The organism is Herbaspirillum sp. ST 5-3, from assembly GCF_004804275.1.
Classification (GTDB): domain Bacteria; phylum Pseudomonadota; class Gammaproteobacteria; order Burkholderiales; family Burkholderiaceae_D; genus Noviherbaspirillum.
The window spans coordinates 1-55518 of record NZ_STGI01000006.1 but is presented as its reverse complement, the minus strand read 5'-3'; the positions used below and the strand labels follow the sequence as shown (position 1 = coordinate 55518).

Here is a 55518-nt window from a genome sequence, read left to right as displayed (position 1 = left end):
GTGATCCGCAAGTCGTCCGGCCACGCCATCCAGGCATTGAACCTGCTGCACGGCAAGGAATTCTTCGTGCCGTCCATGTCGGCACGTACCGTTGTCTACAAGGGTCTGCTGCTGGCAGACCAGGTCGGCGTGTACTACAAGGATCTTCAGGATCCGCGCTGTATCTCCGCACTCGCGCTCGTGCACCAGCGCTTTTCCACCAACACCTTCCCCGAGTGGCCGCTGTCCCACCCCTACCGTCTGATCGCGCACAACGGCGAAATCAACACCGTCAAGGGTAACTTCAACTGGATGCGGGCACGCGAAGGCGTGATGAAATCGGCTGTTCTCGGCGACGATCTGAAGAAACTGTTCCCGCTGATCTATGAAGGCCAATCCGATACCGCCTGCTTCGACAACGCGCTTGAACTCCTGGTGATGGCCGGCTATCCGATCGCGCAAGCAATGATGATGATGATTCCGGAAGCATGGGAAAACCATACGCTGATGGACGACAATCGCCGTGCTTTCTACGAATATCACGCCGCGATGATGGAGCCATGGGATGGCCCGGCAGCGATGGCATTTACTGACGGGCGCCACATCGGCGGCACGCTGGACCGCAACGGTCTGCGCCCGGCACGCTATATCGTGACCGACGACGACTTGGTGGTGATGGCCTCCGAATCCGGCGTACTGCCGATCCCGGAATCCAAGATCATCAAGAAGTGGCGCCTGCAGCCGGGCAAGATGTTCCTCATCGACCTCGAAGCCGGTCGCATCATTGACGACAAGGAACTGAAGGATACCTACGCCAACGCCAAGCCGTACAAGCAATGGATCGAGTCGGTGCGCATCAAGCTCGACGAACTGGAGTCCGAACCGGAAGAGCCGAAATCGGCGATCCCGCTGCTCGATCGCCAGCAGCTCTTCGGCTATACGCAGGAAGACATGAAGTTCCTGCTTGCGCCGATGGCCACCACGGGTGAGGAAGCGATCGGCTCCATGGGCAATGACTCGCCGCTGGCTGTCATGTCCAACAAGAACAAGACGCTCTACCATTACTTCAAGCAATTGTTCGCGCAAGTGACCAACCCGCCGATCGACCCGATCCGCGAAGCCATGGTCATGTCGCTGGTGTCCTTCGTCGGTCCGAAGCCGAATCTGCTCGACACCAACAACATCAACCCGCCGATGCGTCTTGAAGTGTCGCAGCCTGTACTCGATTACGCGGATATCGCCAAGTTGCGCAACATTGGCAAGCATACCGGCGGCAAGTTCAAGTCCTATGAACTGAACATCTGCTACCCCGTGGCATGGGGCAAGGAAGGCATCGAAGCGCGCCTCGCGTCGCTGTGCGCGAAGGCGGTTGATGCGGTCAAGTCCGGCCACAACATCCTGATCATTTCCGACCGCAAAGTGGATGCAGAGCAGGTCGCCATTCCGGCGCTGCTGGCAACTTCCGCGATTCACTTGCACCTCGTCAGCAAGGGCCTGCGCACCTCCACCGGTCTGGTGGTGGAAACCGGTTCCGCGCGCGAAACGCATCACTTCGCCCTGCTCGCCGGTTATGGCGCGGAAGCTGTCCACCCCTACCTCGTCATGGACACCTTGTCCGAGATGGCGCAGAACCAGCAGGGCGGACTGACGCCGGAAAAGGCGATCTACAACTTCCAGAAGGCCATTGGCAAGGGCTTGATGAAGGTGATGTCCAAGATGGGCATTTCGACCTACATGTCCTACTGCGGCGCGCAGATTTTTGAAGCCATCGGTCTGAACAAGGCAATGGTGGACAAGTACTTCAAGGGCACGGCATCCAATGTCGAAGGTATCGGCGTGTTCGAAGTGGCGGAAGAAGCGCTGCGTCTGCACAAAGTCGCCTTCAGCAGCGATCCGGTGCTGGCCAACGCGCTGGACGCCGGCGGCGAGTATGCATTCCGGACGCGCGGCGAAGAACACATGTGGACGCCGGATGCGATTGCCAAGCTGCAGCACTCGACCCGCTCCAACAACTTCAACACCTACAAGGAATACGCGCAGATCATCAACGATCAGTCCAAGCGCCACATGACCTTGCGCGGACTGTTCGAATTCAAGATCGATCCGTCCAAGGCGATTCCGATTGACGAGGTCGAACCGGCCAAGGAAATCGTCAAGCGCTTCGCCACCGGCGCAATGTCGCTCGGCTCGATTTCGACCGAAGCGCACTCCACGCTGGCAATCGCGATGAACCGCATCGGCGGCAAGTCGAATACCGGTGAGGGCGGCGAGGATGAAAACCGCTATCGCCAGGAACTGAAGGGCATTCCGGTCAAGAAGGGCGCCACGCTGGCATCCGTGATCGGCAAGGATCGTGTCGAGGTCGACCTGCCATTGATGGACGGGGACTCGCTGCGCTCCAAGATCAAGCAGGTCGCTTCGGGGCGCTTCGGCGTCACCGCCGAGTACCTGACGTCGGCTGATCAGATCCAGATCAAGATGGCGCAAGGCGCGAAGCCGGGCGAGGGCGGTCAGCTGCCTGGTCACAAGGTATCCGAGTACATCGCCAAGCTGCGTTTCTCGGTACCGGGCGTCGGTCTGATTTCTCCGCCGCCGCATCACGACATCTACTCGATCGAAGACTTGGCGCAATTGATTCACGACCTCAAGAACGCGAATCCGAAGGCATCCATCTCGGTCAAGCTGGTCTCCGAAGTGGGCGTTGGCACCGTTGCAGCCGGCGTGGCGAAGGCGAAGTCCGACCACGTCGTGATTGCTGGCCATGATGGCGGCACCGGCGCGTCGCCGCTGTCCTCGATCAAGCATGCCGGTACGCCTTGGGAACTCGGCCTCGCCGAAACGCAGCAAACGCTGGTGCTGAACCGACTGCGCAGCCGCATCCGCGTGCAGACCGATGGCCAGATCAAGACCGGTCGCGACGTCGTCATCGGTGCATTGCTTGGTGCCGACGAGTTCGGTTTCGCGACCGCACCGCTGGTCGTCGAGGGCTGCATCATGATGCGCAAGTGCCATCTGAACACCTGCCCGGTCGGCGTTGCGACGCAGGACCCGGTACTGCGCGCCAAGTTCTCCGGCAAGCCGGAATACGTGGTGAACTATTTCTTCTTCGTCGCCGAGGAAGTTCGTCAGATCATGGCGCAGCTGGGCATTCGCACCTTCAACGAATTGATTGGCCGTTCCGACCTGCTCGACAAGTCGAAGGCAATCACGCATTGGAAGGCCAAGGGCCTCGACTTCAGCAAGATCTTCCACCAGCCCGACGTGCCGGCTTCCGAGCCGCGCTATCAGGTTGAGGAACAGGATCACGGTCTGGAGAAGGCGCTTGACCACAAGCTGATCGCGCAAGCCAAGGCCGCGCTGGAAAAAGGCGAAAAGGTTTCGTTCATTTCCCCGGTCAAGAACGTCAACCGGACTGTCGGCACGATGCTGTCGGGTGAAGTCGCGAAGAAGTATGGCCACGAAGGTCTGCCGGACGACACTATCCACATTCAGCTGCAAGGCACCGCGGGCCAGTCGGCCGGCGCATTCCTGGCGCATGGCATCACGCTGGACCTGGTGGGCGAGGGCAATGACTATGTCGGCAAGGGCCTGTCGGGCGGCCGCATCATCGTACGTCCGAACACCGAATTCCGTGGCTGGGCGGTGGACAACATCATCATCGGCAATACCGTGCTGTACGGCGCGATCGCCGGCGAAGCCTTCTTCAATGGTGTGGCGGGCGAACGTTTCGGCGTGCGCAACTCCGGCGCGATCACTGTCGTCGAAGGCACCGGTGACCATGGTTGCGAGTACATGACCGGCGGTACCGTCGTCGTTCTGGGTGCGACCGGCCGCAATTTCGCGGCGGGCATGTCGGGCGGTATCGCCTACGTGTACGACCCGGACGGCGAGTTTGCCAAGAAGTGCAATATGGCGATGGTCGCACTCGAGCCGGTATTGAGCAGCGCAGACCAGGAAGCCAAGGTCGATCGTGCGACTTGGCATAGCACCGTTCGCGGTGGTGAGGCCCAGACCGACGAAGCGATCTTGAAGGGCTTGATCGAGCGTCACTTCAAGTACACCGGCAGCACGCGTGCGCGCAATCTGCTGGACGACTGGACGAACGCTCGCGCCAAGTTCACCAAGGTATTCCCGACCGAGTACAAGCGGGCGCTGGGTGAGTTGAACGCAGCGCAGTCCAAAGAAAAGATCGCGGCCTGATTATCAATAACGATGCTGCCGCGGGGATCTCGCAAGCGATCCCCGCAGCCAAGAATGTGAGTAAAAAATGGGAAAAGTAACCGGCTTTCTGGAATACCAACGCCTGCAAGAGGCGAGTGAAGCACCTCAACTGCGCAAGAAGCATTACAAGGAATTCGTGATGCACTTGAGCGACGAAGACGCCAAGATCCAGGGCGCGCGTTGCATGGACTGTGGCATCCCTTTCTGCAACAACGGCTGCCCGGTCAACAACATCATTCCGGACTGGAACGACCTGGTTTATCACGGCAACTTCAAGGAGGCGCTGGACAACCTGCACTCCACCAACAACTTCCCCGAGTTCACCGGTCGCATCTGCCCGGCTCCCTGCGAGGCAGCCTGCACGCTCAACATCAATAGCAATCCGGTCGGCATCAAGTCGATCGAGCATTTCATCATCGACAAGGGATGGGAAAACGGCTGGGTTGTTCCGCAAATTGCGGCAAACAGAACCGGCAAGAAGGTTGCGGTGGTCGGCGCCGGTCCGGCCGGTCTGGCCGCCGCGCAGCAGCTCGCGCGTGCCGGCCACGACGTGACGGTGTTCGAAAAGAACGACCGCGTCGGTGGCTTGCTACGCTACGGCATCCCTGACTTCAAGCTGGAAAAGTCGCACATCGATCGCCGCGTCGAGCAGATGAAGGCAGAAGGCGTCACTTTCCGCACGGGCGTCTTTGTCGGCAAGGATTTCACGCCGAACGTCTACAACTGGGCAAAGGAGACGATCTCTCCCGACCAGCTGAAGAAGGATTTCGATGCTGTCGTCATCTCCGGCGGCGCCGAGCTGCCGCGCGACTTGCCGGTTCCGGGACGCGAGCTGAAGGGCGTGCACTTTGCAATGGAATTCCTGCCGCTGCAGAACAAGGTCAACGCCGGCGACAAGGTCAAGGACCAGATTCTCGCGACCGGCAAGCATGTCATCGTGATCGGCGGTGGCGACACCGGCTCCGACTGCGTTGGCACGTCGAACCGTCACGGCGCCGCTTCGGTGACGCAATTCGAATTGCTGCCGCAACCGCCGGAACAGGAAAACAAGCCGCTCGTGTGGCCTTACTGGCCGACCAAGCTGCGCACATCGTCTTCGCACGAAGAAGGTTGCGAACGCGACTGGTCGGTGGCGACCAAGCGCCTCGAGGGCAAGAACGGCAAGGTCGAGAAACTGATCGCGGCTCGCGTCGAATGGAAAGACGGCAAGATGGTCGAAGTGCCGAATTCCGAATTCGAACTGAAAGCAGATCTGGTCTTGCTGGCCATGGGCTTCGTATCGCCGGTTCAGCAGGTGCTGGATGCATTCGGCGTCGACAAGGATGTCCGCGGTAATGCGAAGGCGACGACGGATGGCGACGGTTGCTACAAGACATCGGTGGACAAAGTGTTTGCAGCCGGAGACATGCGTCGCGGCCAGTCGCTGGTCGTATGGGCAATTCGCGAAGGACGCCAGTGCGCTCGCGCAGTGGACGAGTTCCTGATGGGTTCCTCCGTACTGCCGCGTTAATTTGTAACAGTTTTCAAAAAACCGCCGCATCGAAAGACCAGGCGGTTTTTTTGTCGTATTTCGGCTGCCTGTTGGGCTAACCCAAAAGTCCGATTGCCATTTCTGCACTACAATCTCATCTTTGCGTTGAAGATGAATGTCGTGCCCAATCTCGTCGAAATCCGTGACCTGCATTTTGCCTATGGAGAGCGTCCGATTCTGTCGGGGCTTGAGATGGACTTTCCTCGTCGCAAGGTTGTCGCGGTCATGGGCGGTTCCGGTTCCGGCAAGACCACGATCCTGCGGCTGATCGGCGGACAGTTGCAGGCACAGAAGGGCAGCATCACCCTCGACGGACAAGCGGTCGATGCGCGCAATACCAAGGCGATGTATGCGATGCGCCGCAAGATGGGCATGCTGTTTCAGCACGGTGCGCTGTTCACCGATCTGACGGTATTCGAGAACGTCGCGTTTCCATTGCGCGAACATACCAGCCTGCCGGAGGAGTTGATTCGCGACCTGGTGCTGATGAAGCTGCATGCCGTCGGCTTGCGCAATGCGGCGCAATTGAAGCCGGCAGAGATCTCGGGCGGCATGGCGCGGCGTGTGGCGCTGGCGCGTGCCGTGGCGCTGGATCCGCAGCTCATCATGTACGACGAACCGTTTGCCGGGCTCGACCCGATTTCGATGGGTGTGGCGGCCAATCTGATCCGCCGGCTTAACGATGCACTTGGCTCGACATCGATCGTGGTGTCGCATGATGTGCATGAGACGTTCCTGATTGCCGACTACGTGTATTTTCTGTCGCAGGGCAGGATTGTCGCGCACGGTTCGCCGCAGCAGATGCAGGAGTCGAGCGACCCTTATGTGAAGCAGTTCGTGCATGCGGAAGCCGACGGTCCTGTGCCCTTCCATTACCCGGGCCGATCGCTTGCAGCAGACTTGCACCTGGAGACGAAGTAATGATTGTCGATGCGATAAGCGCTCTCGGGCGCTGGGTGCGCGAATTTGTCGGCAATGTCGGCTTCGCAACCCGCATGTTCCTGTCCATGCTGCTTGCGCCTGCTGCGTTGCTGAAGCGGCCGAAACTGGTCACCGACCAGATTCACTTCATCGGCAACTATTCGCTGGTGATCATTGCGGTATCGGGCTTGTTCGTCGGGTTCGTGCTCGGATTGCAAGGCTATTACACCTTGAACAAATATGGCTCTGAACAGGCGCTGGGCTTGCTGGTAGCCTTGTCGCTCACGCGTGAACTGGGACCGGTAGTCACCGCTTTATTGTTCGCCGGGCGAGCCGGAACTTCATTGACCGCAGAGATCGGATTGATGAAGGCGGGCGAACAATTATCGGCGATGGAAATGATGGCGGTGAACCCGCTGGAGCGAGTGGTCGCACCGCGTTTCTGGGCCGGGGTGATTGCGATGCCGGTATTGGCATCAATCTTCAGTGCCGTTGGTGTGATCGGCGGTTACATCGTCGGTGTGCGTCTGATCGGCGTGGACGAAGGTGCATTCTGGTCGCAGATGCAGGATGGCGTGGATGTCTGGAAGGACATCGCCAACGGTGTGATCAAGAGCGTTGTTTTCGGATTTGCGGTAACGTTCATTGCGTTGTTCCAAGGGTATGAGGCACAGCCGACGCCCGAGGGCGTTTCGCGCGCGACAACCCGCACCGTGGTAATTGCATCCCTGATGGTGCTGTGGCTCGACTTCTTGCTGACAGCCATCATGTTCGATTAATGGGTGTGCAGGATTGATTCCCTGCGTAGGGTCGGGGAAAAGGCTTTTTTCTCGTTTTAAGCCCGTCGAAGGGCATTGCATCCTATATTTAAGGTATTCGGTTATGCAGCGAAAATCGTTAGACTTATGGGTTGGCTTGTTCGTCCTGCTTGGTGCGATGGCCTTGTTTTTCCTGGCAATGAAAGCAGGGAACATGAGCTCGCTATCGTTTGAAAAGACCTACCCGGTCATCACCAAGTTCGACAACATCGGCGGCCTGAAGCCGCGCGCCCCGGTAAAAAGCGCGGGTGTGGTGGTCGGACGCGTGGGAGACATCAAGTTCGACGACAAGAGCTATCAGGCCGTTGTAACCTTAAACCTGGAAACCACTTACAAATTCCCGAAGGATACCTCCGCCAAGATCCTGACTTCAGGATTGCTGGGTGAGCAGTATATCGGCCTGGAACCGGGCGGCGATCTCAATAACCTGGTTGCCGGCGACCGCATCAAGATGACACAATCCGCGGTCGTCCTTGAGAACCTGATCAGCCAGTTCCTGTATAGCAAGGCAGCCGAGGGAAAGGAAGGCAATAAATAATGAACCCTGCGTTACGGACCATCGTACTGGCCTTGTCGCTCGTCCTTGCCGGATGCGCGACGACCAACCGCAAGGATCCACTTGAAGGCTTCAACCGTGCCATGTTTCAGTTCAATGACAAGGTTGATCAGGTTGCATTGAAACCGGCGGCTGAGGCTTACAGCAATCTGCCGACTTTCGTGCAAACAGGCGTCAGCAATTTTTTCGGCAATATGGGCGACGTATGGACGGCAATCAATAATTTCCTGCAAGGCAAAGCTGCCGATGGCTTGTCCGATGTCATGCGCGTTGCGGTCAATTCGACCATGGGGTTGGGCGGCTTCCTCGATATCGGATCAGAAGCAGGTCTGGCGAAGCATAAGGAAGATTTTGGACAAACCTTGGGCAAGTGGGGCGTCAAATCGGGCCCGTATGTGGTATTGCCACTTCTTGGGCCGTCAACATTGCGCGATACGATTGTCCTACCGATCGATTATCAGGCTGATCCCTGGTATTACGTTTATCCGGTTCATGTGCGTAACATGGGTTCTGTATTGCGTGCCGTCGACCAGCGTGCGGCAGTTCTGGACGCTTCGAACCTGATCGAGGAAGCAGCCCTGGACCGCTACGTCTTCGTGCGCGACGCATACATGCAGCGCAGGGAAAGCAAAGTGCGCGACGGCGCATCGCCGGAGTCGCATTATGAAGAGGACGTCGGGCCTACCTTCACCGAGCAGGAGAATGTCGCTTCGCCGCTAAACAGCAGCACATTAAATGTTCAATCAGAAACAAGTACGGAACCGAGCGTAAAACCGGTTGTCGAAGTGGAACAAAACGACATCATCAAGAGAGACTCCATGGCGGCTGGAAAGGAAATCAAGCAATAAGCGGCGTCATTGCTCCTGCCATGAGTTATCATCCGAACCCGGTTTTGTCCGGTTGAACCTATACGGACGGGATCATCTTTCCGTATGTAACAAGCACAGGAAACCATGAAAATTTTCAAGAAATTGTTTGCAGTGATTGGACTTGCCGTTGCAATGGCGGCGTTCATGCCTGTTGCAAATGCACAAGAGGCGCCCGATGTGCTGGTCAAGCGCATCAGCCAGGAAGTCCTGGATTCCGCCAAGAATGACAAGGAAATCCAGAACGGAAACCATAAACGTGTGCTGGAGCTCGTCGAAGCGAAAATCCTTCCATATGTCGATTTCCAGCGCATGACCGCACTCGCAGCAGGGCGATTCTGGCGCCAAGCGACGCCGGAGCAGCAGAAGCAGCTGACCGACGAGTTCCGTGCCTTGTTGGTGTACACCTATTCCGGCGCAATTTCGCAGATTCGCGATCAGAAACTGGACTTCAAGCCGATGCGCGCCGATCCGTCGGACACGGAAGTCGAAGTTCGCTCGCAGGTGCTGCAGCCGCGCGGTGGCGATCCGATCCAGCTGAACTACCGTCTGGAGAAGCTGCCGAACGGCTGGAAAATTTATGACGTCAATGTGCTTGGCGCATGGCTGGTCGAAACCTACAAGGGCAATTTCGCGGCCGAAATCAGCAAGGGCGGCATCGATGGCTTGATCAAGACCTTGTCCGAGAAGAACAAGCGGCTCGCTGCCAGCGCTGCCAAAGGCGTCAAATCTTCCTGATTCCACTATGTACCGTCCCGCCCTGACACTCACGATTCATAATGCCAAGACCGCGCTGGACGCCGGTCTGCGGGCGATCGCGGATGGGCAGACGCAGTTCGACCTGGGCGACTTGTCGGTCGTCGACTCGGCCGCCGTCGCCACGTTGCTGGCATGGCAGCGCGCCGCCATGACCAGCGGTAGAACGGTGGTATTCAGCAATCTTCCGGCCAGCCTGCAAAGCCTGGCCGCTCTCTATGGCGTGACCGAACTGCTGCATCTCCCGTCGGATCAGGACGCACGGGCCGATTTGCCGCATCATTGACCGTTCTCCGGTCAACCCACCCAATCCGGCTTCCTGCCCGGAAATCCAATATAATCAAGGGTTCCGCCAAGGGTTCGCGCTGTTTTTGTGACTGCTTGGCTCATTCCCGCTAAAGTGATCAAGCCAACATGGCTGCTCTTCAAATCGTCGATGTCGAAAAACGCTACAAGTCGCTGCGCGCGCTTGATGGCGTGACGCTATCTATCGAGCAGGGCGAGTTTTTTGGTTTGCTTGGTCCGAATGGTGCAGGCAAGACCACCCTGATTTCGATTGTTGCAGGACTTAACCGGGCCGACTCTGGCAGCGTGGCAATCCATGGTTACGATGTCGTGCGCGACTATCGCGAAGCGCGCAAGCGCCTGGGCGTTGTTCCACAGGAACTGGTGTTTGACCCGTTCTTCACCGTCCGCGAAACCCTGCGCATGCAGTCCGGCTATTTCGGCCTGAAGAATAACGACAGGTGGATCGACGAGGTGATGGCCAACCTCGATCTTACCAACAAGGCCGACACGAATACGCGCGCACTGTCCGGTGGCATGAAGCGCCGCGTGCTGGTTGCCCAGGCGCTGGTGCACAAGCCGCCGGTCATCGTGCTCGATGAGCCGACTGCCGGCGTCGACGTTGAATTGCGCCAGACCTTGTGGAAGTTCATCTCGCGCCTGAATCGAGAAGGGCACACGATTGTGCTGACCACGCACTATCTGGAAGAAGCGCAAGCCTTGTGCAATCGCATCGCAATGCTCAAAGCAGGGAAAGTGGTGGCACTCGACTCCACGTCGGCGCTGATCAAGCGCATCTCCGGTTCGCAACTGACCCTTCGCCTGAAGGGCGCGTTGCCGGATGCCCTCAAACCCCTGATCTCGCATCCCGATGAGCTGGTGGCCGGCAACAAGTACACCCTGCGTGTCAACGAGTACTCCGACGTGGAGCCGATCCTTGCCACCTTGCGCCAATCCGGGGCAGTCATCGAAGACATGCAATTGCAGCAGGCCGACCTGGAGGATGTCTTCATCCAGATCATGGAGGGCGAGAAATGACCGGCTTCCAGACGCTGTTGTACAAGGAAGTCCTGCGCTTCTGGAAGGTCGCCACGCAGACCATCAGCGCACCCATCCTGACCGCCATGCTTTACCTGCTGATCTTCGGCCATGTGCTGGAAGATCATGTGCAGGTGTATCCGCAGGTACGCTACACCTCCTTCCTGATTCCGGGGCTGGTGATGATGAGTGTGCTGCAGAATTCGTTTGCGAACAGTTCATCGTCGCTGATCCAGTCAAAGATCACGGGCAATCTGGTCTTTGTGCTGCTGCCGCCGCTGTCGCACTGGGAGATTTTCGGTGCCTATGTGCTGGCGTCCGTGGTGCGCGGCCTGGCAGTCGGTGCCGGCGTGCTCATCATTACTGCCTGGTTTGCCAAGTTGAGCTTTGTCGCGCCATGGTGGATCGTCGTTTTCGCCTTGCTTGGCGCGGGGATGCTCGGCACCATGGGATTGATCGCCGGCATCTGGGCGGAAAAATTCGACCAGCTGGCGGCATTCCAGAACTTCCTGATCATGCCGGCAACTTTTCTTTCCGGCGTGTTTTATTCGATCCACTCGCTGCCGCCATTCTGGCAGTCGGTGTCGCGTTTCAACCCGTTTTTTTATATGATTGACGGCTTCCGCTACGGCTTTTTCGGCCAGTCCGACGTGAATCCGTCGACCAGTTTCTCGATCGTCATCGTATTTTTTGTCTTGCTGGCCGCCTTCGCAATCCGCCTGCTGAAGACCGGCTACAAGTTGCGCCATTAGAGAGCAGATATGTTACCCACTCCAGAGCTTGTGAAAAGCTATATTTCCGCCGCACTCGACTGCACCCATCTCGAAGTCGAAGGTGACGGTCATCACTTCAGCGCCGTTATCGTCTCGAGCGCATTTGCAGGCAAGCGCCCCATTCAGCGCCATCAACTGGTCTATGCTGCCCTGGGCGACCGCATGCGCCAGGAAATCCACGCGCTTTCCATGAAAACCCTGACACCTGAAGAGTTCCAACAACAATAATGGACAAATTGCTTATCACCGGCGGCACCCGCCTGTCGGGCGAGATCAATATTTCCGGTGCGAAGAATGCCGCCTTGCCGATCTTGTGCGCGGGCCTGCTGACCTCCGATGCGGTTCAGCTATCCAATGTGCCGCACCTGCAAGACGTCAATACCATGCTCAAACTGCTGATGCAGATGGGGCTGCGTGTCGAGCAGGATGGCGACCGCGTCGCCTTGAACGGCAGCGCTATCGGCAAGCTGGAAGCGCCCTATGACATGGTGAAGACCATGCGCGCATCGATTCTCGTGCTCGGTCCCTTGCTCGCCCGTTTTGGTGAGGCAAAGGTGTCGCTGCCGGGCGGTTGTGCAATCGGCACACGTCCGGTCGATCAGCACATCAAGGGCCTGCAGGCGATGGGCGCTGAAATCGCCATTGAAGCCGGCTATATCCACGCCAAGGCGAAGAAGCTCAAGGGCGCACGCATTGTGACCGATATGATCACGGTGACCGGCACGGAAAACCTTCTGATGGCTGCGGTGCTGGCAGAGGGCCAGACGGTGCTGGAAAACGCTGCGCGTGAACCGGAGGTGACTGACCTCGCCAACTTGCTGACTGCCATGGGCGCGAAGATCGACGGCGTCGGCACTGATCGCCTGGTCATCGACGGCGTGGAAAAGCTGCATGGCGCATCGCATACCGTGATCGCTGACCGCATCGAAACCGGCACTTTCCTGTGCGCGGTTGCTGCTGCCGGCGGTGATGTCACGCTGAAAAATACGCGCAGCGATTTCCTCGACGCCGCTCTCGACAAGCTGCGCGAAGCCGGCGTGATCCTGACTTCCGGCCCCGACTGGATTCGCGTGCAGATGGCGGCGCGTCCCAAGGCCGTGAGCTTCCGTACCACCGAATACCCAGGCTTCCCGACTGATATGCAGGCGCAATTCATGGCCCTCAATTGCCTCGCTGACGGCAGCAGTCGCGTGACGGAAACGATCTTCGAGAATCGTTTCATGCACGTGCAGGAGCTGAATCGCCTCGGTGCATCGATCGATATCGAAGGTCACACCGCGATTGTTCACGGTGTCGACAAGCTGGTCGGCGCACCGGTGATGGCCACCGATTTGCGTGCCTCGGCATCACTGGTGATTGCCGGGCTGGCAGCGCAAGGGCAGACGCTGATCGATCGTATCTACCATCTGGATCGCGGCTATGACCGCATGGAAGTCAAGCTCTCCGCCGTCGGCGCCAATATCGAGCGAGTGAAATAATGAACCAGCAATTAACCCTCGCGCTATCGAAGGGACGCATTTTCGAAGAGACGCTGCCCTTGCTGCAGGCTGCGGGCATTACTGTTACCGAAGATCCGGAAAAGTCGCGCAAGCTGATCCTTCCGACCAATGATGCGAATATCCGCGTCATCATCGTGCGTGCATCCGACGTGCCGACCTATGTGCAGTACGGCGCAGCCGATTTCGGCGTCGCGGGCAAGGACGTTTTGCTCGAACACGGCGGTGAAGGACTGTATCAGCCGATCGACCTGAATATCGCAAAATGCCGACTGTCCGTCGCAGTACCGGCCGGTTTTGATTATGCGAACGCGGTGCGCCAGGGCGCGCGTCTGCGCGTGGTGACGAAGTATGTAAATTGCGCGCGCGAGCATTTCGCGTCGAAGGGCGTTCACGTTGATCTGATCAAGCTCTACGGCTCCATGGAACTGGGGCCGCTGGTCGGCTTGTCGGACGCGATCGTCGACCTGGTCAGCACCGGCAGCACACTGCGCGCGAACAATTTGGTCGAAGTCGAGCACATCATGGACATCTCGTCGCGTCTCGTCGTTAACCAGGCAGCGCTCAAGCTGAAGCGTGAGCGACTGCAGCCGATTCTGGAAGCATTCGAAGAAGCAGCGAAAGCGAGATAAGTCATGGCTATCCAGATGCGCAAACTCGATTCCGCTGATCCCGATTTCAAGACGAAATTGTCGGCATTGCTCGCTTTCGAAGCAAGCGAAGACGAAGCCATCGACCGTGCCGCAGCACAGATTCTCGCCGACGTGAAAGCGCGTGGCGATGCGGCCGTCCTTGAGTACACCAATCGTTTTGACAAGTTGAATGCCGGCGCAGTTGCACAACTGGAGATCGGCAAGGAAGAGCTCCGTGCGGCACTGAACGGTCTGTCGTCGGAACGCCGCACCGCGTTGCAGACCGCGGCCGACCGCGTGCGCGCTTATCACGAGCGCCAGAAACAGGAAACCGGCAGCAATGGTTTTACCTACACCGAAGCGGACGGCACTGTGCTGGGGCAAAAAGTCACGCCGCTCGATCGCGTGGGAATCTATGTCCCTGGCGGTAAGGCGGCCTACCCGTCCTCCGTGCTGATGAACGCCATCCCGGCCAAGGTGGCCGGAGTGCAGGAAGTCATCATGGTCGTGCCGACGCCGAACGGCGTGAAAAATGAACTGGTACTCGCCGCGGCGGCAATTGCAGGTGTTGACCGCGTGTTCACCATTGGCGGCGCGCAGGCGGTCGGAGCGCTCGCGCATGGCACGGCGACCATTCCGCAAGTCGACAAGATTGTCGGCCCCGGCAACGCATACGTCGCGGCCGCGAAGCGTCGTGTATTCGGTATCGTCGGCATCGACATGATCGCCGGCCCGTCGGAAATCCTTGTGATTTGCGATGGCTCAACCGATCCGGATTGGGTCGCGATGGATCTGTTTTCGCAGGCCGAGCATGATGAACTGGCCCAGTCGATTCTGCTCTGCCAGGACGATGCTTACATCGCGAAGGTCGAGGCCAGCATCAACAAGCAGCTCGATGGAATGCCGCGCAAGGATGTGATTCGTACTTCGCTGACTAACCGCGGCGTGCTGGTCAAGGTGCGCGACATGAACGAGGCGTGCGACATCGCCAACCTGATCGCTGCCGAACATCTGGAAATCTCTGCAGAGAATCCGCAGCAGTGGGCGAGCAAGGTTCGCCACGCGGGCGCCATGTTTCTCGGACGCTTTACTTCCGAATCGCTAGGCGATTACTGCGCCGGGCCGAACCATGTCCTGCCGACGTCGCGCACTGCGCGCTTCTCGTCACCTCTAGGCGTGTACGATTTCCAGAAGCGCTCCAGCATCATTCAGGTGAGCGAAGCGGGCGCCCAGACCCTTGGCAAGGTGGCCGCCGAGCTGGCGTACGGCGAAGGCTTGCAGGCGCATGCCCGCTCTGCCGAGTACCGGCTGAAATGATCAGCGCCCGCGCCACTCCCGCGAAGGCGGGAAGCCAGGATTGCTAATGGCAGCCTGGCTCAATCGCATTTACTGCGAGGATGCATTGCACGGATTTGCGCGCATACCCGATGCAAGCGTCGATTTGCTGATCGCCGATCCGCCTTATGGCCTGGGCAAGGACTACGGCAACGATTCCGACAAGCTCGATGCGGGCGAGTACCTGCGATGGACGGAACAGTGGGTCGATGCCGCGCTGCCGAAACTGAAGCCCAGCGGCAGCCTGTATATTTTCCTGACCTGGCGTTATTCGCCGGAGATCTTCGTGATGCTGAAAAAGCGCATGACGATGATCAACGAAATCATCTGGGACCGCCGGGTGCCGTCCATGGGCGGCAGCACGCGGAAGTTTTCGTCGGTACACGACACGATCGGTTTTTTCGCCAAGGCCAGGGATTATTATTTCGACCTTGATGCGGTGCGCATTCCATACGATGCCGAAACCAAGAAGGCGCGCTCACGTTCGATTTTCGTTGGCGCCAAGTGGCTGGAAGTCGGGTATAACCCGAAAGATGTGTGGAGCATATCGCGCCTGCACCGCGAACATCGCGAGCGTGCCGACCATCCGACGCAAAAGCCGCTGGAAATCGTCGAGCGCATGGTCAAGGCATCCAGCCCGCCCGGTGGCATTGTGCTCGACCCGTTCATGGGTAGCGGTACCACAGCCGTGGCAGCAAAGCGCTGCGGCCGCGATTTTGTCGGATTCGAGCTTAACCCGGAATATTGTGAATTGATTGAAAACCGTCTTGCAGAACTGAACAAGCCGGAAGCAGCATAACCGCGAAATCCTATGTCCCTGATCGAGAATATTATTCGCCCCGAAGTCCGCGCTCTCGCGGCCTACCATGTGCCTGATGCCAGCGGCTTCGTGAAGCTGGATGCGATGGAAAACCCGTACACGCTGCCGGAGCACCTGCGCGCCGTGCTCGGACAGCGCCTGAGCGACGTCGCCATGAACCGCTACCCGGTGCCTTCCTATGCGGAACTGAAGACAAAGATCCGCAACGGGCTGGGTGTGCCGGCGGGGTTCGATGTCATTCTCGGCAATGGCTCGGATGAATTGATCAGCATCATCTCCGTTGCCTGCGCCAAACCGGGCGCCAAGGTACTGGCACCGACGCCGGGATTTGTCATGTATGCAATGTCGGCCAAATTTGCCGGGATGGAGTTCATCGGCGTCCCGCTCAAGCCCGATTTCGCGCTGGACAAGGCGGCGATGTTGGTAGCCATCGCGCAGCACCGGCCGGCGATCACTTATCTCGCCTATCCGAACAACCCGACCGGCAACCTGTTCGATGCCGACGACATGGTGGAGATCATGCGTGCCGTGGGCGATTCCGGCATCGTTGTTGTAGATGAGGCATACCAGCCGTTTGCGCAAACAAGTTTCATGCCGCGACTGGCGGAATTTGGTAATCTGGTCGTGATGCGCACCGTGTCCAAGCTCGGACTGGCCGGTATACGCTTGGGCTATATGTCCGCTTCGAAGGCGCTGCTGACCGAATTTGACAAGGTGCGTCCGCCTTACAACGTCAACGTGCTGACCCAGGCGGCGGCGGAATTTGTGCTGGACCATGTCGACGTGCTTGATGCGCAGGCGGCGACTTTGCGTGCTGAACGGACTAAACTGGCTGACGCACTGGCCAGTTTGCCGGGCGTGGAAGTTTTCCCTTCGGCAGCAAATTTCCTGCTGATCCGGGTCAAGACAAAAAAAATTCATGCTGACGATGTCTTTTCTGCATTGTTAGATCGTAAGGTTTTGATCAAAAATGTCGGTAAAATGCATCCATTGCTGGAAAGCTGCTTGCGGATCACCGTCAGCACACCGGAAGAGAACCGTTTATTTCTTGATGCCCTGAGGGCGTCACTTGCTTTGTCACTTTAGTCGCATCCACTTAACATGCCCACGCCACGCGTTGCAGAGGTCACCCGCAATACCAACGAGACGCAGATCCGCGTCGCGATCAATCTCGACGGCACCGGCCAGCAAAAGCTGAACACCGGTGTGCCATTCCTCGACCATATGCTCGATCAGATTGCACGGCATGGTCTGATCGACCTCGACATCGAAGCCAAGGGCGATCTGCATATCGACGCGCATCACACGGTGGAAGACGTCGGGATTACGCTTGGTCAAGCCTTTGCCAAGGCCATCGGCGACAAGAAAGGCATTCGCCGTTACGGCCATGCTTATGTGCCGCTCGACGAAGCACTGTCGCGCGTCGTGGTCGATTTCTCCGGCCGCCCGGGACTGGAGTTCCATGTGCCATTCAAGCGCGCGATGATCGGCGCATTCGATGTCGATCTCACACACGAGTTTTTCCAGGGATTCGTCAACCACGCGCTGGTTACGTTGCACATCGATAACCTGCGCGGAGAAAACGCGCACCATCAGTGCGAAACCGTGTTCAAGGCGTTCGGCCGCGCACTGCGCATGGCTGCCGAGCTTGATCCGCGTGCGGCGGGAACGATTCCTTCGACGAAAGGCAGCCTGTAAAACGTCGCGCCGCTGGCGTTGCGCTTTCATTTTTTGACATGAACAAGATCGTTGTTGTTGATTACGGCATGGGCAACTTGCGCTCGGTGGCGCAAGCGCTACGCCATGTTGCCCCGGAGGCGGATGTGCGCATCTCCGGCGAACTCACGGATATCAAATCGGCGGATCGTCTTGTCCTTCCGGGGCAAGGCGCCATGCCGGATTGCATGCGCTGCCTGCGCGAATCGGGCTTGCAGGAGGCGGTTGTCGAGTCGACGCGCACCAAGCCCTTGCTTGGCGTATGCGTCGGCGAACAGTTGCTGTTTGATTGGAGCGAAGAGGGTGATACGCCAGGCATCGGTTTGTTGCCCGGCAAGGTAGTGCGTTTCCAGCTTGACGGCTTGCTTCAGGAAGACGGATCACGCTTCAAGGTGCCGCAGATGGGCTGGAACCGTGTGCAACAAACATTGTCCCATCCGCTGTGGAATGGCATTGCCGATAACAGCTACTTTTATTTCGTGCACAGCTATTACGCCGTGCCCGCCGAGCGCAAGCATGTGGCGGGCGAGACCACCTATGGCGCGCCATTCGCGTGCGCTGTTGCAAAAGACAATATTTTCGCTACCCAGTTTCATCCGGAAAAGAGCGCAACTGCGGGTTTGCAGTTGTACAAGAATTTTGTTCACTGGAATCCGTAGTCGTTGTTGTTCGGCAACCTTAATTAACCTCAATCCATCCTGAATGTAGCCATGCTGCTCATACCTGCTATCGACCTCAAGGACGGTCATTGCGTGCGCCTGAAACAAGGCGATATGGACCAAGCCACCGTGTTTTCCGATGACCCCGCCCAGATGGCGCGACATTGGCTGGCCCAGGGCGCTCGACGACTGCATCTGGTGGATTTGAACGGCGCTTTTGCCGGCAAGCCGAAGAACGAAGCGGCGGTCAAATCGATTATCCAGGCCGTGCGCAGTTTTGCTCTGGAAAACGATACCGATGAAATACCTGTCCAGCTGGGTGGCGGCATTCGCGATCTCGACACCATCGAGCGCTACCTGGACGACGGCCTGTCCTACATCATCATCGGCACCGCAGCGGTCAAGAATCCCGGCTTTCTGCATGACGCATGCAGCGCATTCCCCGGGCAGATTATCGTCGGTCTAGATGCCAAGGATGGCAAGGTTGCCACCGACGGCTGGAGCAAATTGTCCGGCCACGAAGTCATCGATCTTGCGAAGAAGTTCGAAGACTATGGTTGCGAAGCGATCGTCTATACCGACATTGGCCGCGACGGCATGATGGGTGGGGTGAATATCGATGCAACCGTGAAACTGGCGCGAAGCATGACCATTCCGGTCATTGCCTCCGGCGGCGTGCACAACATCAAGGACGTGGAAGCACTGTGCGCGGTGCAGGACGAGGGCATCGAAGGCGTGATATGCGGCCGCTCGATTTACGAAGGCACGCTCGATCTGCGCTCGGCACAGGTCCGCGCCGACGAACTGAGCGGCCTGGAAGAGGCGGAAGAAGAGTAAGCATGACCCTCGCAAAACGTATCATTCCTTGCCTCGACGTGACCGCCGGTCGCGTGGTCAAGGGTGTCAATTTCGTCGAACTGCGCGATGCCGGCGATCCGGTAGAAATTGCGCGTCGCTACGACGAGCAGGGAGCCGACGAACTCACCTTCCTCGACATCACCGCTACCTCGGATGGCCGTGATCTGATCCTGCATATCATCGAAGCGGTGGCCTCTCAGGTATTCATCCCGCTGACCGTCGGTGGCGGCGTTCGCACGGTAGAGGATGTGCGGCGCCTGCTCAACGCTGGTGCCGACAAGATCAGCATCAACAGTGCCGCAGTGGCCAACCCGCAAATCGTGCAGGACGCCTCGCACAAGTACGGCTCGCAATGCATCGTGGTCGCGATCGACGCCAAGAAGTCCGGCGACAACAAATGGGAAGTCTTCACCCATGGCGGACGCAAGCCGACCGGACTTGACGTGGTCGAATGGGCAAAGAAGATGGAAAGCCTTGGCGCCGGCGAGTTGCTGTTGACCAGCATGGATCGCGACGGCACCAAGAGCGGCTTTGATCTCGCGCTGACGCGTGCCGTTTCCGATGCTGTGTCGGTTCCGGTCATTGCTTCCGGTGGTGTCGGTGGACTGCAGGATCTGGCCGACGGAATCAAGCTCGGACGCGCCGATGCCGTGCTGGCAGCGAGCATTTTCCATTATGGAGAGCATACGGTGCAGGAAGCCAAGCGCTTCATGGCCGAACAGGGTATCCCGATGAGGCTTGCATGAGCGCCAACGCCAAATGGTTGAACAAGGTGAAATGGGACGAGCACGGCCTCGTTCCCGTCATCGCGCAGGAAGTCGGGTCCAACGAAGTGTTGATGTTTGCATGGATGAATCGCGAAGCACTTCAGAAGACGGTTGAACTGGGCGAGGCAGTGTACTGGAGCCGGTCGCGCAAGAAGCTGTGGCACAAGGGCGAGGAATCGGGCCATATCCAGAAAGTGCACGAAATCCGCCTCGACTGTGACGAGGACGTGGTGCTTTTGAAAGTGGAACAGACCGGTGGCATCGCATGCCATACCGGAAGGCATTCCTGCTTTTTCCAGAAATTCGATGGCGGCGCGGGTGGTGAGTGGCAAGCAACCGAGCCCGTATTGAAGGACCCGGAAAGCATTTACAAGTAGCATCTTTGCAATGCCGAAAAGTGGATTCGTCCCCCATCGTCGGTATGGAATTCGAAAGGCGAAGCGGACAGGAGCCGCCCAACATAATGACTGATACCTTGAAACGCCTGGCTGCCGTCATCGAGTCGCGCAAGCCAGCCAATGGCGGAAATCCTGACACGTCCTACGTCGCACGCTTGTTTTCCAAAGGGGACGACGCCATCTTGAAGAAAATCGGCGAAGAAGCGACGGAAACTGTCATGGCAGCCAAGGATGTGCGCGCCGGCGGCGACAAGGCAAAAGTGTTATATGAATGCGCCGACCTCTGGTTTCATTCGATGATCATGCTCGCGCAATTCAATTTGACGCCACAGGATGTGCTGGATGAGCTTGCCCGTCGTGAAGGCATTTCAGGCATTGACGAAAAGGCAAGCCGCAAATAGGCGCGAAACCAGAAAGAAACGGGCGGAACCAGCATTTCTTTTGAGAATCAAAGATACGGATCATTCATGACTGACTGCATTTTCTGTAAAATCGCGGCGAAACAGATTCCGTCGAGAACTATTTTCGAGGACGATGATCTCATCGCGTTTCACGACATCAATCCTGCTGCGCCGGTACACTTTTTAATCGTACCAAAACAGCATGTTGCCACGCTAGCGGATTGCGACGAAAGCCATGCCGGCTTGCTGAGCAAGATGATGCTTTTGGCGCCTCAGCTTGCAAAGGAGCAGGGCTGTGGCTACGTCGCGGGGGAAAAGGATGGCGGCAGCGGCGGGTTCAAGTTGCTGTTCAATACCGGACCGGATGGCGGTCAAGAGGTGTACCATCTGCATTTGCATGTGATTGGCGGACCCCGGCCATGGCGCGGTCAACGCTAATCTGAATTGTTTTACAGGGCGGTTACGCCTGCTTAGGAGAAAGTAATGGGTTCATTTAGCATTTGGCACTGGCTGATTGTGCTGATTGTCGTCATGCTGATTTTCGGCACCAAAAAGCTCGGCAATATCGGTTCAGACCTCGGCAAAGCCGTCAAGGGCTTCAAAGATGGCATCAAAGGCGAGGAAGAGAAATCCTCTGCTTCTGTCGAGAAGGCGACGATCGACGTCGAGGCAAAAGAGAAAAAGAGCTGATCGACATATCCTTGGGGAGTGCCCATAGCGCGTCGCTGCGCAAGATGGTCTTTTCCCTTGCAAATTTCCCATAATGATAGATCTCGGATTGTCCAAACTCGCGTTGATCGGCGTCGTTGCGCTGGTCGTCGTCGGCCCCGAAAGGTTGCCGAAGGTGGCGCGCATGGCCGGCACTTTGTTCGGCCGCGCCCAACGCTATATCAACGAGGTCAAATCGGAAGTCAGCCGCGAGATCGAGCTGGAAGAACTGCGCAAGGTGCACAAGGACATGCAGGAAGCCGCCAGCAATGTCGAACAGAGCATTGCGAAGAACATCTCGGAAATCGAAACCGAGGTGCATACGGCCTTGTCCAATCCCTTGCTCGATACCCCGCCGACTGCTGATCAAATGACATTGAAGGCGAAGGACTTCCGCAAGAAGAAGCTCTCTCGCACCTCGGCCATTCCTGCCTGGTACAAAAAGCAAAGCGGCCGGAAAACCCATGTGATTTCCGGTGCTGCGCGAGTTGCCAAGTACCGTCCTGCCAGCGCAGCTCGCAAATCACCCGTTTCCTTTCACTAAATGATCGACGAACAAGACTCAACGGCTGCAGGTGATACCTTCATCTCGCATCTGGTGGAATTGCGCAATCGCGTGATGAAAGCCTCGGCGGCGATCATTGTGGTCTTCTTGGGCCTGATGCCATGGGCCGGGAAGATCTACGACTTCCTCGCGCTGCCGATGATGTCGGCCCTGCCGGTCGGCAGCAAGATGATCGCAACCGGGGTGATCACGCCATTCCTGATCCCCGTCAAGGTCACCCTGCTGGTGGCATTCGTGATTGCACTGCCCGTGGTGTTATATCAGGCATGGGCTTTCATCGCCCCGGGGCTTTATGCGCATGAAAAGAAACTGGTCGCGCCCTTGGTCGTGTCGTCCTCGCTTTTGTTTGTGGCCGGCGTCGCGTTCTGCTATTTCTTCGTGTTCGGTGTAATTTTCAAATTCATCAACGAATTCGCGCCCAAGTCGATCACGGTTGCACCGGATATCGAAAGTTATTTCGGTTTCGTGATGACCTTGTTCATTGCCTTTGGCGTTACATTCGAAGTCCCGATCGTGGTGATTGTTCTTGTTCGCATGGGACTGATCACCGTGGAAAAACTCAAGCAGATCCGGCCGTATGTGATCGTCGCCGCGTTTGTGATCGCAGCAGTGATTACACCGCCGGATATCATGAGCCAGTTATTGCTGGCAGTGCCACTGTGTCTTCTGTTCGAAGTTGGTTTGATCGTCGCCCCGATGTTTGCAAAGGCGACCGAAGCACCGGAAGAGACGGAAGAAGAGACTGCCTGACGCGTCACGTTGCCTGGCGCAGCCAGGTGATGAGCGGATAGGCGTCTTTGAACCCGCTGACCAATTCCTTTTCGATATCGGTCGGAACCTTCTTCTTCAAGCTCGTCTCGTTCCAGACGATGAAGCTCTTCAGCTTGATGTATTCGATGTGTGGCGCATCGATGTCGAAACCTTTCGGTGGACGCTTCAACTTGCCCTCGTCCTGCAAGTCGCCGAAGCGTTCTTTCAACTTCCTGTTCTTGAGCACCTTGCCGAATCCGGTGGCATCCGCGATCACATGCTCGCGAATCGTCTTCAGCCGATCCGGCGGCGGCATGTATTCGCCGCCTGCAATCAGCAAGACACCGTTTGCATCGATATGGAAATAGTAGGCTGGCCCGCCGCCCTGGCTCGGCTTTTTCAGTCCGCTGGCTGTGATCGCCGCTGAAAACGTGGTCTTGTACGGACTCTTGTCGCGGGAAAAGCGCATGTCGCGATTGATGCGGAACAGCGCCTTTCTCGGATTGCAGTGGGCGACTTCCGGGTCGAATTTGCTTATATCGGCGATCAGCTTCGTCACCAGTTCTAGGAACTCCAGTCGCAGGATATCGTAGCGAGGCTTGTTCATCACAAACCACGCGCGGTTATTGTTTTCCGATAGTTCTGCCAGAAACTGGATCAGGTCGCGAATATGCATGGCCGGCCTCGTCCTTCCAGTCGCCTTATTCTTGCTCTTCGCGCCGCGGCTTTGGCCGCGTGCCGACAATCACGTCGATTGTCGATTCCTGGCTCTTTCGCAGTACCGTCATCTTTGCCCTGTGGCCTGGTGTCAGTTGTGCGATCAGATTCAGCATGTCGGTCGTATCGGTGACTGGCTTGCCTTCCACCTCCATCAGAATATCGCCCGGCTTGATTCCTGCCTTGTCGGCCGGGCCTCCCTTCAATACGCCTGCAATGATGGCGCCGGATTTTTTACTGAGGCCGAAGCTTTCCGCCAATTCCGGTGTGATGTCTTGCGGCTCGACGCCGATCCAACCGCGGACCACCTGACCTGTGTTGATGATCGATTCCATCACGGTCTTGATCGTCGTCACCGGAATTGCAAATCCAATACCGAGCGATCCACCGCTGCGCGAATAGATTGCGGTGTTGATGCCAAGCAGATTACCGTTGACGTCGATAAGCGCACCGCCGGAATTGCCTGGATTGATCGCCGCATCTGTCTGAATGAAGTTTTCAAAGGTGTTGATGCCGAGATGATTGCGGCCCAATGCCGAGATGATCCCCATGGTGACCGTCTGGCCGACGCCAAACGGATTGCCGATAGCAAGCACGACGTCGCCAACCTTGGCCTGATCAGCATGCCCCAGCACAATTGCAGGCAGGTTCTGCAAATTGATTTTCACGACCGCCAGATCGGTCTCGGGATCGGCGCCCACTACCTTGGCGACCGCTTTGCGGCCATCGGCCAGCGCAACTTCAATCTCATCGGCGGTTTCGATCACGTGGTTATTGGTCAATACATAACCTTGCGGACTGACGACCACGCCGGAGCCGAGGCTGAATTGCCTGTCTTCCTGTTGATCACCAAAGAAACGCCGAAACAGCGGGTCGTCCATGAACGGCGTCTTCGGTTCGCGTGCGCCTTTGGTGGTAAAAATATTCACCACCGCGGGCATGGCGCGCTTTGCCGCATCGCGATAGGAGCCTTGTGCCGGCGTTGCATTCGCAGGTGCTTCTATCATCGGCACCGACGATGACGTCGAATGAGCAGCCCCGGCGCGGCCTGTCAGGCTGCCGGCCCATTCCGGCCTCAAGCTCGCTACAATGAACCAAATCGCCAAACCAACGGTTACGGTTTGCGCAAACAACAGCCAGAGACGTCGCATAAAAGGGTAAAAATGAACCAAGTATCAATAAATAGGGACAGCTTTGCAAAATATCTAGACCAAGCCCTTGATATTACTCGTTTTCGCGACTATTGCCCAAACGGACTGCAAGTCGAAGGCCGCCCGCAAATAAAAAAAGTGGTCACCGGAGTGACCGCAAGTTTAGCCCTGATTGAGGCTGCGGTGGCGGCGGATGCGGATGCGATCCTGGTGCATCACGGCTATTTCTGGCGTGGTGAGGATCCGCGGATTATCGGACCGAAACAGAAGCGCTTGCGCTTGCTGCTGACCCACGACATTAATCTGTTTGCCTATCACTTGCCGCTTGATATGCATCCGGAACTTGGCAATAACGCGCAGTTGGGCCAGCAACTGGGCTTGATTGCGGATGGTCGGTTTGGGGAAAACGATCTTGGCTGGCTCGGCACGCCAACTGATTCCCAAGTCAAGACGATAGGTGACCTGGCGCGCATGATTGAAGCGAGCCTGGGCAGAGCGCCGCTGGTGATTGGAAATCCGGAGCAAACGCTGGGGCGAATCGCATGGTGCACCGGCGCGGCACACAACTTGTTGAACGATGCCATTGTCGCCGGCGCGACGGCATATCTGAGTGGTGAAATTTCCGAACCGACGGTGCATCTCGCAAGGGAGAGTGGCGTCGCCTACCTTGCCTGCGGCCACCATGCGACCGAGCGATATGGGGTGCAGGCGCTTGGAGCGCACCTCGCCGAAAAATTCGGCATCGAGCATCGTTTCATCGACATCCTTAATCCGGTCTGATCAAGGAATCCATATGGCCCGCATTGAAAGTTAATTAAATCCTTATATGCGGTATCATTGCCGCAGGTGAGGAATATATATGTTGGAACAAATATCGCGTGACGCGGTCGGCGTTTTGGTCGTCGAGGACGATGCCGTAACGCGAAAGACATTGTGCCTGGCCATTGAATCGGCCCCCGAGTTGAAATTGCTGACTGCCTTCGATAGCGTCAAGCCCGCGCTCGCATGGCTCGAAACAACGCAGCCCGACGTACTGCTGACTGATCTCGGCCTGCCGGACGGTTCAGGCATTGAAATTATTCATGCATGCACACACCGTTATCCGCAGACCGACATCATGGTCGTGACCATGTCGAGCGACGAGGCGAATGTGCTGGCATGCATCGAAGCCGGAGCATCCGGCTATGTACTGAAGGATGCCGGCAAAATGGATATTGCGCGTGCTGTCCTTGATTTGCGCAATGGCGGCGCGCCGATGAGTCCGACAATTGCTCGCATGGTACTGGCCAAGGTCCGCGACGGTAAAAAAACCCAGGCAGCGACCTTTCCGACGACGGGCGACACAACCAGCCTGACCAAGCGGGAAGCGGCGATTCTCGATTTGATCGCCCAGGGCGATAGTTATGGCGAGGTTGCCAAGTTGCTATCGGTGTCGGTCGGCACGGTGCAAACCCACATCAAGAATATTTATGGAAAACTGGCGGTGCATTCGCGCGGTGAGGCTGTATTCGAAGCGCATCGACGTGGCTTGCTGAAGCTCGGCCACTCGCGCTCGGATTAGATCGAGATAGGCAGCAAGACTGCCTGCGTTCGCCCAACGTGCGTTTCTCTAGCCATTTTCTGCCAATTCCCCGCTCAGGCACCTAACCCGCAGCCCCTTTTGTGAATTGGGGCACGGACCTGCTCCGGTCGAGCCCCTTCAGGCGCATCGAAAAAGTTCCCGGAAATAGTGTACTCAGGAAGCTATTTGCTTTAATTCGCATCCGTGCTCGGTTATAATCTAAGGTTGCTAGAAGTTTCGCGCAGATTTCGTTTTTTCACTGATTGGGGTTGGTATGAGTAACGAAAAGCAGGTCGATTCCGGTCGACGCGGCTTGCTCGTCGCTACGTGTGCGGCGGGTGGTGTGGCCGGATTGGCTACGGCAGGGGCCTTTGTGTCCACCTTCCAGCCGTCCGAGCGAGCAAAAGCCGCAGGCGCTCCGGTGGAGGTTGATATTGCGGGCTTGGCCCCGGGGGAAATGAAGACCGTTGAGTGGCGCGGCAAACCCGTCTGGATTCTGAAGCGCTCGCCGGAAATGGTCGAGTCACTGAAGAGGACCGACGCACAGGTTGCCGATCCCAAATCGGAACGCAATCCGGCAGACCTTACGCCGGAATACGCACGAAACGAATATCGCTCCCGCAAGCCGGAAATTCTGGTTGCAGTCGGTATTTGTTCCCATCTCGGCTGCTCCCCGAGCAGCAAGCTGCAGCCGGGCGCACAGCCTTCGCTGCCGGAAGACTGGCAGGGCGGCTTCCTGTGCCCATGCCATGGTTCCACCTTTGACCTGGCAGGTCGCGTGTTCAAGAACAAGCCGGCTCCTGATAACTTGCAAGTGCCGCCGCATATGTATCTGAGCGACACAAGGCTGATTATCGGCAAAGACGAGAAAGGCGAAGCATAATCATGGCATTCCAAGAGAAAAAACTCCCCGCCAATGCGCCGTTCTCCGCCAAGGCGCTGAACTGGGTTGACGCCCGCTTCCCGCTGACTTCCACCTGGAAGGCGCATCTCTCCGAGTATTACGCACCGAAGAACTTCAACTTCTGGTACGCATTCGGTTCACTCGCATTGCTGGTACTGGTGATCCAGATCGTCACCGGCATCTTCCTCGTAATGCACTACAAGCCCGATGCAAACCTCGCGTTCAATTCGGTCGAGTACATCATGCGCGATGTGCCCTGGGGCTGGTTAATCCGCTACATGCATTCCACCGGTGCTTCGGCGTTCTTCATCGTCGTTTACCTGCACATGCTTCGCGGACTGCTGTACGGCTCCTACCGCAAGCCGCGTGAGCTGGTATGGCTGTTCGGTGTCGCCATCTTCCTGGCGCTCATGGCCGAGGCCTTCTTCGGCTACCTGCTTCCCTGGGGGCAGATGTCCTACTGGGGCGCGCAGGTGATCGTGAATCTGTTCGGTGCGATTCCGTTCATCGGTCCGGATCTGTCGCTGTGGATTCGCGGTGACTATGTTGTGTCTGACGCAACCCTGAACCGCTTCTTCTCATTCCACGTGATTGCAATTCCGCTGGTTCTGCTAGGCCTGGTTGTCGCGCATATCATTGCGCTGCACGAAGTGGGCTCCAACAACCCGGACGGCATCGAGATCAAGGAAAAGACAGACGCCAACGGCGTGCCGCTCGATGGCATCCCGTTCCATCCGTACTATTCCGTGCACGACGTGTACGTGGTTGCGATATTCCTGATCGTTTTCACCGCGATTATCTTCTTCGCGCCGGAAATGGGCGGTTACTTCCTCGAGTACAACAACTTCATCCCGGCTGACCCGCTGAAGACTCCACCGCATATTGCACCGGTCTGGTACTTCACGCCGTTCTACTCGATCTTGCGTGCAACGACCTCGCAGTTCATGTACGCGCTGGAAGTCGGCCTTGTGGCATACATTGCACTCGTCCTCACCAAGTCGAAGCTGAGCGGCTCGATCAAGACCGGATTCATTGTCGTCGGTGCAGCTGCATTGGTTGGCATGTTCATCTTCGACGCCAAGTTCTGGGGCGTGGTGCTGATGGGTGTATCCGTGATGATCCTGGGCGGCTTGCCTTGGCTCGATCACTCGCCGGTCAAATCGATCCGTTACCGTCCGAGCTGGCATCGTTATGTTTATGTCGTGTTTGGCATCGCATTCGTGATTCTCGGTTACCTGGGCGTCATGCCGCCTACCGAGGCCCGTACTCTTGTAGCGCAGATTTGCACGTTCATTTACCTCGGCTTCTTCATGTTGATGCCATGGTGGAGTTCGATGGGGCAATTCAAGCCCGTACCGGAGCGTGTTACCTATAAGCCGCACTAAGCCGCAAAGGGATAGAAGAATCATGAAATTGCTGAAAAAACTGATTGCGGTCCTTGCAATGGTTCCGGCAGTCGTGCTCGCGAGCGAGACTGTCGCCCTTGACCAGGCACCGAGCCGTACGAAGGACCTGGCTGCCTTGCAAAACGGCGCCAAGCTCTTCGTCAATTACTGCTTGAACTGCCACGCGGCGTCCGCGATGCGTTACAACCGTTTGCGGGACATCGGCCTGACGGAAGAACAGATCAAGAACAACCTGCTTTTCGCGTCGGACAAAGTGGGCGATCTGATGAAAGTGTCGATGCAGCCTGGCGACGCGAAGGCGTGGTTCGGTGCGGTTCCTCCGGACCTGTCCGTGATTGCCCGCGCCAAGGCATCCGAAGCTGGATCAGGTGCTGATTACCTGTACACATACCTGCGCACCTTCTACAAGGACGACACACGTCCGACCGGCTGGAACAATCTGGTGTTCCCGAGCGTCGGCATGCCGCATGTCCTTTGGGAGTTGCAAGGGGTGCGTAGTGCCAAATTCGTCGAAGAGAAGGATCCGCATGATCCCGGCAAGATGGTGCACAAGTTTGTCGGTTTCGAGCAGGTAAAGCCGGGCAAGCTGTCGCCGCTGGAATACGACAACGCAACCGCCGACCTGGTCGCTTACCTCGAATGGATGGCCGAGCCCGCACAAAACACACGCAAACGCCTTGGCGTTGTGGTGTTGCTGTTCCTCGGCGTATTCCTGGTGCTGTCCTGGCGTCTGAACGCGTCCTACTGGAAAGACATCAAGTAAATTTTTGCCCGCCATCCGGAAGGACGGCGGGCGTTTGATTTAGGGTGAGCCGTATGACGTCTCACCCTTTTGTTTCTAAGGAACTACAACATGATGGTTCTCTATTCGGGCACTACCTGCCCATTTTCGCAGCGTTGCCGTCTTGTCCTGTTTGAGAAGGGCATGGACTTCGAAATTCGCGATGTTGACCTGTTCAACAAGCCGGAAGATATCTCCGTAATGAATCCTTACGGCCAGGTACCGATCCTTGTTGAACGTGATTTGATTCTTTACGAGTCCAACATTATCAACGAGTACATCGACGAGCGTTTTCCGCATCCGCAACTGATGCCGGCCGACCCGCTGATGCGCGCGCGCGCTCGCCTGATGTTGTTCAACTTCGAGAAAGAGTTGTTCGTGCATGTCCATACCCTTGAAAACGATAAGTCGAAGGGCTCGGAGAAAGTGCACGAAAAGGCAAGAGCCGAGATCCGCGATCGCCTGACGACGCTTGCGCCGCTGTTTATGAAAAACAAGTACATGCTTGGCGACGAGTTTTCCATGCTGGATGTCGCGATCGCGCCGTTGCTCTGGCGTCTGGATCACTATGGCATCGAACTATCCAAGACCGCGGCACCTCTGATGAAATATGCCGAGCGCATTTTCTCGCGCCCGGCATACATCGAAGCGCTGACGCCGTCCGAGAAGGTTATGCGCCGCTAAGCTTGTTGTTTGCGCGAGCATGCATTCGCGATTCCTGAAGGAATGCATGCTCCGTAACGAAGGCGATTTAGCCAGGAAACCATGCCTGAAATTTCTACCAAGCCCTATTTGCTGCGCGCTATTTACGAATGGTGCACCGACAACGGCTACACACCGTATCTTGCTGCTGCAGTCGATGCCCATACGCGTGTGCCGCGCGAATTCGTCAAGAACGGCGAGATCGTGCTCAATATCAGCTTCACTGCAACCAGCGGCCTGAAGATGGATAATGACCTGATCCAGTTTCATGCGCGCTTTGGTGGGGTGTCGCGCGAGATTTCGATTCCGGTGGAAAATGTGGTCGCGATTTATGCTCGTGAGAATGGTCAAGGCATGGCATTTGAAGTGTCGGCGTCATCGGCCGATGATGAGCAAGTAACCGACGAGGCCAAGACGCCGTCGTTGTCCGCTGTGCCACAGACTCAAAGTGAGCCGAACGACGCGCCTTCGACGAGCGAGCCGGATGACAACAATGACCCTCCAAAAAAAGGCGGGCGCCCCACACTAACTCGGATCAAATAAAGTACAATACGGGACTTTCAAGTTTCGCCGGCTTAGCTCATCTGGTAGAGCAGTTGATTTGTAATCATCAGGTGGCGGGTTCGAGTCCTGCAGCCGGCACCAAGCAAAAGCCCACGATCAGTGTTGATCGTGGGCTTTTTTGTTTTCAGCGTGAAATGGCATCACTGAGCGCTTCGTTGCGAAATTCACCATTTCAGGATGTGTTGCGCGCAAACGGACTACCGAGACCGTCCAGTTATAGTCAATGCGCTTGCCTGAGGCCGTTCCAGCGCGGCGCGAGAGAGTGCGCAATCGAGAATAAGTCCAATACACGACCCACCGTATGGTCCACCATTTCAGCGATTGTCTGTGGACGGTGATAAAAACCGGGCAGCGGAGGAAAAACGATGCCGCCCATTTCCGTGACAGCCGTCATGTTGCGCAGATGCGCAAGATTGAATGGCGTTTCACGCACCATCAAGACCAGGCGTCGGCGTTCTTTCAACACGACGTCTGCAGCACGGGTAATCAAATTATCGGAAAGTCCGTGCGCCACCGACGCAAGCGTCTTCATCGAGCATGGAGCGATAATCATGCCTTCCGACTGAAATGAGCCGCTGGCAATCGATGCGCCGATATCGCGAACATTGTGGACCACATTGGCGAGCGACTCCACCTCCTTGCGACTCACTTCGAGTTCCTGATGCAAGTTCAGAACGCCCGCATCGGAAATCAGCAAATGCGTCTCGATGTCAGGTGTGTCGCGCAACACCTGAAGCAGCCGCACCCCGTACACCGCGCCAGTCGCGCCGGTGATTGCAATAATCAGTCGCTTGGTCGGCATCGAATGACGAAAGAGCATCCTGGCGGATGTTCCCGCATCAGGACTTCAGCAGGGTCTGCAACTCGCCCGATTCGAACATCTCGCTCATGATGTCCGAGCCGCCGATGAATTCGCCTTTAACGAACAACTGAGGAATGGTCGGCCAGTTGGAGTATTCCTTGATGCCTTGGCGAACTTCTGCATCTTCCAGCACGTTGACGGTAACAATGTTCTCGATACCGCAGGACTGCAGGATCTGGATGGCGCGGCCGGAAAAACCGCATTGCGGAAATTGCGCGGTGCCTTTCATGAACAGCACGACCGGGTGCTGGGTGACGGTGTCTTTGATCCAGGCTTGAATGTCGCTCATGGCATTACCTCTAAAAGATTCGGAATAGCGTTCATTATATGAAAAAGGCGGAATGCACGCCGGTAAGCCCTTCAAATTCGAAGGGAAATCCTTATCGTCGCACTCATATCAGGTCGAACTGGCCTGAAAGTTGCCAAAAAACTAAAAAAGGGAATCCACAGTTTCCGCGGATTCCCCAATTCTTCCACCCTAGGCTTTGCTCAGGCTTTCAATTTGGCAAAGGCGGCGGCCATCGCGCTATTAACGGCTGGCTGGCGCGACTGCTGATGCTGCGCCAGTTTTTTCGCGTCATTGCGATCGCCGCGCTGCTCCGGGCGAGATCCCGCTGGTTGCGGCGTGTCGGACAGACGCATTGTCAGCGCAATGCGCTTGCGCTTTTCATCCACCTCAAGCACTTTTACCTTGACCACTTGACCGGCTTTCACGACAGTGTGCGGATCGCGGACGAAGGTGTTCGAGAGTGCGGAAATGTGGACCAGGCCATCCTGATGCACACCGATATCGACAAAGGCGCCGAATGCTGCAACGTTAGTGACCACGCCTTCCAGAATCATGTCGGGGCGCAGATCCTTGATGTCCTCCACGCCTTCCTTGAACGTTGCCGTCGTGAACTCGGGGCGCGGGTCGCGACCTGGCTTTTCCAGTTCCTTCAGAATGTCGGTAATGGTCGGAACGCCGAACTTCTCGTCCGCGTATTTCGCAGGGCTGATCGTCTTCAACAATTTGCTGTCGCCGATGACGCCTTTCACATCCTTTTTGATGTCGGCCAGGATCTTTTCGACGACCGGGTACGATTCCGGATGGACGGCGGACGCATCGAGCGGGTTTTCGCCATTCATGATGCGCAGGAAGCCGGCCGCCTGCTCAAAGGTTTTTTCGCCGAGGCGCGGCACTTCCCGCAACGCGGCGCGCGAGCCAAACATGCCTTTCATGTCCCGATAGCTGACGATGCTTTGCGCAACGCTGGCGTTCAGGCCGGACACGCGCGCCAGCAGCGGGGCAGATGCCGTGTTGACATCCACGCCAACGGCGTTTACGCAATCCTCGACGACCGCATCCAGCGAGCGGGCGAGCTGCGTCTGGCTCACATCGTGCTGGTACTGGCCGACACCGATCGATTTGGGGTCAATCTTCACCAGTTCGGCGAGCGGGTCCTGCAGGCGGCGTGCAATCGATACCGCACCGCGCAGCGACACATCCAGTTCGGGTAACTCGCGCGATGCAAACTCCGAGGCCGAGTACACCGATGCACCAGCTTCCGATACGACGATCTTGGTGAGTCTCAGCTCCGGGTGTTGCTTGATCAGGTCCTGTGCCAGCTTGTCAGTCTCGCGCGATGCGGTGCCGTTGCCGATCGAGATCAGCGCGACATTGTGCTTGCGTGCGAGCAGTGCCAGCGTATGGAGCGATCCCTCCCAGTCGTTGCGCGGTTGGTGCGGATAGATGGTGGACGTATCGACCACCTTGCCGGTGGCATCGACGACCGCCACTTTCACACCGGTGCGCAGTCCGGGATCGAGTCCCATGGTTGCGCGCGGGCCGGCCGGGGCGGCCAGCAGCAGGTCTTTCAGATTGCGGGCGAATACGTTGATCGCTTCGATTTCGGCGCGTTCACGCAGACTGGTCATCAGCTCCGTTTCGAGGTGCATGAACACCTTCACGCGCCAGGTCCAGCGGACCGTGTCGGACAACCATTTGTCCGCGGGACGACCCTGGTTGCTGATGCCGAAACGTGCAGCGATCCGGCCTTCGCATGGGTTGTGCGGTGCGTCCCATTTCGGCTTTTCCTCTTCGGTGTCGAGGCGCAGCGATACGTTGAGGACTTCCTCGCGGCGGCCGCGGAACAGCGCCAGCGCACGATGCGAGGGAATTGTGCCGATCGTCTCGGAATAATCGAAGTAGTCGGCAAACTTCGTGCCTGCGTCTTCCTTGCCTTCCACGACCTTCGATTCAACCACGCCGTGCTCGGTGATATATTCGCGTAGCGTCTGCAGCAGCGTGGCGTCTTCGGCAAAACGTTCCATCAGGATCTGGCGCGCACCGTCCAGGGCAGCCTTGGTGTCGGCAACGCCGGGGTTGTCGCCGTTCTCCGTGCTGAATGCGGGTTTCAGATATTTGGCCGCTTCCTCTTCCGGATTCAAGGAGGGATTGGCAAGCAATGCATCGGCAAGTTCGGTCAGGCCTGCCTCGGCCGCGATCTGTGCCTTGGTGCGACGTTTCGGCTTGTAGGGCAGATACAAGTCTTCCAGCCGGGTCTTGTCTTCCGCATGAACGATGGCGTCGAGCAGTTCCGGCGTCATCTTGCCTTGCTCTTCAATCGACGCGATGATCGCCGCACGGCGATCTTCCAGTTCGCGCAGGTAGCGCAGCCGTTCCTCCAGCAGACGCAATTGCGTGTCGTCCAGTCCGCCGGTCGCTTCCTTGCGGTAGCGTGCGATGAAGGGGACGGTCGCGCCTTCGTCCAGCAGGGCGATGGCGGCGGCGACTTGCACCGGTTTGGCGGCGAGTTCTACGGCGAGGCGTTGTTCGATCGATGGCAGCATGTGAAATCAGAATGATGAAAACCAGCGGCAGATGATACGCAAATTATGCGGAATCGTCAGTCTTGACACGGATAAAAACATCGGCGCGACTGCGGTTAGCGGCAGCCGCCGCTGGCGCGTTCAATGCCGGCCAGGTCTTTCCAGCTTTGCACGTTGAGAAACCCATGCTTGACGAGCAATTCCCTGACGGCTGGCGCCTGATCATAGCCGTGCTCCATCAGCAGCCAGCCACCGGAATTCAGGTGCTCCGGTGCGCCGCTGACAATGGTGCGAAGCGCCGAAAGGCCATCGGCATGGTCGGTCAGCGCGTCGATCGGTTCGAAGCGGAGATCGCCCTGCGTCAGATGGGGATCGTTCTTCACGATGTACGGCGGATTGGATACGATGAGGTCGAACTGCGCGGCGTTGATCGCGTCGAACCAGTTACTGCGCAGGAACGACACGTGAGCGCCATGGCGGGCGGCATTGCGACGGGCAAGGTCCAATGCGGCCTCGCTGACATCCAGTGCCGTCACCGACACATCCGGCCGGGAGTGGGCAATGGCAACGGCAATCGCACCGGAGCCCGTGCCCATGTCGAGGACGTGCCCGCCGTGCGGAAGACGGTCGAGTGCCAATTCGACCAGCAACTCTGTCTCCGGACGAGGGATCAGTACGGCAGGCGTGGTATGGAAAGACAATCCGAAGAATTCGCGTTCGCCCAGAATATACGCGATCGGCTCGCCGTCAAGGCGACGCTGGAACAGCGCGGACACGGCATTCGCCTCGTCGGCGGTCAGGCATCGCTCGGACTGCGTGATGAGCTGCACGCGCGACAACTGCAGGGCATGGGACAGAAGAATGCGTGCTTCGAATGCGTCAATCGGAGGATTGTTCAGCACAGCAGCAAGTGTGGCGCCGCTAGCAATCGAATACTGTTGCATAGGCTTTCCGAGGCGCGTTCGCGACTCTGTTAGCGGCTTTGGCGCAGCGCGGCCCAGATCAGCAGAATCGCAAAGATCGAGAACCAGATGAGCGACCACTGCGGCGTGGACAGCCCGAGAATGGGCTCATATTCAGTCGAGCACAGGCCGTCGGCCTTGAACACGTAGGGCATCAATTCGGCGGTGACGATTTTGTTGAGCGAGGTCTCCAGGGGATCGATGCCGCAGGAAATCGCCGGATGCGCTTTCACCCACAGGTGCCAGCTCGCGATACCCGCGCCAGTCAGGGCAGCCAACGCTCCCAGGCTCGCGCCAATCTTCGTCACGCTGCGGGGCAAGGCTGCAAATATCAGGCAGATTAGACCTACCGTGGCAAACGCATAGCGCTGCATTACACACAGGGGGCAGGGCAGTTCGAACTTGACATGTTGCAGGTAGAGTGCGAACCCGATCAGCGAGAAGGCAAGGACGCCGACAGCCACCAGCACAGGTTTGGAGGTTTTCATCAGTAGGTCTTGTCAGTGGGTAATGTCATAAGAGTAATACTGCGCGAAATGGTTCCCTGAGCGCAACCATTCCGGATCAAGCTTTGCGCAGAAGATTATGCTTCCTCGCTCAAGGCCGCAAGCTGTTCCGCCTGATGCTCCGCCATGAGCGCATTGGTCAGCTCCGTCAGATCGCCATCCATGATGAAATCGATTTTGTACAGTGTCAGGTTGATGCGGTGATCGGTGACCCGGCCCTGGGGGAAGTTATAAGTGCGGATACGTTCGCTGCGGTCGCCGGAGCCGACCAGCGACTTGCGCGTCGCAGCTTCCTTGGCTTGCTGCTCGCGCAGTTGCATGTCCTTGATGCGCGCGGCGAGCACCTTCAGCGCGGACGCCTTGTTCTTGTGCTGGCTGCGGTCGTCCTGGCATTCAACCACGAGGCCGGTCGGCATATGGGTGATGCGCACTGCCGAATCGGTCTTGTTGATGTGCTGCCCACCCGCGCCGGACGCGCGGAAGGTATCGATGCGAATATCGGCCGGATTGATGTCGACGTCGCTCACTTCATCGGCTTCCGGCATGACCGCAACCGTGCAGGCGGAAGTATGAATGCGGCCCTGCGTTTCTGTTGCCGGAACGCGCTGGACGCGATGTCCGCCGGATTCGAACTTCAGCTTGGAATAGGCTCCATGGCCGATGACGCGCACGATGACTTCCTTGTAACCGCCGATCTCCGAAGGCGACTCCGACACCATCTCGACCTGCCAGCGATTGCGCTCCGCAAAGCGGGTGTACATGCGAAGCAGGTCGCCGGCGAACAGCGCGGCCTCGTCGCCACCGGTGCCGGCGCGGATTTCAAGATAGATATTGCGCTCGTCGTTCGGGTCTTTCGGCAGGAGCATTTTCTGGAGTTCGATTTCCAGCTGTTCGATGCGCTCCTTGGCGGCCGCGATTTCATCCTGCGCGAGTTCCTTCATGTCGGGATCCGACAGCATCTCCTGTGCCGCCTGGATATCGTCGCCGGCTCGCCGGTAATCCTTGTACAGCGCGACCAATGGTCCGAGCTCCGCATGTTCGCGCGTCAGCTTGCGATACTGGTCCATGTCGGAAGTGACGCCTTCCTGCATCAGCAAGTTGTTCAACTCTTCCAGGCGTTCGCTGAGCTGGTCGAGTTTGGCAAGCATGGATGGTTTCATTGGGTATCGTCACTTTCGAATGGTGGGGCGCGAAGAGATGCCGTGGAACGGCGAATGCGGAGCCCTGCCGTGTGTGACCGACAAGGTCGCAGGAGGAGCAGCTAGCGCTTGGTGCGGAACAATTGTGGCAGCAACGCTGCGAGGCGCGCGCGTTCGTCGCCTTGTGCATTGTGCAAAGCCTGTTGTGGGCCGTGCAGGAATTTCGCGGTCAGTCCTTTGGACAGCGCTTCGAGAACCGCATCGATGTCTTCGCCTTTGGCGAGCAGCTTCTTCGCGCGATCCAGTTCGGCCAGGCGCATGGTTTCGCTGGTCTCGTGCAAGTCGCGGATCAGCGGCACGACGGCGCGGGTATCGACCCAGTGCATGAAGGATTGCACACGGTTCTCGATGATTGCCTCTGCCTGCGCGACGGCGGCCTGGCGATTTTCAATGCCGGCTTGGACTGCGCTGCCAAGGTCGTCGACCGTGTAAAGAAATACGTCGTCGAGACGTCCCACTTCCGTTTCAATATCGCGCGGTACCGCCAGGTCGACCATGAACATCGGCTTGTGACGACGTGCCTTGATCGCACGCTCGACCATACCCAGTCCGATGATTGGCAGCGAGGATCCGGTGCTGGAAACGACGATGTCAAATTGCCCCAGTTGCTGCGGCAGATCGGCCAGGCGAATCGCATGTCCGTTGAAGCGGTGGGCCAGCGATTCGCCGCGTTCCAGTGTGCGGTTGGCGATGGTCAGGGTTTTCGGATTCTGCGCGGCGAAGTGCGTCACGCACAGCTCGATCATTTCGCCGGCGCCAATGAACAGTACGTTCTGTTCGGAGATTTTGTCGAAAATGCGCTGCGACAATCGCACGGCTGCCGCGGCCATCGACACGCTGTGCGCGCCGATTTCGGTGGTGGTACGCACTTCTTTCGCGACCGCAAAAGTGCGCTGGAACATCTGGTGCAGGTAGGTGCCGAGTCCGCCGGCAGCTTCCGCGCGGCGGACCGCGTCTTTCATCTGGCCGAGGATCTGTGCCTCGCCGAGAACCATTGAGTCAAGTCCGGAAGCGACGCGGAATGCATGGCGCACCGCATTATCCTGCGGCAGCGTATAGAGGTACGGGCGCAGCTCGGAGTAAGGCAGCTTGTGATACTCGGCGAGGAAATGCGCGGTGGTGTCGATCGCTGCCTCGACGCCGCCTGGAACATGGCTGGCGGCGTACAGTTCGGTGCGATTGCAGGTGGAGAGGATTGCTGCTTCATCGGCCGATCCCGCAGTTGCGCTGCGGGCAAACCAGGTACGTGCCGCCGCGACTGCTTGACCGATCTGGTCAGCAGGGAAGGCCACTTTTTCGCGCAACGCAACCGGCGCGGTGGTGTGGTTGAGGCCGACGGTTAGGAGCTGCATTCCGATGACGTTAGTACGGGTATTCTCGACGCTCTATTATAGCGCGTTGCTTTGGCGCACGAGGCGAAGGTTTCGTTGTCAAAAAGACAGTATCGTCGATGATCTGTGATTACGACAGTAAAAGGTTGAGTATGTTCATTGCGCGGGGGCCAATTGTTCGAGCTGGTAACCGTAGCTGTAGACGGGGAGCAGGCGAAATCCGTTCTCGGGTCTCAGCCCGAGTTTGGTTCGCACGCGCGAGACGTGCGTATCAATAGTGCGCGACGGGATGTCTGCGTCGCGTGACCAAATCTTCTCGAGGATGTAAGCGCGCGACAGCGGGCGGCCAAGATTGCGGAAGAAGAGCAGCGCCAGTTCAAACTCCTTCTGGGTTACCTCCAGCGTTATGCCGGAACGGGTAATCCGAGATCTGCCCGGCTCGAACGCGAAGGGGCCGAAGTGAAGCTGCTCGCTCTCTTGTGTTTCCGGATAGGCGCGCTTGAGCAAGACTTGCATGCGCACCAGGAGTTCGCCGCGACGAATCGGCTTGATGAGATAGTCGTACGCGCCGCAACCTAATGCTTCGACAAGCTGGTCCTCGCTGGAGCGTGGCGCCAGCAGCAGAACGGGCCGGCCGGCTTGAGAGTCATTCGCGATCGACTGCAGAATTCGCAGTCCTGCTGGTCCGCCTTCATGCCAATCCAGTACGATCGCATCGAAATGCGCTTGATCGAGTTCGGCGGGCAGGCCTGGCGAATATCTGAATGCCTCGCAGACATGGCCGACGCGCGTCAACTCCTGACGAATCAGTTCGACCTGTTCTCGGTCGGAATCCAGTATGGCTATTCGCATTGGCGCTTGTTGCACTCGTTGGCGTCCGCGAGCGCCGGCATGGTCCGCCTCGCTCGCAACATCTTGTTTTTACTCAGAGGGGCGACGCGTAATTTACCCTATATTGCCATCTGCGTAACGACACGCGATGTCAAGAGAGTAACTGACCGAACATGCCCCGCACCAAAAGCAAGCCTGATTGGACCCTGGTTCCCGCAGCGGAGGAGGACATCGATGTCCTGCGAGAAAAATGCCGCCGTCGGGTCGCAAGACATGCCGCTGTTTCTGCCGGCGCCGCCATGGTCCCGGTTCCGGGTGTTGACATCGCTGTGGATGTTGTTCTTCTTGCCAAATTGATCGGCGAGATCCATTCCGAGTTCGGCTTGACGGACGAGCAGATCGGTCGCTTCCTGCCAGACGCGGCGGCAAGGGTGCTCCCCGGCTTGCTCGGCGGTGGAGGCGTGCTTGCAGTGCAGTCGGTCGTGCGAGCGCTGCTTGTGCAATTGCTCAAGCGTGTTGGCGTAGAAGTTGTTGCCGAACGCGCACTGAAGGTCATGCCTTTTGCGCGACAGATTGCCTCGGCGGCCTTCAGCTACGCAGCGTTTCGTGCGGTTGCTTATCAACACATCGAAGAGTGTGCCGAGGTGGCGGAAGAAGCGATCGACATGCGGGCGAGTCCCGTGCATTGAGCCGTCAAGCCAACAGCGCAACGGTTTCGCCAGTGCGATTGAATGCGAAGGGTAAAAGCAAAAACGCCAGCTTCGAGAAGCTGGCGTTTTCTTGGGAATTTTTTGGTGGCCCGGGGCGGAATCGAACCACCGACACAAGGATTTTCAATCCTCTGCTCTACCAACTGAGCTACCAGGCCAAGGCGCGCAAGTATAGCAAAACTGTTGGAATTTGCAAGGCTTTTTGCGAGGCAGATCATGCCGCAACGGCTATAATGCCTTCTGCACGCTTCGCTTTTTATTTCAATCAGGCACTTGCTTCATGCATTTTCAAAGCAATATTTGTGTTGTCGGGAACGGCGCCGTCGGGAAGGCCGCTGCCCTCGGTTTTGCCCAGGCCGGCCTCAGCGTCACCCTGTTGAGTCCCTCTGATTCGGCTGCTGCGCCAGCGCAATCGGCAGGCTGGGACGTGCGCGTCTATGCCTTGAACCACGTCGCGCATGATCTGCTTTCGTCCTTGAAGGTTTGGCAAGCGCTCGACGCATCGCGTGTGGCACCGGTCGATACGATGATCGTCAAAGGCGATGGCGAACAGGCGGGCAATCTCGCCTTTGACGCCTATGGTGCGCGTACCGGTGCGCTGGCGTGGATCGTCGAAGACAGCAATTTGAATTCGGCTCTCGATGCGGCGCTCAAGTTCGCGCCCAATATGCGCATCGTGAGCGGTCGTGCCGCACGCCTGTGCGCCGATTCGGCGGGCGCCACCGTCCAGCTCGACAACGGCGACCTGATCGAGGCGTCCCTGATCGTGGGTGCGGACGGTGCGCAATCCTGGGTGCGCGCGCAGTGCGATATCGGCATTGACTACCGGTCGTATGGCCAGCGTGCCATCGTCACCAATTTCGAATGCGACAAGCCCCACCACGACACCGCTTATCAATGGTTCACTTCGTCGGAAGGCATCGTGGCGCTCTTGCCCTTGCCCGGACAGCGCACCTCGCTGGTCTGGTCGGCGCCGGAGACCTTGGCGCAAATCTTGTTGCGCGAGCCGCTCATGCAATTGGCGGAGCGAGTCACCCAGCTATCCGGACACCAGCTTGGCCAGCTTCGCCCGCTGCAGCCTGAGCTGGTCAAGGCTTTCCCGCTCAGTCTGCTGCGTCCGCATTCCATCGTCGCGCCACGCGTCGCCCTGATTGGCGATGCCGCGCATGTCGTGCACCCGCTGGCCGGTCATGGCATGAACCTTGGCTTTGCGGATGTCGCGGCGCTGGTCAAGCTTGTCTCCGAGCGTGAACCGCATCGCGACTGCGGCGATGAGCGCGTTCTCGGGCGTTACGCGCGCGCCCGCAAGGAGGATATTTTCCTCATGCAGGCAGCGACCGACGGATTGGAACGTTTGTTTTCGACCGATTTTGAACCGCTGCGCCTTGTACGCAACATAGGATTGAACTTGGTCAACAAGCTACCGGTCTTAAAACGAGCCCTGATTTCCCATGCAATGGGGAAAAAGCCATAGCACAACGGAAAGATGAAACAAAAGACATGATGAAATTGACAAAATTGGCCGCAATCGGCGTGCTGAGCCTGGCGAGCGGATTGGCGTTGGCACAAACTCCGCAGGAAACGGCCATCAAGAAGGCGATCGAACCGCGCCTGGGCGACGGGGCCAAGATCGATTCGATCACCAAGACGCCGTATGGCGGCTTGTATGAAGTACGCATCGGCAGCGATATCTTCTATACCGATGCCAAGGGCGAGTACTTGTTCATCGGTCGCATTGTCGACACCAAGACGTTCACCGATCACACCAAGGCGCGTGTCGATGACCTTACCAGGATCAAGTTCTCCGACCTGCCGCTCGAGTCGGCGCTGAAGACGGTCAAGGGCAATGGCAAGCGGGTCATCGCTGTATTCGAGGACCCGAACTGCGGCTATTGCAAGCGCTTCCGGCAGACCTTGAGCGAGATGGACAATTTGACCGTCTACACCTTCATGTACAACATCCTGGCCGAGGATTCGGCAGTCAAGTCGCGCAACATCTGGTGTTCCGCGGACCGCGCAAAGGCTTGGGATGAGTGGATGCTGAAAGGCAAGGCGGCCGAAGCAGCCCCGGCCAATTGCACTGCACCGAACGACAAGATCCTGGCGCTCGGCCAAAAGCTCAAGGTGACCGGCACGCCAACCATCTTCTTTACTGACGGCACCCGGGTCCCCGGCGCTATCGATCGCGCTGCCCTGGAAAACAAACTGGCCAGCACCAAGTAATCGGCCCGGCTTCGAAAAAAGGCGCACTCCGTCCGGGAGATGCGCCTTTTTCTCATCAACACGCGCTTTCTTGCAGCGAACTATAATCGGGACTCCACCCATGGAGGCACCCAATGTTCAACGCGATTTTGCTTAACAAGAATGAAGATGGCACGACAGATGCCAGGCTGACGCAACTCGATGACGCGCAACTTCCCGCCGATGGCGATGTGACGGTGCGTATCGACTATTCCACAATCAACTACAAGGACGGACTCGCGATCACCGGCAAATCGCCGGTGGTACGCAAGTGGCCCATGGTGCCCGGCATTGACGGTGCAGGTGAGGTGATCGCGTCCTCGCATCCCGACTGGAAGGCAGGTGATGCGTTCGTGCTCAACGGCTGGGGTGTTGGCGAAGTGCACATGGGCTGCCTTGCGCAGCGAGCCAGGCTGAAGGGCGAGTGGCTGATCCCGCGTCCGGCTGGCATGTCCGCGAAAACCGCGATGGCGATTGGCACGGCGGGTTATACGGCCATGCTGAGCGCGATGGCGCTGCAAGAGCACGGCGTGACCAAGGACAGCGGCGAAATCCTGGTTACAGGCGCCTCCGGCGGCGTCGGCAGCGTTGCCATCGCCATCCTGTCCGGCTGGGGCTATCGCGTGGTGGCGTCCACCGGGAAGCTCGCTGAAGTCGATTACCTCAAATCGCTCGGCGCAGCCGACGTCATCGACCGCGCCGAACTGTCAGCGGCCGGCAAGCCCTTGCAAAAAGAACGCTGGGCCGGTGTGGTGGATGCGGTCGGATCGCATACCCTGGTCAACGCGCTTGCGCAAACCCGTTACGGCGGTGTCGTCACGGCATGCGGACTGGCGCAGGGCATGGATCTTCCCGGCAGCATGGCACCATTCATCCTGCGCGGTGTCCGCCTGCTCGGCATCGACAGCGTCATGGCACCCAAGGCAAGGCGGATCGCTGCATGGCAGAGGCTCGCAACTGACCTCGACGCTGCCAAACTGGATGCCATCACGCACGAGATTACATTGGCCGACGCCTTGTCGAAAGCGCGCGACATCATTGAAGGCAAGGTGCGCGGCCGGCTGGTGGTGAATGTCAATGCGTGAGGAAGCGGCATGCATAGCGCCGGCACAAGGCTGACAGGGATTCTGCTTGCCGCCGGTCGCGGCACACGTTTTGATCCCACCGGAGAGCAGAACAAGCTGCTGCAAGTCTTGCCCACCGGTCAGGGCGTAGCGGAAGCGGCGGCGAGAAATCTGCTCACCGTTTTGCCGACCGTGCTTGCTGTCGTTCGTCCAGAACACACTGCGCTTGCGACGCAACTTCGCGCGATCGGCTGCCGGGTATCGGTTTGCATGAATGCCGATGAGGGCATGGCGGCATCGCTTGTTCATGCGCTTGCGCAGACATCGGACGCGCAAGGCTGGTTGATTGCATTGGCGGACATGCCCAATGTACAGCCCGCAACAATCGAAGCACTCAGCAAAGCAATCCGGCACGACACCGACATCGCGGTACCGATGTATCGCGGACAGCGCGGCAATCCCGTGGCATTTGGCCGTGCGCATTTGCCGGACTTGCTGGCCTTGCGCGGCGACCAGGGCGCGCGCCAGGTTCTCAAGACCCGACCCCTGATCGAGGTCGTCACCGACGACGCCGGGATCATGCAGGATATCGATACCATCGCCGACCTTGTCGGCGGCAATGAAAGAAGATAGGACAGGAATGAAAAACACGGTTTTCTACACCATCGTGCCCAAGGATCTGGCAGCGCATCTTTTCGAGGTCACATTGACTGTTGAGAAGCCCGACCCGGACGGTCAAATCTTCTTTCTCCCCGCATGGATCCCCGGCAGTTACATGATTCGCGAGTTCGCGCGCAATATCGTGCGGATCAGCGCGCAGTCCGACGGCGAGAGCGTCGCCCTGAAGAAGCTCGACAAACACAGCTGGCAGGTCTCGCCTTGCAAAGGGCCGCTCACACTCGAGTATGAAGTCTATGCGTGGGATCTCTCGGTGCGTGCCGCGCATCTGGACCAGACGCATGGATTCTTCAACGGCACCAGCGTTTTCCTGAGCGTGCAGGGGCAGGAAAACCTGCCGCACGTTGTCGATATCCGCCGTCCCGAGGGTGATGAGTTTAAGACCTGGCGTGTCGCCACTGCATTGCCGCAGCTGAAGGCGAAGCGCTATGGTTTTGGCACCTATGTCGCAGCGAATTACGATGAGTTGATCGATCACCCGGTTGAAATGGGCACCTTCGACCTGGCGACTTTCAAGGCGCATGGCGTATCGCACGATATCGTCATTACGGGCCGCGTTCCGAATCTCGACATGGCCCGCCTGAGTGCCGACCTGAAAAAAATCTGCGAGGCGCAGATTGCATTGTTCGAGCCGAAAAGCAAGCGTGCTCCGATGGACCGCTATGTCTTCTTGACGCTAGCCGTGGGCGATGGTTATGGCGGTCTTGAGCATCGTGCGTCCACGGCGCTGATCTGCTCGCGCAATGACCTGCCCGTCAAGGGGCAAAAGGAGATGAGCGAGGGCTACCGCACCTATCTCGGACTGTGCAGTCACGAGTACTTCCACACCTGGAACGTCAAGCGCATCAAGCCCGCGGCGTTCGCACCGTACGACCTGCGCACGGAAGGTTATACCTCGCTGCTCTGGCTGTTCGAGGGCTTCACCAGCTACTACGACGACCTGATGCTTGTGCGCAGCGGCGTGATCGATGAGGCTGCGTATTTCAAATTGGTAGGTAAAGCAATCAATGGCGTCTTGCGTGGCAGTGGTCGCACCAAGCAGAGCGTTGCCGAGTCGAGCTTCGATGCGTGGACCAAGTACTATCGGCAGGATGAAAACTCGCCGAATGCGATTGTCAGCTATTACGCCAAGGGTTCGCTGGTAGGGCTGGCGCTCGACCTGACCATCCGGATGGAGACAAAAGGGCGCAAGTCGCTGGACGATGTGATGCGTGCACTCTGGCAGCGTTACGGGTGCGATTTTTATAGCGACATGGGCGGAGCGGGCGTGACTGAAACCGATGTCGAACGACTGTTCGATGAGATCACCGGGTTGAAACTCAAACGCTTTTTCGACCGCTACGTACGCGGCACTGACGATCTGCCGCTGGGCAAGCTGCTTGCGCCGTTTGGTGTCGAGATGTCCGATAAGCGCAAGGATGCCAAGCCGGGTTTGGGCACTCGCACTTCACGGGACGGCAATGACTGCAAGCTGGCCAACGTGTATGAAGGTGGAGCCGCACATCGGGCCGGGTTATCGGCAGGTGACATTCTGATCGCGATGGACGGATTGCGTGTGACAGCGAGCAATTTCGACACGCTGCTGACACGTTATCGGGTCGGAGATGCAGTGACATTGCATGCATTCCGTCGCGATGAATTGATGATGTTCGATGCGACACTCGCCCCCGACGATGCGCCGCAGGTCGCGCTAGCGGGGCAGGCGAAACCCGCAGCGCATGCGCGACTGCGCGCCGCCTGGCTGGGAACGAAATCCGCCGGCTAGCTGTCGCCGAAAAGACGCGCCAGTTCCGCGCCCGGGTTGGGCGCGCGCATGAATGCCTCGCCAACCAGGAAGGCATGCACATCGGCGTCGCGCATGCGCTTCACGTCATCCGGTTTCAGGATGCCCGACTCGGTGACAACCAGTTTTTCCGGCGGAATGCGCGGCAGCAAATCGATGGTGGTCTGGAGCGACGTCTCGAACGTGCGCAGATTGCGATTGTTGATGCCCAGCATCGGCGTTTTCAGTTTCAGCGCGGCAGTCAGTTCGTCTGCATCATGCACCTCGACCAGCACGCCCATGCCGAGCTCATGCGCGCAGGCTTCCAGTTCCGCCATCAAGCCATGGTCGAGCGCAGCAACGATCAGCAGAATGCAATCCGCGCCCCAGGACCGCGCCTCATACACTTGATACGGATCGACCATGAAGTCCTTGCGCAGCACGGGAATCGTGCACGCCGCGCGCGCCTGCTTCAGATAGTCCGGCGAGCCCTGGAAGAATTGCTCATCGGTCAGGACCGACAAGCACGCGGCACCATGTTTTGCATAGGTTTCTGCGATGTCGGCAGGACGGAAATCGGCACGCAGTACGCCCTTCGAGGGGGATGCTTTCTTGACTTCGGCAATCACGCCCGCACGGCCGGCGGAAATTTTTGACCGCAGGCTCGTCTCGAAACCGCGCAGCGATTGGCGCGCTTCATCGTTGGTTTCCACCTCGCGGCGCAGACTGGCCAAGTCGCGATATTTCTTCGCGGCGGCAACTTCGCTGGCCTTGACCTCAAGGATCTTGTTGAGAATGTCGGACATGATCGATCAGTTGGCGGCGCCGAGTCGTTGGGTCGCCTCGACGAATTGATTCAATTTCGCACGCGCCGCGCCCGAGGCAATCGCTTCGCGCGCCTTGTCCAGACCAGCGGCAATCGACGTGGCCACGCCTGCCGCATAAAGTGCGGTACCCGCATTCAGCACAACGATGTCGCGCACCGGGCCGGGTTTGTTATCCAGTGCCTCGAAGATTTTCTCCTTCGATTCCGCCGCGCCGGAAACCTTCAGATTGCGGCTCGCCACCATTTGCAGCCCAAAGTCTTCCGGATGAATTTCATATTCGCGGATCTCGCCGTCGATCAGTTCCCCGACCATGGTCGCGGCGCCCAGTGACACCTCATCCATGTTGTCGCGCCCCCAGACTACCAAGGCATGCTGTGTGCCGAGACGTTGCAATACCCGCACCTGGATGCCGACCAGATCCGGATGAAACACGCCCATCAGGATATTCGGCGCACCGGCCGGATTGGTGAGCGGGCCAAGGATATTGAAAATGGTGCGCACGCCGAGTTCCTTGCGCACCGGCGCTGCATGTTTCATCGCGGCGTGGTGATTAGGCGCGAACATGAAACCGATGCCGGTTTCTTCGATCGATTCCGCAACCTGTTCCGGCTTCAGATTAATATTGGCGCCCAGCGACTCCAGCACGTCTGCACTGCCTGACGAGGATGACACGCTGCGGCCGCCATGCTTGGCGATGCGTGCACCGGCCGATGCAGCGACGAACATCGATGCGGTTGAAATATTGAAGGTATGCGCACCATCGCCACCCGTGCCCACAATATCCAGCAGCTTGCTGGTGTTTCTGGTCGGGACCTTGGTCGAAAACTCGCGCATGACTTGCGCGGCGGCGGTGATCTCGCCGATGGTTTCCTTTTTCACGCGCAAACCCATCGTCAGCGCCGCGATCATGACCGGCGACATTTCGCCGCTCATAATCTTGCGAAACAGCGACAGCATTTCGTCGTGAAAAATTTCGCGGTGTTCGATGCAGCGCAATAGCGCTTCCTGCGGGGTGATTGGCATGGCAATGGCTCCGTGGTATCAGGTATTCAGGAAATTCTTCAACAGTTCATGCCCATGCTCGGACAGGATCGATTCGGGGTGGAACTGCACGCCTTCCACCTTGAACTCCTTGTGGCGCACGCCCATGATTTCGCCGTCCTCCGTCCACGCAGTGATTTCCAGGCAATCCGGCAGCGACTCGCGCTCGATGGCGAGCGAGTGATAGCGAATGACGGTGTACGGGCTGGGCAATCCCTTGAACACGCCGACGCCGGTATGGGTAATCTGTGAAGTCTTGCCATGCATGACCTGCTTGGCGCGAATCACCTTGCCGCCGAACGCGGCGCCGATGCTCTGGTGACCAAGGCAAACTCCCAAGATCGGAATCTTCCCCGCAAATTCCGTCAGCACACCGATCGAAATCCCTGCTTCATGCGGCGTGCACGGGCCGGGGGAAATGCAGATACGATCCGGCTTCAGCGCAGCGATCTGCTCCAGCGTGATTTCGTCATTGCGGAAAGTCCGCACATCTTCACCGAGCTCGCCAAAATACTGGACCAGGTTATAGGTGAAGGAGTCGTAGTTATCAATCATCAGCAACATATCAGATCTCCCCATCCAGTCCGTCTTGCACCTGCTCGGCCGCACGCAATACGGCGCGCGCCTTGTTTTCCGTTTCCTGCCATTCCATTTCGGGAACCGAATCCGCAACCACGCCGGCCGCAGCCTGCACATACAGCGTGCCATCCTTGATCACGCCGGTGCGAATCGCAATGGCCAGATCCATTTCTCCGCCGAACGACAGATAGCCGCACGCGCCACCGTAGATGCCGCGTTTGGTCGGCTCCAGCTCATCAATGATCTCCATCGCGCGGACCTTCGGTGCGCCCGACAGCGTGCCGGCAGGGAAGGTCGCTTTCAGGACATCCAGGTTCGAGAGTCCAGGCTTGAGCGTGCCTTCCACGTTCGACACGATGTGTTGCACGTGGGAATATTTTTCGATCACCAGCTTGTCGGTGACCTTCACGCTGCCGATTTCCGCGATGCGACCGATGTCGTTGCGGGCAAGATCGATCAGCATGACGTGTTCGGCGATTTCCTTCGGGTCGGCCAGCAATTCCTTCGCCAGTTGCGCATCCTTCTCCGGCGTCGTGCCGCGCGGGCGGGTGCCGGCCAGCGGACGGATGGTCACCTTCTTCTGGCCGTCAGGGGTTTGCTCGTTGCGGACCAGGATCTCCGGCGAGGCGCCGACAATCTGCATGTCGCCGAAATTGTAGAAATACATGTAGGGCGATGGATTCAGCGAACGCAATGCACGATACAAGGACAGCGGCGAGTCGACGTATGATTTCCTCAGGCGCTGGCCGACCTGCACCTGCATCAGATCGCCGGCCATGATGTATTCCTTGGCACGCTCGACCGCTTTCAGATAGTCGGTCTTGCCGAAATCGCGCACCGTATCTGTCCGCACCGATGCCGATGTCACCGGCACGTCGACCACGCGGCGCAGCATGGCGCGCAAATCCTTCAGGCGCTGCCGCGCTCTTGAATACGCTTCGGGCTGGGTCGGATCGGCATAGACGATCAGGTAGAGCTTGCCCGAAAGATTATCGATCACCGCCAGTTCTTCGGTCACCAGCAACTGGATATCGGGCAGGCCCAGATCATCTTTCGGCGTGGTGTGCGCAAGGCGCTTCTCGATATGTCGCACCGCGTCGTAACCGAAATATCCCGCCAGTCCACCGCAGAAGCGCGGCATGCCGGGGCGGATCGCCGCCTTGTAGCGCGCCTGGAATTCAGTAATGAATTCGAGCGGATTGCCTTCATGCGTTTCCACCACGATGCCGTTCTTGACCACTTCGGTCCTGGTCCCGTAGCTGCGCATCAGCGTCGTTGCCGGCAGGCCGATGAACGAATAGCGGCCGAAGCGTTCGCCTCCCACGACGGATTCGAGAAGAAAGGTGTTCTTGCCCGCGTTCTGGGTTTGCGCCAGCTTCAGGTACAGCGTGAGGGGAGTCTCCAGATCCGCGAAAGCCTCGGCGATCAGCGGAATGCGGTTATAGCCTTGCGTGGCCAGCGATTTGAATTCGAGTTCAGTCATGTTTCTCTCCGGGCGCTATTGTAGAACGAGCGGGCAATAGCAGGGGATATCAAAAAACGTTGCCAACCGGATAATAGCGGTCAGCGGCAATGGTGGGTTATTCAGCCCAGGATTGCCAGCGTCGCCACAGCCAGGCCTCATACAGGCCCAGCGATGTCACGTCACGTTTTTTGTCGAGAAACATGTGGTTTCGGTTATGCGGAAATAAGATGAGCTGCGTCGAGCAGCGTCGAAACTATACCATCCGAATCGACGTTGTGTATAGATTCCCCATGATTGTACCCGTACGGCACATTCAAGACCCGACACCCCGCCGCGCGCGCCGCCTGGGCGTCGTTTGACGAGTCGCCGATCGCGAGCGCCTGCGCTGGGCGCACCTTGAAATCCTCGCAGACTTTCAGCAGGGGATACGGGTCCGGTTTCTTCTTCGGCAGGGAATCGCCGCCATAGACGATATCGAAATACGGACGCAGGCCGGTTCTTTCGAGCAGCGGCTCGGCGAAATCGATGGGCTTGTTGGTCACGCACGCCAGCCGCAGTCCTTTTGCTCGCAGGATCTCCAGACCTTCATGCACGCCGGGATAAACGCTCGAATACATGCCGTTGATAGCCAGGTAGTGCTTTTGATAGGAAGCCAACGCACGCGGAAAATGCTGTTCGATGCCCTGGTTGTCATAGTCGACGCCGAGCACGCGCCGCATCAGGTTCTCGGTCCCTTTGCCGACGAAATGCGTGATCGTCTCGATGTCCAGCGGATCGAGGCCCAGCTCGGCGCGCATGCGGTTGATCGCCACATGAAAATCCGGCGCCGTATGCACCATGGTTCCGTCCAGATCGATAATGGCGGCGCGAATGTCCGTCAGCACGAGAGCTTCCGCGGCCTTCATACTTGCGCCAGCTGGCTGCGCATGGCGTCGATCACCGCCTTGTAATCCGGCTTGCCGAAGATCGCGGAGCCTGCCACGAAGGTGTCCGCTCCGGCTCGGGCCGCCTCGGCAATGTTCTCGACCTTGATACCGCCATCGACTTCCAGCATGATGTCGCGCCCCGACTCGTCAATGCGATGGCGTACCGCAGCGATTTTCTTCAGCGCGCCGGGAATGAACGATTGGCCGCCAAATCCCGGATTGACCGACATGATCAGAATGATATCGAGCTTGTCCATCACATGATCGAGATAATGCAGCGGAGTCGCAGGATTGAACACCAGCCCGGCCTTGCAGCCGTTATCGCGGATCAGTTGCAGCGAACGGTCGATATGGTCGGATGTCTCCGGGTGGAAGGTGATGATGTTTGCGCCCGCCTTGGCAAAATCAGGAATGATGCGGTCGACCGGCTTGATCATCAGGTGTACATCGATCGGCACCTGCACATGCGGGCGAATCGCGTCGCAGACCAGCGGTCCGACGGTCAGATTCGGAACGTAGTGGTTGTCCATGACGTCGAAATGAATAATGTCCGCGCCGGCGGCTACGACGTTGCGAACTTCTTCACCCAGACGGGCGAAATCTGCAGAAAGAATGCTGGGGGCGATGCGATATGTAGGCATGACGAGCAATATGAATAAGGATCCGGTATTTTACCCTTTCGATCTGTACACAGTCTTGCAATGGCGCCGGAATTCGTGTGCAATGGGTCAGCCCATCGATTTAGTGAAAAGAAAAACAAGGAACACCATGGCATCCTATGAATTTTCGGTAGTCGTGAAGACGCAATATCTCGCCGAACAGTCGGATCCCGACCGCTCCAACTATGTCTTCGCGTACACGATTACGGTCAAGAACACCGGCGATGTGGCCGCGCAGTTGATTTCGCGCCACTGGATCATCGTCGACGGCAACAACCGGATAGAAGAGGTGCGGGGACTGGGCGTCGTTGGTCATCAACCCCTTTTGCAACCCGGCGAGCAGTTCGAATATACCAGCGGCACCGCACTGGCCACGCCGCAGGGTTCAATGGTCGGGACTTATTTTTGCGTGGCCGAAGATGGCGAGCAATTCGAGACGAAGATCCCCGAGTTCATTCTGTCGTTGCCACGCACCTTGCATTGAATTAATGTTGTGAGTCGTCCTTGTGCGGTTGCGATTCTCGCGGCGTTGCTTGATCCGGTTTTTTTCCGGAAAACATCGTCCACCATACGATAAACACCAGCAAAAACAGGGCAATCCCCGCTTCAAGTATTATCAGCCACATAGTCTTCTTGCCATCTCCAATGTTAGTGATCCGTCCAAGTGTACTCGTATCGGTATTGCTCGTCGTCCTCTCCGCGTGCACTACTGTCCAGGTAACCAAGCCTCCCGTTGCGACGCCAAAGCCAGTCGAAGGCCCGAAGGAAATGCTCAGGCCAACAAGCTTTGCAGCGCTTCCAGGGTGGGACAGGGACGATTTGCGTGAAGCAATTCCAGCATTTCTAAGCTCTTGCGAAGTCCTGATCAAGAAGCCAGATTGGAAAGAACCTTGTGCCATTGCTCGCGACGTCGATGCCGGCAGCGAGAAGGCGGTGCGTACCTTCTTTGAGGCGTTTTTGAGCCCTTATCAGGTCATCAACGCGGACGGCACGGACACTGGACTGGTGACCGGCTATTATGAGCCGCTTTTGCGCGGCGCGCGCAGGCGCGGCGGGGCCTATCAGGTGCCGTTGTACCGCACGCCTGAGGACCTGCTCACAATCGATCTCGGTAGCGTCTATCCTGAACTTAAGCACATGCGCTTACGGGGGCGACTAGTCGGCAACAAGGTCTTGCCCTATCTTTCGCGCGCCGAAATGACGCAGTCCAAGCTTCTCGCGGGCAAAGAGTTATTGTGGGTCGACGACCCGATTGAAGCCTTTTTCCTGCAGGTGCAAGGCTCCGGGCGCGTCCAATTGGCGGACACGAAAGAGACGGTGCGCGTGGCTTTCGCCGACCAAAATGGTTACCCGTACAAATCCATCGGCCGGTATCTGGTTGATAAGGGAGAGATGACGCTCGATCAGGCATCCGCTCAGAACATCAGGGCCTGGTTCGCGGCCAATCCCGCGCGCCAGCAGGAACTGTTGAACGCGAATCCAAGCTACGTTTTTTTCAGGGAAGAAAAACTGACGGATCCGAGCAAGGGGCCCAAAGGAGCATTGGGCGTCCCTCTGACGCCGCAGCGCTCAATCGCCGTCGACCCGCAATACATACCGCTGGGCGTTCCTGTCTTTCTGGCGACGACGCAACCCGGCAAGGACGCGCCGCTTCAGCGCCTCATGCTGGCGCAGGATACCGGCGGAGCAATAAGAAGCGCGATACGCGCAGACTACTTTTGGGGTTTCGGCCCCGGCGCGGCGGAAAACGCCGGCAAGATGAAGCAACGCGGGATGATGTGGGTGTTGTTGCCGAAACTTGCCGAGAAGCCGGACATCTCCAGGCAACTCACGGAAAATCGCGAAGGATTCCCACGCTGAAGCCCGTCGGTTCCCTTGCTTGACTTGCACCTGATAGTCAATGTGAGTCCGGCGTTCCCGATATGCCCAGACTAGAGAGGCGTGAATGCCCCTGCCAGTAGTTGGGAGGGGGCCGGTGCTGCCGACTCCGCCTGCATCGTCTGCATGGCGACTGCCAATATCATGTCCTGCGTCGACAGATGAAGCGCGAACCATTGGGGCAAGAGATGATCGGCTACCTCGCGACCCGCCTGAACATCTCCAGCCATTACGCGCGAATGAATATGGTGTAACGCACCCAACACACGTGCATGCTGTTCTTGATGTACGTTCGATGCCGGAAAATCAATTTCTTCCATCCAGCACTCTTCCTGGCGAAATGCCTGCTCAATTCGCCGCACAAAAGCACGATATGCCCCACCAAACTCTTGATCGGTGCTGCGCGATAATTCGTCCATGGCCTGAAACACATCATAATGAAGCCTGTCCATCGACTGCACACCGGATGTCGTCTCAGTTCCCCAAGTCGCAGGCTTCGCTGAAATAAGATCGTCCGGACGGAGGAAACTGGCTTCCACGAGATGGGGCATTTGGGCGCACTCATTCCGAAATGATTCGAATTGAAAACCGCCCAAGGCTCCTTGGCTGCTCCCCGGATCTGATGTATTCCCAGTCGCGCTAAAATCCATTGGTGTCATTGCAAAACTCCCGTCCCGGCTGAGCGCGGCGCCCGCTGCTACCGGTTTGACGTGGATACATTTACCCCGCGCCATCTAATTCGACTGATCCTACGTGTTCAGGATAGGGTGGCTTTGACATGCGTCAAGCCCATAGGGCCATCGAGCGTTTCGCCGTAGCCGCCCGGCTGGTCAAGAGTACAATTGCGCGGTCCGTTTTTTGTCAGGAGCCTTGTATATGAATTATGAAAACATCATCGTGGAGTCCCGCGAAAAAGTTGGAGTGATCCGGTTAAACCGGCCGAAAGCCTTGAATGCGCTTAACGATAAGTTGATGGATGAACTTGGTAATGCGCTACTGACCTTTGACGGTGATGAAAACATCGGCTGCATCGTCATTACCGGAAGCGAAAAAGCATTTGCTGCGGGCGCAGACATCGGTGCCATGGCGAACTACTCCTTTATGGATGCGTATAAGGGTGACTACATCACTCGCAACTGGGAGCAGATTCGACGTGTACGCAAGCCAGTCATCGCCGCTGTTGCCGGCTACGCTCTTGGCGGCGGATGCGAATTGGCAATGATGTGCGACTTCATTATTGCAGCCGACACTGCTAAATTCGGTCAACCCGAAATAAAGCTCGGGACGATGCCAGGCGCTGGTGGTACGCAACGCCTTCCGCGGGCGGTTTCCAAATCGAAGGCAATGGATATGTGTCTCACCGCCCGCATGATGGATGCCGCGGAAGCTGAGCGCGCGGGGCTGGTATCTCGTATTGTTTCGGCAGAAAAACTGATGGATGAGGCGCTTGCAGCAGCGGCCACGATCGCCGGGATGTCGCTCCCGATCGTGATGATGATTAAAGAGTCCGTTAATCGCGCATATGAAACGACGCTCGCAGACGGTGTGCAGTTTGAGCGCCGCCTTTTCCACAGCACCTTCGCCACCGAGGACCAAAAAGAAGGCATGAAGGCATTTATTGAGAAGCGCTTGCCAAGCTTCCGAAACCTTTGATATAGTTCGCCTCCCGTTGAAAAACCTACGCGGAAAACCTCTGTGAGGGAACCGCAAAGCCGTAAGACAACGGGAGAGTAGAAGGTAGATTTAGCAGCGTTAATTTTCAGACTCCGAAGTTAAGCAATTGACCGAATCTGAAAAACGAAGCATAATCTCGCCTCTTTGCCGTTGACGAACAAAACGATTTGTCGATGGTTTGCGAGATGGAAAAAGTCGAGCAAAAAGAAGCGGTTAGGCGAGCAAGTTCATGTGAATCAGAGCTTGACGCAAAGCGAAAAGTGCTTCATAATCTCATTTCTCTGCTGCTGACGAACAAAACGATTTGTCGGCGAGTTGCGAAGCGAAAGCGAGCGACGGCGGAACGAGTTCTTTAAAAAGTAACAGCCGATAAGTGTGGGCGCTTGGTGGAAGGTGCGGCGGCGAGGAATCGCTGCTTTAACTAAAAGCATTAAGTGCTCACAGAGAAATATAGGTAAGATCGCAAGAGATTACCTGTCAGTATTTTGAGTGAGTGACGGTTCTACGGAACCTGCCAGCAATGGCACAACAGAGATTGAACTGAAGAGTTTGATCCTGGCTCAGATTGAACGCTGGCGGCATGCCTTACACATGCAAGTCGAACGGCAGCGCGGGAGCAATCCTGGCGGCGAGTGGCGAACGGGTGAGTAATATATCGGAACGTGCCTTAGAGTGGGGGATAACTAGTCGAAAGACTAGCTAATACCGCATACGACCTACGGGTGAAAGTGGGGGATCGCAAGACCTCATGCTCTTAGAGCGGCCGATATCTGATTAGCTAGTTGGTGGGGTAAAAGCCTACCAAGGCGACGATCAGTAGCTGGTCTGAGAGGACGACCAGCCACACTGGGACTGAGACACGGCCCAGACTCCTACG

The 55518-nt window shown here is 57.7% G+C and carries 59 protein-coding genes, 2 tRNA genes and 1 rRNA gene (1 of these 62 only partly in view); 44 read left to right on the top strand and 18 right to left on the bottom strand.

The window, feature by feature from the left end:
* The 26 genes from E6W33_RS13345 to tatC form a co-directional block, all read left to right on the top strand.
* Positions 1-4179, top strand: the 3' portion of a protein-coding gene (locus E6W33_RS13345; RefSeq protein WP_136417816.1) for a glutamate synthase-related protein. Its footprint begins 498 nt before the window's first position; 4179 of the gene's 4677 nt are visible here — the last part of the coding sequence; its start codon lies off the left edge, out of view; its stop codon occupies positions 4177-4179.
* 67 nt (positions 4180-4246) lie between these two features.
* A complete protein-coding gene (locus tag E6W33_RS13340; protein ID WP_136417815.1) occupies positions 4247-5710 on the top strand; it encodes a glutamate synthase subunit beta in 1464 nt (487 codons plus the stop codon).
* A gap of 141 nt (positions 5711-5851) precedes the next feature.
* Positions 5852-6652, top strand: coding sequence for an ABC transporter ATP-binding protein (locus tag E6W33_RS13335; RefSeq protein ID WP_136417814.1), 801 nt, complete (start codon positions 5852-5854; stop codon positions 6650-6652).
* The gene (gene mlaE, locus E6W33_RS13330; RefSeq protein ID WP_136417813.1) at positions 6652-7431 is read left to right on the top strand and encodes a lipid asymmetry maintenance ABC transporter permease subunit MlaE; all 780 of its coding nucleotides are present in this window, start codon (positions 6652-6654) and stop codon (positions 7429-7431) included. Before E6W33_RS13335 ends, mlaE begins: the two co-directional genes overlap by 1 nt.
* Positions 7432-7534: 103 nt before the next feature.
* The gene (gene mlaD, locus E6W33_RS13325; protein WP_136417812.1) at positions 7535-8008 is read left to right on the top strand and encodes an outer membrane lipid asymmetry maintenance protein MlaD; all 474 of its coding nucleotides are present in this window, start codon (positions 7535-7537) and stop codon (positions 8006-8008) included.
* Positions 8008-8874: a VacJ family lipoprotein gene (locus tag E6W33_RS13320; RefSeq protein WP_136417811.1), complete on the top strand. Its 867-nt coding sequence runs from the start codon at positions 8008-8010 to the stop codon at positions 8872-8874. The genes mlaD and E6W33_RS13320 overlap by 1 nt, the downstream gene beginning before the upstream one ends.
* 105 nt (positions 8875-8979) lie before the next feature.
* Complete coding sequence (locus E6W33_RS13315) at positions 8980-9630, top strand: ABC transporter substrate-binding protein (RefSeq protein ID WP_136417810.1); 651 nt, start codon at positions 8980-8982, stop codon at positions 9628-9630.
* A gap of 7 nt (positions 9631-9637) precedes the next feature.
* Positions 9638-9934, top strand: coding sequence for an STAS domain-containing protein (locus E6W33_RS13310; protein WP_136417809.1), 297 nt, complete (start codon positions 9638-9640; stop codon positions 9932-9934).
* A 128-nt stretch (positions 9935-10062) separates the two neighbouring features.
* Positions 10063-10971 carry an ABC transporter ATP-binding protein gene (locus E6W33_RS13305; protein ID WP_136417808.1) on the top strand — a complete coding sequence of 303 codons (909 nt, stop codon included), beginning with the start codon at positions 10063-10065 and terminating at the stop codon, positions 10969-10971.
* A complete protein-coding gene (locus E6W33_RS13300) occupies positions 10968-11723 on the top strand; it encodes an ABC transporter permease (protein WP_136417807.1) in 756 nt (251 codons plus the stop codon). Before E6W33_RS13305 ends, E6W33_RS13300 begins: the two co-directional genes overlap by 4 nt.
* A gap of 9 nt (positions 11724-11732) precedes the next feature.
* The gene (locus E6W33_RS13295) at positions 11733-11972 is read left to right on the top strand and encodes a BolA family protein (RefSeq protein WP_136417806.1); all 240 of its coding nucleotides are present in this window, start codon (positions 11733-11735) and stop codon (positions 11970-11972) included.
* Positions 11972-13222 carry a UDP-N-acetylglucosamine 1-carboxyvinyltransferase gene (gene murA, locus E6W33_RS13290; protein WP_136417805.1) on the top strand — a complete coding sequence of 417 codons (1251 nt, stop codon included), beginning with the start codon at positions 11972-11974 and terminating at the stop codon, positions 13220-13222. The genes E6W33_RS13295 and murA overlap by 1 nt, the downstream gene beginning before the upstream one ends.
* Entirely contained in the window at positions 13222-13872 is a 651-nt protein-coding gene (gene hisG / locus E6W33_RS13285; protein WP_136417804.1) for an ATP phosphoribosyltransferase, read from the top strand. Before murA ends, hisG begins: the two co-directional genes overlap by 1 nt.
* Before the next feature lie 3 nt (positions 13873-13875).
* Positions 13876-15189, top strand: coding sequence for a histidinol dehydrogenase (gene hisD / locus E6W33_RS13280; RefSeq protein ID WP_136417803.1), 1314 nt, complete (start codon positions 13876-13878; stop codon positions 15187-15189).
* A 46-nt stretch (positions 15190-15235) separates the two neighbouring features.
* A complete protein-coding gene (locus E6W33_RS13275; protein ID WP_136417802.1) occupies positions 15236-16006 on the top strand; it encodes a site-specific DNA-methyltransferase in 771 nt (256 codons plus the stop codon).
* 12 nt (positions 16007-16018) lie between these two features.
* Complete coding sequence (gene hisC, locus E6W33_RS13270) at positions 16019-17113, top strand: histidinol-phosphate transaminase (protein WP_136417801.1); 1095 nt, start codon at positions 16019-16021, stop codon at positions 17111-17113.
* Between the two features lie 15 nt (positions 17114-17128).
* Positions 17129-17725, top strand: coding sequence for an imidazoleglycerol-phosphate dehydratase HisB (gene hisB, locus E6W33_RS13265; protein ID WP_136417800.1), 597 nt, complete (start codon positions 17129-17131; stop codon positions 17723-17725).
* A 38-nt stretch (positions 17726-17763) separates the two neighbouring features.
* Positions 17764-18402: an imidazole glycerol phosphate synthase subunit HisH gene (hisH, locus tag E6W33_RS13260; protein WP_136417799.1), complete on the top strand. Its 639-nt coding sequence runs from the start codon at positions 17764-17766 to the stop codon at positions 18400-18402.
* Between the two features lie 51 nt (positions 18403-18453).
* Complete coding sequence (hisA, locus tag E6W33_RS13255) at positions 18454-19239, top strand: 1-(5-phosphoribosyl)-5-[(5-phosphoribosylamino)methylideneamino]imidazole-4-carboxamide isomerase (RefSeq protein ID WP_136417798.1); 786 nt, start codon at positions 18454-18456, stop codon at positions 19237-19239.
* A gap of 2 nt (positions 19240-19241) precedes the next feature.
* A complete protein-coding gene (gene hisF / locus E6W33_RS13250) occupies positions 19242-20006 on the top strand; it encodes an imidazole glycerol phosphate synthase subunit HisF (RefSeq protein WP_136417797.1) in 765 nt (254 codons plus the stop codon).
* The gene (gene hisI / locus E6W33_RS13245; protein ID WP_136417796.1) at positions 20003-20404 is read left to right on the top strand and encodes a phosphoribosyl-AMP cyclohydrolase; all 402 of its coding nucleotides are present in this window, start codon (positions 20003-20005) and stop codon (positions 20402-20404) included. The genes hisF and hisI overlap by 4 nt, the downstream gene beginning before the upstream one ends.
* A gap of 86 nt (positions 20405-20490) precedes the next feature.
* On the top strand, positions 20491-20826 hold the full coding sequence (locus E6W33_RS13240; RefSeq protein WP_136417795.1) for a phosphoribosyl-ATP diphosphatase: 336 nt from the start codon (positions 20491-20493) through the stop codon (positions 20824-20826).
* A 66-nt stretch (positions 20827-20892) separates the two neighbouring features.
* Positions 20893-21264 carry a histidine triad nucleotide-binding protein gene (locus tag E6W33_RS13235; RefSeq protein WP_136417794.1) on the top strand — a complete coding sequence of 124 codons (372 nt, stop codon included), beginning with the start codon at positions 20893-20895 and terminating at the stop codon, positions 21262-21264.
* 45 nt (positions 21265-21309) lie between these two features.
* Positions 21310-21516, top strand: a complete 207-nt coding sequence (tatA, locus tag E6W33_RS13230; RefSeq protein WP_136417793.1) for a Sec-independent protein translocase subunit TatA — start codon at positions 21310-21312, stop codon at positions 21514-21516.
* Positions 21517-21589: 73 nt separating this feature from the next.
* A complete protein-coding gene (gene tatB, locus E6W33_RS13225; protein ID WP_136417792.1) occupies positions 21590-22078 on the top strand; it encodes a Sec-independent protein translocase protein TatB in 489 nt (162 codons plus the stop codon).
* The gene (tatC, locus tag E6W33_RS13220) at positions 22079-22849 is read left to right on the top strand and encodes a twin-arginine translocase subunit TatC (RefSeq protein WP_136417791.1); all 771 of its coding nucleotides are present in this window, start codon (positions 22079-22081) and stop codon (positions 22847-22849) included.
* Between the two features lie 4 nt (positions 22850-22853).
* Here the strand turns inward: tatC and E6W33_RS13215 are convergent, their stop codons facing one another.
* Both E6W33_RS13215 and E6W33_RS13210 read right to left on the bottom strand, forming a co-directional pair.
* Positions 22854-23525 (bottom strand): DUF2461 domain-containing protein, encoded by a 672-nt coding sequence (locus E6W33_RS13215; RefSeq protein WP_136417790.1) that lies wholly within the window; start codon positions 23523-23525, stop codon positions 22854-22856.
* 25 nt (positions 23526-23550) lie between these two features.
* Positions 23551-24717, bottom strand: coding sequence for a Do family serine endopeptidase (locus E6W33_RS13210; protein ID WP_136417789.1), 1167 nt, complete (start codon positions 24715-24717; stop codon positions 23551-23553).
* Positions 24718-24729: 12 nt separating this feature from the next.
* On the opposite strand from E6W33_RS13210, the gene E6W33_RS13205 reads away from it, so the two are divergent.
* The 8 genes from E6W33_RS13205 to E6W33_RS13170 all read left to right on the top strand — a co-directional run bounded on the left by E6W33_RS13205 (position 24730) and on the right by E6W33_RS13170 (position 30716).
* On the top strand, positions 24730-25497 hold the full coding sequence (locus tag E6W33_RS13205; protein WP_136417788.1) for a Nif3-like dinuclear metal center hexameric protein: 768 nt from the start codon (positions 24730-24732) through the stop codon (positions 25495-25497).
* Between the two features lie 79 nt (positions 25498-25576).
* Positions 25577-26278 (top strand): response regulator transcription factor, encoded by a 702-nt coding sequence (locus tag E6W33_RS13200; protein WP_136417787.1) that lies wholly within the window; start codon positions 25577-25579, stop codon positions 26276-26278.
* Positions 26279-26552: 274 nt separating this feature from the next.
* On the top strand, positions 26553-27161 hold the full coding sequence (gene petA / locus E6W33_RS13195; RefSeq protein ID WP_136417786.1) for a ubiquinol-cytochrome c reductase iron-sulfur subunit: 609 nt from the start codon (positions 26553-26555) through the stop codon (positions 27159-27161).
* On the top strand, positions 27161-28567 hold the full coding sequence (locus tag E6W33_RS13190) for a cytochrome bc complex cytochrome b subunit (RefSeq protein ID WP_168798650.1): 1407 nt from the start codon (positions 27161-27163) through the stop codon (positions 28565-28567). Before petA ends, E6W33_RS13190 begins: the two co-directional genes overlap by 1 nt.
* Before the next feature lie 22 nt (positions 28568-28589).
* Positions 28590-29351 (top strand): cytochrome c1, encoded by a 762-nt coding sequence (locus E6W33_RS13185; RefSeq protein WP_136417784.1) that lies wholly within the window; start codon positions 28590-28592, stop codon positions 29349-29351.
* Positions 29352-29441: 90 nt separating this feature from the next.
* A complete protein-coding gene (locus tag E6W33_RS13180) occupies positions 29442-30053 on the top strand; it encodes a glutathione S-transferase N-terminal domain-containing protein (RefSeq protein ID WP_136417783.1) in 612 nt (203 codons plus the stop codon).
* Between the two features lie 81 nt (positions 30054-30134).
* Entirely contained in the window at positions 30135-30614 is a 480-nt protein-coding gene (locus E6W33_RS13175) for a ClpXP protease specificity-enhancing factor (protein WP_136417782.1), read from the top strand.
* A 26-nt stretch (positions 30615-30640) separates the two neighbouring features.
* Positions 30641-30716 (top strand) — tRNA-Thr (locus tag E6W33_RS13170).
* A 139-nt stretch (positions 30717-30855) separates the two neighbouring features.
* Here E6W33_RS13170 and E6W33_RS13165 read toward each other — a convergent pair.
* The 8 genes from E6W33_RS13165 to E6W33_RS13130 form a co-directional block, all read right to left on the bottom strand.
* Positions 30856-31437 (bottom strand): UbiX family flavin prenyltransferase, encoded by a 582-nt coding sequence (locus E6W33_RS13165; RefSeq protein WP_136418050.1) that lies wholly within the window; start codon positions 31435-31437, stop codon positions 30856-30858.
* A gap of 37 nt (positions 31438-31474) precedes the next feature.
* Positions 31475-31786 carry a Grx4 family monothiol glutaredoxin gene (grxD, locus tag E6W33_RS13160; RefSeq protein WP_136417781.1) on the bottom strand — a complete coding sequence of 104 codons (312 nt, stop codon included), beginning with the start codon at positions 31784-31786 and terminating at the stop codon, positions 31475-31477.
* A 200-nt stretch (positions 31787-31986) separates the two neighbouring features.
* Positions 31987-34329: a Tex family protein gene (locus tag E6W33_RS13155; protein WP_136417780.1), complete on the bottom strand. Its 2343-nt coding sequence runs from the start codon at positions 34327-34329 to the stop codon at positions 31987-31989.
* 95 nt (positions 34330-34424) lie between these two features.
* Positions 34425-35252, bottom strand: a complete 828-nt coding sequence (gene prmC / locus E6W33_RS13150; protein WP_136417779.1) for a peptide chain release factor N(5)-glutamine methyltransferase — start codon at positions 35250-35252, stop codon at positions 34425-34427.
* 29 nt (positions 35253-35281) lie between these two features.
* Positions 35282-35758 carry a disulfide bond formation protein B gene (locus E6W33_RS13145; protein ID WP_136417778.1) on the bottom strand — a complete coding sequence of 159 codons (477 nt, stop codon included), beginning with the start codon at positions 35756-35758 and terminating at the stop codon, positions 35282-35284.
* Positions 35759-35853: 95 nt separating this feature from the next.
* Entirely contained in the window at positions 35854-36936 is a 1083-nt protein-coding gene (gene prfA / locus E6W33_RS13140; protein WP_136417777.1) for a peptide chain release factor 1, read from the bottom strand.
* A gap of 101 nt (positions 36937-37037) precedes the next feature.
* Complete coding sequence (gene hemA, locus E6W33_RS13135; RefSeq protein ID WP_136417776.1) at positions 37038-38327, bottom strand: glutamyl-tRNA reductase; 1290 nt, start codon at positions 38325-38327, stop codon at positions 37038-37040.
* A gap of 135 nt (positions 38328-38462) precedes the next feature.
* Positions 38463-39158, bottom strand: coding sequence for a response regulator transcription factor (locus E6W33_RS13130; protein WP_136417775.1), 696 nt, complete (start codon positions 39156-39158; stop codon positions 38463-38465).
* A 152-nt stretch (positions 39159-39310) separates the two neighbouring features.
* Here E6W33_RS13130 and E6W33_RS13125 point away from each other — a divergent pair, with 152 nt between their 5' ends.
* On the top strand, positions 39311-39826 hold the full coding sequence (locus E6W33_RS13125) for a hypothetical protein (RefSeq protein WP_136417774.1): 516 nt from the start codon (positions 39311-39313) through the stop codon (positions 39824-39826).
* A 103-nt stretch (positions 39827-39929) separates the two neighbouring features.
* Here the strand turns inward: E6W33_RS13125 and E6W33_RS13120 are convergent.
* Positions 39930-40005, bottom strand: a tRNA-Phe gene (locus E6W33_RS13120).
* A gap of 122 nt (positions 40006-40127) precedes the next feature.
* Here E6W33_RS13120 and E6W33_RS13115 point away from each other — a divergent pair.
* The 5 genes from E6W33_RS13115 (at position 40128) to E6W33_RS13095 (ending at position 45595) form a co-directional block, all read left to right on the top strand.
* Positions 40128-41321: a UbiH/UbiF family hydroxylase gene (locus E6W33_RS13115; RefSeq protein WP_136417773.1), complete on the top strand. Its 1194-nt coding sequence runs from the start codon at positions 40128-40130 to the stop codon at positions 41319-41321.
* 29 nt (positions 41322-41350) lie between these two features.
* A complete protein-coding gene (locus tag E6W33_RS13110; protein WP_136418049.1) occupies positions 41351-42070 on the top strand; it encodes a DsbC family protein in 720 nt (239 codons plus the stop codon).
* A gap of 113 nt (positions 42071-42183) precedes the next feature.
* Positions 42184-43173, top strand: coding sequence for an MDR family oxidoreductase (locus tag E6W33_RS13105; RefSeq protein WP_136417772.1), 990 nt, complete (start codon positions 42184-42186; stop codon positions 43171-43173).
* A 9-nt stretch (positions 43174-43182) separates the two neighbouring features.
* Complete coding sequence (locus E6W33_RS13100; protein ID WP_136417771.1) at positions 43183-43785, top strand: nucleotidyltransferase family protein; 603 nt, start codon at positions 43183-43185, stop codon at positions 43783-43785.
* A gap of 7 nt (positions 43786-43792) precedes the next feature.
* Positions 43793-45595, top strand: coding sequence for a M61 family metallopeptidase (locus tag E6W33_RS13095; RefSeq protein WP_136417770.1), 1803 nt, complete (start codon positions 43793-43795; stop codon positions 45593-45595).
* Here E6W33_RS13095 and trpC read toward each other — a convergent pair.
* The 6 genes from trpC to rpe all read right to left on the bottom strand — a co-directional run bounded on the left by trpC (position 45592) and on the right by rpe (position 51071).
* Positions 45592-46398: an indole-3-glycerol phosphate synthase TrpC gene (gene trpC / locus E6W33_RS13090; protein ID WP_136417769.1), complete on the bottom strand. Its 807-nt coding sequence runs from the start codon at positions 46396-46398 to the stop codon at positions 45592-45594. The two genes, E6W33_RS13095 and trpC, sit on opposite strands and share 4 nt — an antisense overlap.
* Positions 46399-46404: 6 nt before the next feature.
* Complete coding sequence (trpD, locus tag E6W33_RS13085) at positions 46405-47442, bottom strand: anthranilate phosphoribosyltransferase (protein ID WP_136417768.1); 1038 nt, start codon at positions 47440-47442, stop codon at positions 46405-46407.
* 18 nt (positions 47443-47460) lie between these two features.
* Complete coding sequence (locus tag E6W33_RS13080) at positions 47461-48024, bottom strand: aminodeoxychorismate/anthranilate synthase component II (RefSeq protein WP_136417767.1); 564 nt, start codon at positions 48022-48024, stop codon at positions 47461-47463.
* Between the two features lies 1 nt (position 48025).
* Positions 48026-49522 carry an anthranilate synthase component I gene (gene trpE, locus E6W33_RS13075; RefSeq protein ID WP_136417766.1) on the bottom strand — a complete coding sequence of 499 codons (1497 nt, stop codon included), beginning with the start codon at positions 49520-49522 and terminating at the stop codon, positions 48026-48028.
* A gap of 194 nt (positions 49523-49716) precedes the next feature.
* A complete protein-coding gene (locus E6W33_RS13070) occupies positions 49717-50409 on the bottom strand; it encodes a phosphoglycolate phosphatase (protein WP_136417765.1) in 693 nt (230 codons plus the stop codon).
* Entirely contained in the window at positions 50406-51071 is a 666-nt protein-coding gene (rpe, locus tag E6W33_RS13065) for a ribulose-phosphate 3-epimerase (RefSeq protein WP_136417764.1), read from the bottom strand. The genes E6W33_RS13070 and rpe overlap by 4 nt, the downstream gene beginning before the upstream one ends.
* 127 nt (positions 51072-51198) lie before the next feature.
* Here rpe and apaG point away from each other — a divergent pair, with 127 nt between their 5' ends.
* Together apaG and E6W33_RS13055 are read left to right on the top strand one after the other, a co-directional pair.
* On the top strand, positions 51199-51573 hold the full coding sequence (apaG, locus tag E6W33_RS13060) for a Co2+/Mg2+ efflux protein ApaG (protein WP_136417763.1): 375 nt from the start codon (positions 51199-51201) through the stop codon (positions 51571-51573).
* A gap of 161 nt (positions 51574-51734) precedes the next feature.
* The gene (locus E6W33_RS13055) at positions 51735-52949 is read left to right on the top strand and encodes a murein transglycosylase A (protein ID WP_136417762.1); all 1215 of its coding nucleotides are present in this window, start codon (positions 51735-51737) and stop codon (positions 52947-52949) included.
* A 71-nt stretch (positions 52950-53020) separates the two neighbouring features.
* Here the strand turns inward: E6W33_RS13055 and E6W33_RS13050 are convergent, their stop codons facing one another.
* Entirely contained in the window at positions 53021-53626 is a 606-nt protein-coding gene (locus E6W33_RS13050) for a hemerythrin domain-containing protein (protein ID WP_168798638.1), read from the bottom strand.
* A gap of 217 nt (positions 53627-53843) precedes the next feature.
* Here E6W33_RS13050 and E6W33_RS13045 point away from each other — a divergent pair, with 217 nt between their 5' ends.
* Positions 53844-54620, top strand: a complete 777-nt coding sequence (locus tag E6W33_RS13045) for an enoyl-CoA hydratase (protein ID WP_136417760.1) — start codon at positions 53844-53846, stop codon at positions 54618-54620.
* A gap of 558 nt (positions 54621-55178) precedes the next feature.
* Positions 55179-55518, top strand: a 16S ribosomal RNA gene (locus tag E6W33_RS13040); the annotation flags it as partial.

What these genes read in the sequence shown, in the direction of transcription:
- E6W33_RS13340 (WP_136417815.1), top strand. Translation starts at nt 4,247, where the DNA reads ATGGGAAAAGTAACCGGCTTTCTGGAATACCAACGCCTGCAAGAGGCG.
- mlaE (WP_136417813.1), top strand. Translation starts at nt 6,652, where the DNA reads ATGATTGTCGATGCGATAAGCGCTCTCGGGCGCTGGGTGCGCGAATTT.
- mlaD (WP_136417812.1), top strand. Translation starts at nt 7,535, where the DNA reads ATGCAGCGAAAATCGTTAGACTTATGGGTTGGCTTGTTCGTCCTGCTT.
- E6W33_RS13320 (WP_136417811.1), top strand. Translation starts at nt 8,008, where the DNA reads ATGAACCCTGCGTTACGGACCATCGTACTGGCCTTGTCGCTCGTCCTT.
- E6W33_RS13315 (WP_136417810.1), top strand. Translation starts at nt 8,980, where the DNA reads ATGAAAATTTTCAAGAAATTGTTTGCAGTGATTGGACTTGCCGTTGCA.
- E6W33_RS13310 (WP_136417809.1), top strand. Translation starts at nt 9,638, where the DNA reads ATGTACCGTCCCGCCCTGACACTCACGATTCATAATGCCAAGACCGCG.
- E6W33_RS13305 (WP_136417808.1), top strand. Translation starts at nt 10,063, where the DNA reads ATGGCTGCTCTTCAAATCGTCGATGTCGAAAAACGCTACAAGTCGCTG.
- E6W33_RS13300 (WP_136417807.1), top strand. Translation starts at nt 10,968, where the DNA reads ATGACCGGCTTCCAGACGCTGTTGTACAAGGAAGTCCTGCGCTTCTGG.
- E6W33_RS13295 (WP_136417806.1), top strand. Translation starts at nt 11,733, where the DNA reads ATGTTACCCACTCCAGAGCTTGTGAAAAGCTATATTTCCGCCGCACTC.
- murA (WP_136417805.1), top strand. Translation starts at nt 11,972, where the DNA reads ATGGACAAATTGCTTATCACCGGCGGCACCCGCCTGTCGGGCGAGATC.
- hisG (WP_136417804.1), top strand. Translation starts at nt 13,222, where the DNA reads ATGAACCAGCAATTAACCCTCGCGCTATCGAAGGGACGCATTTTCGAA.
- hisD (WP_136417803.1), top strand. Translation starts at nt 13,876, where the DNA reads ATGGCTATCCAGATGCGCAAACTCGATTCCGCTGATCCCGATTTCAAG.
- E6W33_RS13275 (WP_136417802.1), top strand. Translation starts at nt 15,236, where the DNA reads ATGGCAGCCTGGCTCAATCGCATTTACTGCGAGGATGCATTGCACGGA.
- hisC (WP_136417801.1), top strand. Translation starts at nt 16,019, where the DNA reads ATGTCCCTGATCGAGAATATTATTCGCCCCGAAGTCCGCGCTCTCGCG.
- hisB (WP_136417800.1), top strand. Translation starts at nt 17,129, where the DNA reads ATGCCCACGCCACGCGTTGCAGAGGTCACCCGCAATACCAACGAGACG.
- hisH (WP_136417799.1), top strand. Translation starts at nt 17,764, where the DNA reads ATGAACAAGATCGTTGTTGTTGATTACGGCATGGGCAACTTGCGCTCG.
- hisA (WP_136417798.1), top strand. Translation starts at nt 18,454, where the DNA reads ATGCTGCTCATACCTGCTATCGACCTCAAGGACGGTCATTGCGTGCGC.
- hisF (WP_136417797.1), top strand. Translation starts at nt 19,242, where the DNA reads ATGACCCTCGCAAAACGTATCATTCCTTGCCTCGACGTGACCGCCGGT.
- hisI (WP_136417796.1), top strand. Translation starts at nt 20,003, where the DNA reads ATGAGCGCCAACGCCAAATGGTTGAACAAGGTGAAATGGGACGAGCAC.
- E6W33_RS13240 (WP_136417795.1), top strand. Translation starts at nt 20,491, where the DNA reads ATGACTGATACCTTGAAACGCCTGGCTGCCGTCATCGAGTCGCGCAAG.
- E6W33_RS13235 (WP_136417794.1), top strand. Translation starts at nt 20,893, where the DNA reads ATGACTGACTGCATTTTCTGTAAAATCGCGGCGAAACAGATTCCGTCG.
- tatA (WP_136417793.1), top strand. Translation starts at nt 21,310, where the DNA reads ATGGGTTCATTTAGCATTTGGCACTGGCTGATTGTGCTGATTGTCGTC.
- tatB (WP_136417792.1), top strand. Translation starts at nt 21,590, where the DNA reads ATGATAGATCTCGGATTGTCCAAACTCGCGTTGATCGGCGTCGTTGCG.
- tatC (WP_136417791.1), top strand. Translation starts at nt 22,079, where the DNA reads ATGATCGACGAACAAGACTCAACGGCTGCAGGTGATACCTTCATCTCG.
- E6W33_RS13215 (WP_136417790.1), bottom strand. Translation starts at nt 23,525, where the DNA reads ATGCATATTCGCGACCTGATCCAGTTTCTGGCAGAACTATCGGAAAAC.
- E6W33_RS13210 (WP_136417789.1), bottom strand. Translation starts at nt 24,717, where the DNA reads ATGCGACGTCTCTGGCTGTTGTTTGCGCAAACCGTAACCGTTGGTTTG.
- E6W33_RS13205 (WP_136417788.1), top strand. Translation starts at nt 24,730, where the DNA reads ATGAACCAAGTATCAATAAATAGGGACAGCTTTGCAAAATATCTAGAC.
- E6W33_RS13200 (WP_136417787.1), top strand. Translation starts at nt 25,577, where the DNA reads ATGTTGGAACAAATATCGCGTGACGCGGTCGGCGTTTTGGTCGTCGAG.
- petA (WP_136417786.1), top strand. Translation starts at nt 26,553, where the DNA reads ATGAGTAACGAAAAGCAGGTCGATTCCGGTCGACGCGGCTTGCTCGTC.
- E6W33_RS13185 (WP_136417784.1), top strand. Translation starts at nt 28,590, where the DNA reads ATGAAATTGCTGAAAAAACTGATTGCGGTCCTTGCAATGGTTCCGGCA.
- E6W33_RS13180 (WP_136417783.1), top strand. Translation starts at nt 29,442, where the DNA reads ATGATGGTTCTCTATTCGGGCACTACCTGCCCATTTTCGCAGCGTTGC.
- E6W33_RS13175 (WP_136417782.1), top strand. Translation starts at nt 30,135, where the DNA reads ATGCCTGAAATTTCTACCAAGCCCTATTTGCTGCGCGCTATTTACGAA.
- E6W33_RS13165 (WP_136418050.1), bottom strand. Translation starts at nt 31,437, where the DNA reads ATGCCGACCAAGCGACTGATTATTGCAATCACCGGCGCGACTGGCGCG.
- grxD (WP_136417781.1), bottom strand. Translation starts at nt 31,786, where the DNA reads ATGAGCGACATTCAAGCCTGGATCAAAGACACCGTCACCCAGCACCCG.
- E6W33_RS13155 (WP_136417780.1), bottom strand. Translation starts at nt 34,329, where the DNA reads ATGCTGCCATCGATCGAACAACGCCTCGCCGTAGAACTCGCCGCCAAA.
- prmC (WP_136417779.1), bottom strand. Translation starts at nt 35,252, where the DNA reads ATGCAACAGTATTCGATTGCTAGCGGCGCCACACTTGCTGCTGTGCTG.
- E6W33_RS13145 (WP_136417778.1), bottom strand. Translation starts at nt 35,758, where the DNA reads ATGAAAACCTCCAAACCTGTGCTGGTGGCTGTCGGCGTCCTTGCCTTC.
- prfA (WP_136417777.1), bottom strand. Translation starts at nt 36,936, where the DNA reads ATGAAACCATCCATGCTTGCCAAACTCGACCAGCTCAGCGAACGCCTG.
- hemA (WP_136417776.1), bottom strand. Translation starts at nt 38,327, where the DNA reads ATGCAGCTCCTAACCGTCGGCCTCAACCACACCACCGCGCCGGTTGCG.
- E6W33_RS13130 (WP_136417775.1), bottom strand. Translation starts at nt 39,158, where the DNA reads ATGCGAATAGCCATACTGGATTCCGACCGAGAACAGGTCGAACTGATT.
- E6W33_RS13125 (WP_136417774.1), top strand. Translation starts at nt 39,311, where the DNA reads ATGCCCCGCACCAAAAGCAAGCCTGATTGGACCCTGGTTCCCGCAGCG.
- E6W33_RS13115 (WP_136417773.1), top strand. Translation starts at nt 40,128, where the DNA reads ATGCATTTTCAAAGCAATATTTGTGTTGTCGGGAACGGCGCCGTCGGG.
- E6W33_RS13110 (WP_136418049.1), top strand. Translation starts at nt 41,351, where the DNA reads ATGAAATTGACAAAATTGGCCGCAATCGGCGTGCTGAGCCTGGCGAGC.
- E6W33_RS13105 (WP_136417772.1), top strand. Translation starts at nt 42,184, where the DNA reads ATGTTCAACGCGATTTTGCTTAACAAGAATGAAGATGGCACGACAGAT.
- E6W33_RS13100 (WP_136417771.1), top strand. Translation starts at nt 43,183, where the DNA reads ATGCATAGCGCCGGCACAAGGCTGACAGGGATTCTGCTTGCCGCCGGT.
- E6W33_RS13095 (WP_136417770.1), top strand. Translation starts at nt 43,793, where the DNA reads ATGAAAAACACGGTTTTCTACACCATCGTGCCCAAGGATCTGGCAGCG.
- trpC (WP_136417769.1), bottom strand. Translation starts at nt 46,398, where the DNA reads ATGTCCGACATTCTCAACAAGATCCTTGAGGTCAAGGCCAGCGAAGTT.
- trpD (WP_136417768.1), bottom strand. Translation starts at nt 47,442, where the DNA reads ATGCCAATCACCCCGCAGGAAGCGCTATTGCGCTGCATCGAACACCGC.
- E6W33_RS13080 (WP_136417767.1), bottom strand. Translation starts at nt 48,024, where the DNA reads ATGTTGCTGATGATTGATAACTACGACTCCTTCACCTATAACCTGGTC.
- trpE (WP_136417766.1), bottom strand. Translation starts at nt 49,522, where the DNA reads ATGACTGAACTCGAATTCAAATCGCTGGCCACGCAAGGCTATAACCGC.
- E6W33_RS13070 (WP_136417765.1), bottom strand. Translation starts at nt 50,409, where the DNA reads ATGAAGGCCGCGGAAGCTCTCGTGCTGACGGACATTCGCGCCGCCATT.
- rpe (WP_136417764.1), bottom strand. Translation starts at nt 51,071, where the DNA reads ATGCCTACATATCGCATCGCCCCCAGCATTCTTTCTGCAGATTTCGCC.
- apaG (WP_136417763.1), top strand. Translation starts at nt 51,199, where the DNA reads ATGGCATCCTATGAATTTTCGGTAGTCGTGAAGACGCAATATCTCGCC.
- E6W33_RS13055 (WP_136417762.1), top strand. Translation starts at nt 51,735, where the DNA reads ATGTTAGTGATCCGTCCAAGTGTACTCGTATCGGTATTGCTCGTCGTC.
- E6W33_RS13050 (WP_168798638.1), bottom strand. Translation starts at nt 53,626, where the DNA reads ATGACACCAATGGATTTTAGCGCGACTGGGAATACATCAGATCCGGGG.
- E6W33_RS13045 (WP_136417760.1), top strand. Translation starts at nt 53,844, where the DNA reads ATGAATTATGAAAACATCATCGTGGAGTCCCGCGAAAAAGTTGGAGTG.